Origin of the sequence: Corallococcus sp. AB018, from assembly GCF_003986945.1 — a bacterium.
Taxonomy (GTDB): domain Bacteria; phylum Myxococcota; class Myxococcia; order Myxococcales; family Myxococcaceae; genus Corallococcus; species Corallococcus exiguus.
In genome coordinates this window covers 1-50,000 of sequence record NZ_RAWR01000041.1, presented here as the reverse complement: position 1 = coordinate 50,000, position 50,000 = coordinate 1, and the positions used below count along the sequence as shown (strand labels likewise).

Genomic DNA, 50,000 nt, shown 5'->3' with positions numbered 1-50,000 from the left:
CCCCATCCCGGAGGAGCTGCGCGAACCCGCGCCGGCCCCGAAGACGCCCGAGCCCAAGCCGAAGAAGGAGAAGCGCCGCCGCACGGGGTGAGTCCCGCGGCATCCCGTTTCCGGGAAAGACCCGGTAGGCTGAGGGCGCCATGCAGGCGTGCCCCTTCTGCCAGACGACGATGCGCAACACCTACGCCCGGGGGCTGGTGCGCGACGAGTGCGGAGCCTGCGGGGCCGCCTGGTTCGAGGAGGAGATGCTGGCGCGTGTCGTCGGCGCGCCCACGCTGACGGCCGTCTTCGAGCACGCGAAGGGCAAGCCCGGGCGCTGCAAGGGCTGTGAGACCTCGCTCCAGTACGTCCCGGGCTGTCCGTCCTGCGGGCGTCAGGCGCCCACCTGCCCCACGTGCGGCAGCGCGCCACTGCCCATGGTGGAGCTGCGGGGCGTGGCGGTGGACGTCTGCACGAAGTGCCGGGGCGTGGCCCTCGACGCTGCGGAGCTGGCCCGGCTCCAGAAGACCGCGGAGCCGGAAGCCCGCCATGAGCCACAGCCCATCGCCGCTGACTTCGAGCACGAGTACGACCCCAAGCGAAGCCTGAGCCTGTTGCCCAAGGTGCGCGTGGGTGACGAGCCGGCCTGCGTGACGTGTGGCCGGCGGATGGACGTGCGCTACGGGTTCGTCTGGGAGGAGCGGCTGTACTGTGGAAGCTGCGCGCCGGATGGCTCCGCGCCGTACACGGACGAGCTGACCAAGGCCCAGCCCAGCGAAACCTACGGCCGCCGGGCCCGGCACCTGAACAACAGCGCCGCCGAATCCGCCGTCGTGTGGCTCCTGTCGAAGATCTTCAAATAGCCGCTGTAGCAATTCAGGTTACAAATCGGCGTCTCGCACGACGCATTTGTCACGTTGATAATTTCACCCAGAATATTGCACCCTGTCTGGATGAAATTGATCTGTCTCATCGTGGCCGCGCTCGTTTCAATCCCATTACACGCAAGCGCAGTGGAGGCCATCGACATCAAGCTCACGTCCAAGGTGGCGAAGTTTCCGGCGGACGTGCCCGTGGACCTCGCCGTTACATTCACGAACGTATCGAAGGAGCCGGTGCGGATCCTCGGCTACCAGACGCCTGTCGTGGATGGCATCCAGGCGGACATCTTCACCGTCGCCCTGGAGCGCAAGCCGGTGGACTACATCGGCCGGCTCTACCGGCGCGACGCGCCCGCGGACAGCGATTACCTCACGCTGAAGCCGGGAGAGAGCATCTCGGGCATCGCCTCGCTCTGGGACAACTACGACCTCTCCGCCTCGGGGACCTACACGGTCCAGTTCAAGACCGAGCTCCTGGACGCGAGGATGGGCCGGGGGACGGCGGTCTCCAACGTCGTCTTCCTCGACATCGAGGGTCGCGAGCCGCCGCTGGATCCGGACGACCTGGACGACGAACCGCAGACCAAGATCGTCAATGGCAGCAACGAGAAGTGGAAGCAGTGCAGCAGCTCGCAGAAGAACGCGCTGATCGACGCCCGGCAGCACGCCCTGAACTACGCGAACGACTCCTATGACTACCTGGTGGCGGCGAGCCCGGTGACTCGCTACACCCAATGGTTCGGCGCCTACGACAGCTCTCGTTACAGCACCGTCCGTGAGAACTTCCGGAAGATTCGGAACGCCGTGGACAACGAGACGTTCAAGTTCTACTGCGATTGCAACCAGAGCAACGCCTACGCCTACGTCAAGCCCCGGAAGGAATACAAGATCCACCTGTGCTCCGGATTCTGGCCCGCGCCCATGACGGGTCCGGGCTCCAAGGCAGACACCCTGATTCATGAAGTCAGCCACTTCCGGGTCGTGGCGCAGACGGAAGACATCCAGTACGGCTACTCCGCCAACCTGGCGCTCGCGAGCAGCAATCCCAGCAGCGCCGTCCGCAACGCGGACTCGTACGCGTTCTTCTCGGCGGCCACGCCCTACAACCCCTACAACCCCTGCGCGCCGAAGGTCACGTCGCACACGGGCGCGCCCCTCACCGCGAGCTGGGACGGGGCGAACTGCCACGTGATGAACGTGCCCTCCGGGCTGACGGCGTTCGTCCACAACAACGCCTACTACGTCAACGCGCTGCCCGGCACCTACTGCCCGGCGCCCTCCGGCTGGGACACGGCGAACTGCTACATCCTCCCCTACCCCTCCTGGAGCACCAGCTACTTCGTCTGGTCCGGAAACCTCTACCTGACGCCCGGCCCCGGCAACGCGTGCCCCGCGCCGTCGACGTTCGACGGGGCCAACTGCTTCGTCATGCCGCTGCCCTGGGGTTCGACGCCGTTCAAGTGGGCGAACAACCTCTACATCACGCCGACTCCCCACTGCATCATCGGCGGTTATGACGGCGCGCACTGCCTGGTGGGCACGGCTCCCGCCAGCCGGACCGCCTACCTCTGGGGCTCAGCCTTCTATTACGGCCACTGAGGGCGGACGGACACCGTGTCATGACGGGTTGTCATTGCTGGCACCGCGTTTCCTGACACGAGGTCCCGGACCGGGCCTCAGCGCCCACCGCGCCCCCTCTGGGGAGCCGCTGGCCCCTGGTTTGCTCAAGGCCTCCCTGTTCCAAACAGGGAGGCCTTTGTCATGAATGATGGAATGCAGCGGCCCGTTCAGGGCCTGTTCGTCCTGCTTGTCTTTTCGTGTGCCCTGACGTCCGCGCTGATCGCGAATCAGGTGACCAGCGCCTTCGTGCTGCCAGGCCTCCGGGACACCTGGGCGGCGGCTTCGGTGCCATCGAACGTCCCTCCCTCGAGGGCGCTGGATGAGACGCGCCTGGCACAGCTGACGGGGCTCTCCTTCGTCACCGGCGTAGAGGTGGATCCAGAGCGGCCGCCGGACATCCACCGGAGCACGCTGGCCATCCGGCTGCTGGGCACCCTGGTGGCGCAGGATCCCAGGTGGTCCATGGCCTCCATCCACGAGCTACCGGCCGGCAGCGCGCACAGCCTGATGGTCAGTGACCTCATCCAGGGGGCGCGGGTCTTCGCCATCGAGCGGGAGCGCATCCTGCTGCTGGTGGACGGGCGGCTCGAGTACGTCGACGGATTCGGGAGCGTGCCGCCCGTCGCGGTGAACGCCCATCCGGGGGCCGCGCAGCCCGGAGGCTCAGGCCTGGGCCGCGGCATCCGGGAGACGGGGCCAGACACCTACGCGGTGCCGCGCGAGGACGTCACCGAAGCGCTCACGCACCTGCCTGAGCTGTCGATGCAGGCCCGGGTGGTGCCCGCCTTCAAGGACGGCCGCCCCGTGGGATTCAAGCTGTTCTCCATCCGCGAGGAGTCGTTCTTCTCGCGGCTGGGGCTGCGCAACGGAGACGTGCTCCAGCGCATCAACGGCCTGGACCTGGACAGCCCCGACAAGGCGCTGGAGGCCTTCACGAAGCTGCGGGACGCCCGGCGCATCGAGCTGCAAATCGAGCGCGGTGGCGCCCCCGTCCGGAAGACCTTCGATGTTCAATAACCCGCCTACGGCAGCGCCTTGTCCCCTCGTTCGCCAACCCAGGCGACGAACTTTTCGCACTCCGCGAGCCACCTCTCGTCGTCCTCCCGGCAGTCCCGCTCTCCCAGTTCGATCAACTCCTCTACGAAATGGAAGTCGAACCGCTTCGCGAAATCACGAAGGAGGGCGTTGTCCATTTCATCTTCGTAGTGACGTATGAACTCTTGAGCCATGAGCTGCTGCCATGAGCAGAAGGGCTGGGCGAGCCCCTCCGTTGGCGATTCCACGTAGAAGCGAAGATATGCATGCCGCTGTCGATCATAGGCGAACAGAACGTCGAAGTTGCTGTTGTCCATGAATGGCACCACGGCGTCCGCGCCGTAGTTCGCCTGATGCTCTTCGGTCATCCGGTAGTACTCATCCGGACGCCCATACCGATAGCTGCAGTCCTCCGGGGAATTGCCCTCGAAGATGTCCAGGATGACCTGAGGCAGTCCCAGCTCGACGATGAGGTTGTACGCAACCTCTTTAGAGATGTGGGCCATGGCGACCCTAGAACAGCTCCTTCAGCTTCCGCTCGATGGCGCTGGGCTGGCGTCCCAAGAGCTTGGCGATGGTCTCGGCGTCTCGTCCGCCCTGAGCGAACTTAGCGACGACCTCCGCCTCATCGTCCGACCAGTTCTCATAGGCGCGTGGGTACGTGCGGCGCGCCTCAATCATCTCGGGCTTCAGGTCAGTCTTTTTGACGCCAAAGTGCTGAATGAAGTTGAACTCCTGCTTCGCTGCCGGTTGTGGTGAGGGAGCCGGAGCCCCGGTCATTGATGAGAGCGAGACCCGGGTGGACGCCTCGCGAATAGCCAGGACCTGCTCCGAGAACTGCTTGAACAGCGCTGGCGAGTCACTGGCCGTAATCTGCAACGCACACTCCCAGCTATTGAGTGCGGAAGTCTCCAGGAGATTCATTGAGGTCAGGACGGCGCACTTTTCGCTCATGTAGAGCTTCGCATGCAGCCGGTCCAAGCTCAGGATCTGGGCTCCCTCCGCAGCGAATGGCTGGAGATGTGCAGAGGTCTTGGCAAGCTCATCCGCCCGGATGACCAGTGTGACCGGGACATGCGCCTTGAGCCGGCCACGGATGGCATTCTGCAAATGATTCCAGGGCTTGAAATACGGTGTCACCAGCGTCAGCTCCCGCTGGGCACCTTCAATCAGGTCCTGGACCGCCGCGGAAATCTTGCTGTGTGGAATGAACGTCGGGTTTTCGTTGGAACGGCCAAAGAACATGGAGGCTCCGGACTTCGGGCGGCCTTGGATTGGATTCCAAGGCCCCTCCCCTGTCCAGCCCTCCCGCGTCAGGCCTGCGCCGCCGCCAGCTTCTCCTGCGCGGCCTCCCAGCGGGCATAGAGGTCCTCCAGCTCCTCCTTGCCCGTGCGGTGCGCGTCCATCAGCGGCTTCGCCCGGGCGAAGTCGTTGTAGAGCACCGGGTCCGCCAGCTGGCCCTCGCGCTCCTTCTGCTCGGCCTCCACCTTCGCGATGCGCTCCTCCAGCTTCGCGATCTCCTTCTTGATGGGGCCCTCCACCACGGAGCGCCGCTGGCGGGCCTCCGCCTCCAGGCGCTTGCGATCCTTCTCCGACACCGGACCCGCACCCGCCGCCCCGCCCTTCCCGCTCGCCGCGCCTGTGTCCGCGCCCTCCGCCGTCAGGCGCAGCTGCTCCTGGTGGTAGAGGTACTCGTCCAGGTTGCCCGCGTGCGACGTGAGCTTGCCGTCCGCCACCTCCCAGACGTGCGTGCACAGGTTGTTGATGAAGCTGCGGTTGTGGCTGACGAACAGCAGCGTGCCGCCGTACAGCTTCAGCGCCTCAATCAGCATCTCCGACGAGTCCAGGTCCAGGTGGTTCGTCGGCTCGTCCATCAGGAGGAAGTTGGACGGCACCAGCAGCAGCTTCGCCAGCGCCACGCGGGCGCGCTCGCCACCGCTCAGCACGCCGATGGGCTTGTCCACGTCGTCGCCGCTGAAGAGGAACGCGCCCAGCACGCCGCGCACGTAACTCTCCGGCTTGTCCTCCGCCAGGGGCCGCACCTCCTCGATGATGGTGTTGCGGCGGTCCAGCTTGTCCGCGTGGTGCTGCGCGTAATAGCCCACCACCACGTTGTGCCCCACCGTCACCTTGCCGCTGTCCGGCGCCAGCTCCCCCGCCACCATCTTGAGCAGGGTCGTCTTGCCCGCGCCGTTCGCGCCCACCACGGCGATGCGCTGGCCGCGCTCCAGCCGCGCGTTCAGCCCGTCATAGACGGTGAGCGCGCCGTAGCGCTTGGTGATGTCCTCCATCAACACCACGTCCCGGCCGCTGCGCTCCACTTCCGGGAAGCGGAACTTCATCGTCTGGCGCTCTTCCAGGACCTGGACCTTCTCCAGCTTGGCCAGCATCTTCGCGCGGCTCTGCGCCTGCTTCGCCTTGGTGGCCTTCGCGCCGAACCGGTCGATGAAGCCCTGCAGCTCCGCGCGGCGCTGCTCCACCTTCTCCGCCCGCGCCTGCAGGAGCACCATCTCCTCGGCGCGCTGGCGCTTGTAGTCCTCGTAGTTGCCGGCGTACTCGCGCACGCCCTCCATCTCCAGGGACACCACCCGGTTGATCTGCCGGTTGAGGAAGTCGCGGTCGTGGGAGATGAGCACCATCGCCTTGTTGGAGCGGCGCAGGAACCCGTCGAACCACGCGAGCGTGGGCACGTCCAGGTGGTTCGTGGGCTCGTCCAACAGCAGCAGGTCCGGGTCCTGGAGGAGCAGTCCCGCCAGCGCCGCGCGCATGCGCCAGCCGCCGGACAGCGCCTGGGTGGGCTTGGACAGGTCCGCGTCCTTGAAGCCCAGGCCCTTGAGGATGCGCTCGGCGTGGTGCCGGCCGTAGCGGTTCTCGAAGTCGTCCAGCTCCGCGTGGAGGTCCGCCAGCGTCTGGGCCAGCTCCAGCTGCTCCTCCTCGTCCGAGCTGCCGGCGAGCGCCGCCTCCGTGTCCTTCAGCCGGACCTCCAGGGAGTCCCGGCCGGGGACGGTGCTCATGACCGCCTCCACCACCGTGCCCTCCGGCAGGCCGGCGATTTCCTGGGGGAGGTAGCCCGCCCGGGCCCGGCGGCTGTACTGGACGGTGCCCCCGTCCGGCTGGCTCGCCCCGGCGATGATCTTCATGAGGGACGACTTTCCCGTCCCGTTGGCCCCCACCAGGCCCACCCGGTCCCTGGGACCGAGGGTGAAATTGTCCTCGTCGAAGAGGACCTTCTTTCCGTAGGCGAGGCTGATGTCCTGGGCGATGACGAGGCTCATGGCGGAGGGGGGAGATAACAGCCCGCAAGCCCTTCGGGAACGGTTCTGATGCCTGCTTGACTGCCCAGGGGGCACATCTCCCCGGTTGGGCGGAAGGCGGGGCTTGCCTATACTCCCGGCACCCATGGCCGCCCCCTGTCCCCACTGCGGTAGTACCGAAGGTCAAGATCACCTGTGCTCAGCGCAGAGCCTCCAGCTCCTGGGCCAGGTGCTGGACGGCCGCTACAAGATTGAAAGCGTCCTGGGCCAGGGCGGCATGGGCATGGTGTTCCGGGCCACGCAGACGTCCGTCCAGCGCCCGGTGGCCGTGAAGACGCTCAACCCGTCGCTCGCCGCGGCGCCCCAGTTCTTCGAGCGCTTCCGCCGCGAGGCGGAGATCGCCAGCCGGCTGCGCCACCCGAACGTCATCACCATCTTCGACTTCGGCCGGGCCGCGGACGGCACCTGCTACTACGTGATGGAGCTCCTCAAGGGGGAGAGCCTCAAGGAGCTGGTGAAGCGCGAAGGGCCCATGACGCTGCGCCGCGCGGTGAACCTGCTGGAGCAGGCCACGCTGGGCCTGGCGCACGCGCACGACGAGGGTTGCGTCCACCGCGACCTGAAGCCGCACAACATCATGGTCCAGGCGCTCGACGGGAAGGACTTCGTCAAGGTGCTGGACTTCGGTCTGGTGAAGGCCCTGGAGCAGGACGAGGAGGAGCAGCTCACCTCCACCGGCCAGGTGCTGGGCACCCCGCAGTACATGCCGCCCGAGCAGGCCGGCGGCGAGTCCGTGGACCAGCGCTCCGACCTCTACTCGATGGCGGGCGTGCTCTACTTCTGCCTCACGGGCAGCTCGCCCTACGGCGCGAACACGGTGCGCAAGGCGCTGACGGCGTCGCTGACGCAGCCCGTGCCCCCGGTGAACAGCAAGCGCCAGGGCGCGCCGGTGCCGCCGGAGCTGGACGCCTTCTTCACCAAGGCGCTCGCGCCGGAGAAGGAGGACCGGTACCAGAACGCGCAGGAGTTCATCGACTCGCTGCTGGACGCGGTGGAGGGGCTGTCCGCCGACGAGCTGGACGCGCACCCCACGGGCGGCACGCCCGGCGCCGAGCGCGGGACGGGCAGCCGCAGCCGCGCGGGCTCTGGGAGCCGCGCGGGTTCGGGCAGCCGGCTGGGTTCGGGCAGCCGCGCGGGCCGTGCGCCGGCCACGGGCAAGACGGGCTCACGCGTGGGCCTGGCTCCGCCTCGAAGCGGCACGTCGGCGGGAGCGCCGGCGGCGGCTCCGCGGGCGACGTCCAACGGGAACAGCCCGGCGCCGGCGTCGTCGAACAGGCCGCGTCCCCCTGCCCCCCGCCACGTGGAGCCGGAGCTTCCGCCGCCGCCCAAGGGCATGTCCGGGGGCGTGAAGGCGGCCATCATCGGCGTGCCGCTGCTGCTGATTGGCGCGGGCGTAGCGGTGGTGATGGCGCGCGGGGGTGGTGAGACGCCGCAGGCCCCCGTGGCGATGACGCCTCCGAAGGCGCCTGTGGAAGCGCCGCCGTCCACGCGGGTGCAGGATCCGCCGGCGACGCCTCCTCCGGCGGCCTTGCCACAGGACGTGACGGTGGAGTTCACCTCCTCGCCGTCCGGCGCGGCCATCTTCGATGGTGATGCGCAGATCGGCACCACGCCCACCAAGCTGCTCATGCCGCGCTCCAAGGTCACCGAGCTGCGCTTCAAGCTCTCCGGGCATCAGGACCAGGAGAAGACCCTGGACTACAGCCGGCTCGCGGACATGGCGGAGCAGCGCGTGAGCGTGCGGTTGGAGCCGGTGCGTGCCGCTCCGACGCCCCGGCCCACGAAGCCCACGAAGCCCGGCGGCAGCGACCCGGGCATCGGCGTGTTCGAGTAGGCAGCGGCTTCGATTCCCTCCGCCTCCACAGTTTCACCTTGTAGTTACGGGTGGTTAGACGCTTCAACCGCCCGTGTTGCACGTATGTCGCACACGGGAACAGAGGGGCGGTCGAGAACAGAGACCGCCTCTCTCCGCGTGTCGGGGCTCAGATGGGCATAGCGCATCGTCATTTCGATGGTCGCGTGTCCCATCAACTCCTGGACCACCTTCAACGGAACGGCCCTCATGGCGAGGTGGCTCCCGTAGGTGTGCCGCAGGTCGTGCCAGCCGATTTGCCCCTGCTCGCGGGTGATGCCCGCCGCCTGGAGCGCACGACGAAGCGGCGCCTTCATCTTCCCCGGCGTTAGTGGCTGTCCGTCCTCTTGGCAAAAGACGAAGCGACCCCGAAGGTGCCGGTGTGCCTTTAGGACATCCACCACGGACGCGGGCAAATCGACCGTTCGCTCGCGCCCGCCCTTCGGCAAGCCCTCTATCCCGCGCCAGATTGTCCGTCGGACGTGGAGCAAGCCCTGCGGCAGGCTGAGATCGTTCCACTGGAGCCCGATTAGCTCCCCCTGCCGCAGCCCCGACTTGAGGGCGACGAGCAGCACGAGTCGCCATTCCGGTTCAGCGGCGGCGACAAGCCGCTCGGCTTCGTCGAAGCTCAGGAAGTCGAAGGCGGGCTTCGCGATCTTCCCGAAGAGCCTCACGCGTGGAGCCTGTGAGATGACCCGCTGTTCTTCAGCGAGCGACAGCAGCTTGTGAAGCACGGTCAGAACGTTGTTGATCGTCTTCAAGCTTAGGGGCTTGGCATCCGCATTCTGCCGCTTCCGGATCGCAGCCTTTGTAGGGGCTTCCTTCCGGGCGCGTGCGGCTGACCTCTTGCTTCGCATCAAGGCTTTGAAGTCTTCGATTTCGGCGGGGCCGATCTCAGCCAAAGCCATTTCACCGAAGAAAGGCGTGATGTGGTGCTTCAGAATCTGGCGCTTGCTGAAGACGCTAGAGTTCTTGTTGTTGTTCTCGCTGAAGGTGAGGAATCGCTGCGTGAACTTCGCCAGCGTGATCCGCTCCTCGCTCTTCTGCTCCTTTCCGAAGGTCCCATTCAGAATGGCGCTGCGAAGCTCGCGCTCGTATTGCTCAGCGCCTCGACGAGTTTGGACAGGCGAGAACTTCACGACTCGCTGTCGTCTCCCGTCGGAGTGCTGAAACACGAAGTCCACTTGCCAAGCCTCCTCAACCTTCCCTGCCTTGTTCTTCCACTGCCGTAACCTGACGCTCATCGCCGACTCGCAAGCGCAGAATCACGGCCCTCACCCACGGAAGACCCTACCAAGGCAGCACGGCGGATCCGCAGCGATTTCCCCACGCGAACAACCCCCGGCACCTGTCCCAGTCGGATCGACTCATAGAGCGTCTTCCGGTTCACGCGCAGGAGACCTGCGGCTTCGTCGACGGTGAGGAACTCGGGCAGGTTCACCGGCTTGGCTTGCGTCGCAGTGGGTTCAGTCATGCCCCTTCCCCCGCCTTTCTGAACCAGCGTGCGACAGGGGCCGAGCCCTTGATCCGGTCGTCCGTTCCGAGCGAGTCGATTTGTAGCTCGCGCAGGATCATCAGGCACGCGGCGGCGTCTGCCAGGTGCGAAAGCCCGGTCTCGGGATCGGTGTCCTCGCCGCGAGTGAAGGCGAGCGTGTGCCGCAACGCCGCACCGACGTAGCAACGCCAGTTCGTCCCGCATCGGAAGTTCTTCGGCGTCATATTTCTCCGCGCCGCAGGTGAACGCGAGGGCGGTCTCTTCCACCGGGCGAACTGGCACAAGCTACCTGGGAGCGCGCTGCGCTTGCCGGGCGTGTGCCGTCGCTCGACTTCGACCTCGGAGCAGAACACGAGCCGATCGAGCGCCTCACGAACGCGCCGCTCGTTACAGCCGAGCGCGCTCGTACGTTCGGCCGCGGTCATGGGGGCGTCGCGAGTCGCGAGCAGCTCACGAACCCGAACGGCGTAGCTGCCGGCGATATCGGGAAGCGATGAAACAGGTCGGGGCGAAGAGTGCACATCGCCCTAAATGGGTGCGGATCCCGAGACTGGCCCGGCCGGCACGAGCGGCACTGCGAAGGTGGTGTCACGTCAACGCGTCAAATCTCTAGTCTCATAACCCCATAGAAAAAGTTGGTGTAGGAGTAGGGATAAGGGAGAGGTGAGCGCCTGTGAGGTGCGCGCGTTTAGGGGTTTTCACTCCCTCGTTTTTGACGCCGCCGCGCTTGACGACTGCTCGGCGACACAGCGGAGGCGCAAGCACTAGCCACGGCATCGCGGGGGGGCACGTCAAAGCGTCAGATCTCTAGTTCTATAAACCCCTAGAGAAAGTTGATGTAGGAGTAGGGATAGGGGAGAGGTGAGCGCCTGTGAGGTGCGCGCGTTTAGGAGTTTTCGGGGGCTCGACGGTGACGTGCCGCCGTTGACGCTTGCTCGGCATGACAGCAGGTTCGCGAGCGCGACTGATCATTCGGCTGAGCCACTCTCGCTGAATCGCACTTATTTAGATCCTGGGCGCAATGCTTCTCAGCGTTCGAATTTGGCGCGAGCCCCTCACCGCCCACGGGCGAGGTATCAGGAAGCGTGCGCTCGGAGCTAGACGACGTCGGCCGTGACGAGCCGCTTTCTGGAGTTTTGATCCGATGAGGCTTCACGACTCGGCGCCCCTCAGTGCCGGTGCCACACTGAGCAACGCGAACCACTCATTCACCACGCGAGCAGAGCGACAAGCTGCCCCTGTGTCGCGAATAATACTCGCATGTAGAACGGGCGACGCACTGACCGTAAGGCTGCTGTTTGCTTGGCTGCTCGTGTCTACCCTTCTTGTGATCAAGCAAGTCGTCAAGCTCGCGTGGCGCTTCGCGGGCACCCAAACATCCGGCGACCTTGAACAGATCGCCCCGATCGCGGTTCTTCGCACGATCGAGAAGTACGACCCCACGAGGGGCGGACAGTCATTCGGCGAGGTCGCTCACTTCCGTGCCCGGACGGCCTGCGAGCAATGCGCGCGAATGCACGCGAGCGATGTTCACCTGCGCGACGGAGCGCACAAGGGGCGCACGGTTGGGGGTGAGCGTGGCGAGCGCCCCGCGATCCGTGCCGAGAGCACCGACGCAACGACGCCGGAAGCTGACCGCGTGACCGGCAAGATGTGGCTTTGGCAGGAAGTCGAAGGCGCTCTTCGGGTGCTCGGCAGCAAGGATGCCGACGACGAGAACCCCGAGCTGATGCTACTCGCCGCCGAGCGCCGGGCCCGTGTCTTCGAGGCTGTGCGCTACCTAGCGCCCGACCGGCGTGATCTGGTCTCCCGCGTGTTCGGTATCAACCGGCCGGCTCAGTCCGTGCGCTCCGTGGCCGAAGCCTGGGGAGCGCCGAAGAGCCGCGTCGACCGGATGCTCGTGCGTGCGCTAGCCGACCTGCGCCTGATGCTCGTCGAGCGGGGGCGCTGAGCTGCCCACCCTGACCGCCAAGAGACGCGCGCCGTGTGCCGTGTGCTCGCTATCCATTGAGCCGGGCGAGGTCATCACCTACGAGCGCACCGTCGGGGCTCGGCACTTGGCCTGCTCAGACCGCGAGGCAGCTCGACGGCGCAACCTGTACGTGATGCCCTGCGAGCTATGCGGCGTGCGCCTGTTGCGTGGGCAAGGCGAGCTGACCGTCGACGAGCGACTGACGGATGCCGGTGCATGACGGCGCCGCTGGCAGGCGCGGTGTGTAGACGTCCAGGAGTGCGACAGGCGGATTAGGTCCCGTGGATAGTGTCTCAGGGATAATGCGCCCAGCGGGTCAGCCAATCCTCAATACTGGATCGGCTGGCGGAAGCGTGATTCCCCTCAGTGGGTCCGTATCCGGGTGATGGAAAATCCAGCGGCGGGCATTGTAGGCGACAAGCTTGTTCAGTGTTGCCCCAAGCTCAGGGCCTAGCTTGCACCCCATGTGCAACACCCGCTCTTCAAGTCCCTCATTCCGGTCCAGAACCAGAGAGTGCCTAGGAGACAGTGGCATCCGGATCTGGTCCGCTGTGCCGTACCCGTGAACCACAAAGTCCCCCGGACCAGTTGGCTTCGACCATCTCGCGACTGGCGTGTCGGATGTGAGCAGGCAAGGCTCGCCGTGGTCAACGAGTATCCAGCTGCGCTGGACCATGTATTCCGCGAATCTAGGGCCCAGCTCAAGCATGATCATGATGTTCACATTCTGAAGCAGCTTGATGGTGGTGGCGTCCAGATTGCTCAAGAGGAGCCTTTGGGCCTTGATCTCCTCTTCAGTCGGCTCGCGACCTTCTTGCTTGCGGAGGTACTCGACGACGCTCTTTTTGGTCATCATGTCGACGAGTTGTTCGTAGCCCTGACGGGCCTCGTCTCCACGCACGCATTGAAACCCAATGAACATGGCGACTGCTTCCCGGTCCTTAGGAGAAGGAGGAAATTTACCGCTGAGCATCAGTTTGATGGCTTCAGCGGCCTCGCTCTCGATGAGGCTCAGGATCCCTTCCATCTCTTGCGTCCGTCCGGTTTCTGTCTCAACGGCATAGTAATCCGTTTGGACACACGCTTCCTTTGTCGCGAGCTTGAAGCGCTTCTTCTGGTCTCGGGAGACCATAACGATGCGGTGCTTATGGTCCGCAAAGCGCTTGAGGTGCATTTGCGGAACGACGTGGTGACGGCGGGGTTCGGACATGGTTCTCCGAGTCTAGGTGAGAATTTGACGGAGCAGGCAGGCCGGTTTGGACACCCCAGCCTTCAAAGCGGGGCGCGCAGGGCTCGGCACGTGGAGTGCGCAGGCGACCGTGTGTGTCGAGGAGGTTTCGCGCTCGGCTGCTTACCCCCCGGCTCGGACTTTCCGGCACGGGCGGATCTAGACCTTGCTCGGAGCGCGCACACGCTCGAAAAATTTCGAGAAAAAACGCGCGGCCCTGTGGCGATCTGCTCATGGCAGTGGCGTGATCCTGAACGCATCGCCCGCTGCGGCTACACCCGTGCGCGTCCCATCGAGTTTTGAGGCTCCCAAGGCGATGATTCTAGGGGAAACCTCCACCGCGCCGAGCTTGCTCCCCCTGCAACCGACAGAAAAACTACGCGAAACCGCACCCATTTAGCTTGGGTGGCGCGGCCGACTAAGCGCGCTGAGCAGTGCTTCGCCGTCCGAGGTCACGCAATGGGAATGCTCGACAGGGTGCGCGCCGCGCTGAGCGGCAGCAAGCGCAAGGGAACCGGCTTGGAGCTGAGCCGGTGGACTTCGGCCCCGCCACGTCGCGAGGTGCCCGCGCTGCTCGCGGCGTATGCCGAAATGCCGTGGCTCGGGACGATCGTCGACACGGTCGGTGACGCCTTCGCTGGCGTGACGTGGCGTGCCTTCCAGCGGCGCGACCCCACCACTCGGAAGGCGCTCGTCGACGTGTCACTTCGCCGGGTCTGTGGTGACGAGCGCCGCGGTCGGTTGAAGGCGCTCGTCGACGTGGCGGGCGCGGTCGAACTGCCCGACCATCCACTGCTGCGGCTGCTCGCGGACCCGAACGACTACATGACGGGTCGCGACTTCGCGAAGCTGTTCTGTACGCACTACGACCTGACGGGCGAGTTCTTCGCGGTCGTCGAGGAACTCGCGGGCGTGCCGGTCGGCCTATGGCCGGTGCCGCCCGATTGTGTGCTCGCGCTGCCTGACCTGAGCAAGCCGAAGGGGGAGCGCACATACACGGTCACGGCTGGCGGTCGCATGTTCACGCTTCCAGCCGCGAGCGTCGTCTACGTGAAGCGCCTGAACCCGGCTGACCCGCTCGGGCGCGGCATTGGGATCGCCTATGCGCTCGGCGACGAGGTCGACACCGACGAGCACGCCGCGCGCTACACGAAGAACGCCTTTTACAACAACATGCTGCCGGGCGCGGTAATCGCGATCGAGGGCTTCAACGAATCGCAGGCAGGCCCCGCGAAGGCGTTCAAGGAATCGCTGGCTCGGGAGTATGGCGGGCCGGCGAACGCGGGCCGGGTGATGATCACGAGCGGCAAGACGACGTTTGCCCGGCTCGACACGCCCTTTCGTGACATGCAGCTCGTCGATTTGCGGAAGTTCCTGATGGATTACATCCGGATGGTCTACCGCGTGCCGCCCGAGATCGTCGGCGACGTGACGAGCAGTAACAAGGCGACGAGCTTCGCTGCACGCGAGCACCTGGCAGAGCAGGCGACGAAGCCGCGCGCCGAGGTGTTTCTCGCCGCGATCCAGAAGCACCTTGCACCCCGCTTCGACGACGACGTGATCCTTTCCTACGACTCACCCGTGCCGGCTGACCGCGAGCACCGGCTGCGCGTGATGGGCACGCTTCCAAGCGCGTTCAGCTTCGACGAGTGGCGCACCGAAGCCGGGTTCAAGCCACACCCCGAGCGTCAGGGCTTCGCCGAGCTGTTGCCCGGACAGAAACCAAACGAGCCGCAGGCGACGCCGACGCCAGCCGCGGGCAGCTCGGCCGAAGCGAACGCCGAAGCCATCAGCAACGGCTGAGCCACGCGCGAAATCCGCACCCATTTACCGGGTGCTATGCCGAGCCGCCGATGCCGCGAAGAGCTTCGTCGAGGCATTCAAAAGCTACATCCCAGGAGTGTGAAGTAATGACTCGCGAGCAGATCGCAGAGATGGTGAAGGCGCTCGGCCCCGAGGTCGCGCGTGAGCTGATCAACGTTGCGGCCCGAAGCGCCCCCGGCCGCGTGGGTACAGACAGGGCGACGCGCGAGGGTAGCGTCTACGCGAGCGTTGCGAACTTCGGCGCGTTCACGAAGAGCGTCATCGCCTTGGGCCGCCGCACGGGCGCGGCCGAGCTGATCGACGTCGCGAAGCGCTTCGGCAATGCCGACGTGCAGAAGGCGGTTCAGCTCAGCAAGTTTGACTCGGCAGGCGTGCTCGTGCCCATCCAGCAGAGCGGCGAAGTGATCGAGTTCCTGCGTCCCGACGCCGCGCTGCTCAAGCTCGGCGTGCGAACCCAGCCGTTCAAGGGCGAGTTGCACATGGGCACGCAGACGGGGACTTCGGTCTTCAAGTGGGTTGGTGAGGGGGAGAATGTCCCGAGGAGCGCACCGAAGTACGGGAAGCTCGTGCTCAAGGCGCACAAGGGAATGGTGCTGACCGACATCAGCAACGACCTGCTGCGTACCCCGGGCGTCGGTGACGCAGGCGTCGGTGAGGACATCCGCGCGACCGTGGCCGATGGTCTCGACGACGCGGGCTTCAACGGTGACGGTACGGGTGCGCAGCCGAAGGGGCTCTTCGTTCAGCTCGACGCTGCTCAGGTCTTCGCGAGCACGGGCACGACCGCTACAGCCTACCTCGCCGACATCGACAAGGCGGTCGAGTTGCCGCTGACCGCGCACGTTCGCATGGGCACTGCGGCGTGGGTCATTCACCCGACCCGCGCGACCGCGCTGATGCAGCTCAAGGATTCGGGCATCTTCATCTTCCGTCAGGAGATGTTGGACAAGGGGACGATTCGCGGCTTCCCCTTCGTAATGTCGACGCGCGTCCCAGTGACGCGGATCACGTTCTGTGCCGACTGGCGCCAATTCATCTACGGGATCGACGAGAACCTGATCCTCTCCGAGCACGACACCTGCGCCGAGTACGACGAGACGACCATCCGCGCGATCGTGAAGGGCGACTTCAAGCTGCGCCAGCCGAAGGCGTTCAGCTCGATCACCTACTAACCCGACGGCGTGACACCGGGGCAGCTCGCACAGTGCCGATCCTGACTCGATGAAGGGGCGCCCGGGGGGATGGGAGAGCGAGCTGCTCGTCGCGTACCTGCTGCCATCCGGTCACGTCGCAGCCTACAGCGTGCCGCTCGTTCGGGTTCTTTTTGTCTTCGCTGATGTCGGCGCCGAAGTAGCGCTTCACGAGCAGCGCAAGCGGATAGCGAGCGCCTTCGTCGTGGTCGAGCTTGCGCCCGGTCGTCGGGTCTACGCCGTGAAGACCCTTCGCGATGTCGATCAGCGCTTCGCGGATCGCCACGTCATGCAGTCGGCCCGCGTCGAGCGCTTCGAAGATGGGACCAATCAGCCGCGGGTTGTCCGCAGCCATCACCCCAAGGTCGTAAGCGAGGTTTGCGCCGACGAGGTGAGCGTCGAGGTCGCCGATCGTGCTGGCGAAGAAGTGTCGAGCTTGAGCCTTGTCGAGTAGCCGCTCGCTCCCGGGGGCGCGCGTCGCAACGCTGCCGCACACAAGAGGGGGCGCCAACAGACCCGGGCGCTTGCGATGGGTCTCAGTGTCAAACGACCAAATCTTCAATAGCCGTCTTCCTCGCAGGTGGCGATAGTGCAGTGCTTCGCAAACTCTTGCGGGCGCCGTGCTGGTGTGGAGATTTCCAGCTTGATAGGATCTCGTCCATGACGAATCGCCGAGACGAACAGCCCAAGGAAAGGCGAACCTTTCCTCATTCGGACATCATCTTTGATAGCAATGTCATTGATCCGGACGACTGTCGGAACGAGAGTCTTTTGCGCTTGGTTGAGAAATTGCTGGCGAGCCCGCGCTCTGGAAACGTCTGGTTCTCGCTGCCTTCTTTGTACGAAGTGTTGGCCCCTAAAGATGCTGGAAGGCGAATTGAATTGCTTAAGAGGTTTCAAAACCTCTACAGGCAGTTTGGCAGCCGTGTTCGATTCATTGATTTCGATTTGTATTCGTTTGTTGCTGCCGAGTGGTCCGGCAGCGGACTTCGGTCTGCGCCGGCGAGTATGATTGATGATGAAGTGACTGCATCAATCGCTGCCGGGGATCTTGTGGGGTATCTGAAAACGTTTCGCGAAACGTGGATTAAGGAAAGAACTAGAATCCACGAAGAACACGCCGAAAGAACGCGGTATCTCTGCGGGCACTACGAAGCCGAGCAATGGTTTCGCGATGAATTTAAGAGAAATATGGATCTCTATGGAACGGAAAACGCGCTGGAGCAGTGCGACTTGTTGGCTAAAAACATAATTGTAAGTCACACAAAGCGGCCGCCCGACGCCATTCTAACGGCCAAGGCGGACCACGTAGCGTATCCGTGCACTTGGACTTACGCTCTGCTCGCACGTTTGGCTGACTACGCTGCAACCATTACCAAGGCGGAACGAGAGTTGAACTTTGCGCGATACGACACCCTATTGACGCCGGATCGTAATGACCTTGTCGACGCTTACGTCGCGGCATCGGGGGGAAGGTGCGGTAGTCTTGTCACCCACGACGGGGTGCTCATTGAGAGGATCAACTTCCTGCACGATGCAGTGCCCTCGCTGATTCATCTGCAAGCATTTACGGTCGACGACGCGTTGAGAGGATTCGATCCATCAGAGAAGCATGCTTGAGATCGCGCGAGGCTGATTGGGCGAGCGTGCTCGGCGCAATCTTGCGTTCGGGCCTGCGCCGTGCTCGGAACTCAAAGACACAGTCCAGAGCACGGCGTAGGCTACCTCCTACTTGAGCGCGTCGGCGAGCGACGGTAGCTTGCTCGCCGTGCGCGACTGCTCGACCTGGGCGAGCTGCTCGTCGTTCAGCTCGACGTGAGCCCAGCGGTAGCCGCTGATCACCTTGCCCGGCTGGCCATCCTTCGGGGGAAGCTGCTTCGGGAAGACCTCGCACCGGATCAGCAGGTGGGTTCCGGCCTGGCGCTCGTCGAAGAACTTCTTCAGCGCGGCCGGGTTCGCGAACTGGAATTCATCCGCGCCGACGAGCGTCATCAGAAACGACTTGAAGCGCCCGCCGCCGCCCTTCTTCTGGTCGCTCAGGTTCTCGACGTAGTCGCCCGTCTCGCCCGTCTCGCCCGTCTCGCCCGTCTCGCCCGTCTCGCCCGGCTTGCTCGCGGTCTCGGACTCGCGCACGCGCAGCTCAGCGATGGCCGAATCACCCTTGAAGCCCTACTTCGTCCGAATGACCTCCACTTCCAGCAGGTATCGACCGAAGCGCGGATAGCGTCCGCCAGCCGCCGCCTGAGCGGTCGCAATCTTCGTCAGCGCACTGTTCACGTTACGTGGGCCCTTTGGTTTGGGTTGCGTCAGCGGCCATTCGCGCTGAGCCCACGTAAATGCGTGCGACTTCTACGAGCGGCCCAGCGCCTGCAACATGAGTGCATTGAACATCTAGACAGGGGCTGCTTGGGGATACGAAGCAAACTGCCGAAGATAAGTCGGAGTGGTAGTTCGGTTGCCCCGACTTGTATTTTCGAGACGTGCTGTCAGTTCTCCCCTGTTCCTCAGCTCAAGAGGTTTTCTTAGGGTCTTTTGATGCTTGGTCTTTCTGTGCAAACTCCCTTTCTGCTTCGAATTCCTTTTCTGCTGCGAGGCGTCGCTCTTTAGATCTTTGTTGAAGCAGCTCTTCAATGGATACAGGTCCCGTTGTCTCCTTCTTCTTTGGATCGACGAGCCACACCGCGCCTCTCATCAACGTTCCAGGTAGACGCCCACAGAAAGTACCCAGCGCATCGATCTCCAAGAAATTTTCATGATCGCCAAAAAGCCCGGCGAAGAACCCGATCTTGTTTTCAATTTCCACGAGGCAGAAAGTATGAATTCCTTTATCCTCGTGGAAGATCCGGCTCAACTTTTGCTCACTTTGCGATAAGAAGCCTGCGCTGCCATGGAGCGGTATTTCGTCTCTCTTGTTTGGGTCTTCCTCCCATAGAAACAAGCGAAGGCGATCTGCCTGCTGGGACCTTGCAAACTCTTCACCAAAATATAGACATGCCAAGCCAAGCCCCATCTTAACGACTGCTCGGTCCCATGCCGTGATGTCAACGCTCATGGTTAGCTTGAGGTTTCTCCCCATTGCGCCGATCGCCTTTACTACTTCGCGCTCTTCATCGGTTTGCTCAGCATCTGGGCCAATAGGTTTGTGATTAGAGAATCGATCCTTTAGAGACTTCTTGACCACGTCTACTGCTTCTGGCGTGGCTTCCTGTCCGATACTCCCAAACATGACGCAGGACTCGTTAGCCTTGGTTCTAAATCTGTAGGCAATAACTTTGTGCTCTAGAAAATATACCTCTACCTGTTCCGGTCGCTCCCAATCGATTCGCCCGGTTTTGGTAGATGGTCGCTTCCCCCTGCTCACGACCCCATGAAAGAATCGCTTCGACTCAATAATCCAATCGCGACAGAAGGGCTGGTCAACGTCTTTGCCTGCCCTCGTGTTACAGCTCTTGCAGACGAGTTTTGTGCCCGTCTTGTCTAGTGTGGCGCCAAGGCATGCGGGTATGATGTGCTCGCTGGAGCACTCTGCTCTAGGGAGGAATCGCCCGCAGTAGAAGCAACAGAAGTCACCGCTCATGATTTTTTCTCCAGCAATGCCGCAGAAATGCACTCTAGCACCTTCATCCCAAGTCGAGGCACGTTCTAGACGGCTGGCCAGCTGTAGGAGGCGAAGCACAGCTTTTGCGGTGTGCCTTCGACCTGTTCAATGAATCGCGCGAAGTCGCGAGCCTTTCGGAAGGCGTCCGCGAGTTCTTCGGTATGCTGGTACAGCTCGACTTCGCACTCGTCGGCGAGCTGCCCCTGACGGTGGATGCGGCCGATTGCCTGTTCCCACGCGCCACCGTCCGCAGGCGGGTTCACGAAGAGCATCCGCGAGAACGCGGTTAGGTTCTTCCCCGTGCCATGCGCCCGAAGGGACGCCACGATCGACCGCTTGCCGTTCTCGCGGATGATGGTGCTCAGCCCCTCAAGCAAGGGAACCTGCGGCTGATGCACGGCCACCAGATCGCGAAGATGCTCCCGAAGCATCACGCCGCGAAGGTCGCGGACGAATGGGGCGCCCCGGGCCTTACGGTCGCCTTCGGGCACTCACACCGGCCTGCCATGCACGTTCGGGCGGGCCGCGAGGGTAACTGTCGGGCGATCGCGGTTGGCGCGGGGCGCACCCTGGACCCCGACTGGATGAAGGGGCGTCCGGGCGGCTGGGAAAACGAGTTGCTCGTCGCGTACCTGCGGCCCACCTGGGGCGTTGCCGCCTCTTCCGTGCCGCTCGTCGACAGAGCGTTTCTGTGAGGCGGCAAGGTGCACCGCTGACCCACATGGGACGGGTTCGCCTGTAGGAAAGAGACCCACTGCGCGCCGACCCCCGATGGTAGCCTTCCCCCTCGGGAGGTCATGTACCATTGCTCCAACCGTTCAGATTGGCCCTAGCGCTCGCGCTCGTCTCGGGAGCTGCTGCGGGGGCTGAGCCGGCACCGGGGGCGCGCGTTGACCGTAAGCGCCCTGTGACCGTCGCCAGCACGCCCGCCGAACCGCTTCCCGTTGTCCATGTCGCGGCGGACACGCCGACGGTGTTCCTCTTCTCTTCGCCGATTCAGCGGAAGACCCTCACCTTCGACGAGTCCCGGATCCGCGTCCTGGATGCAGGCGAGCGCTCAATCATCGTTCAGCCCGTGGCCAATCTCGCCGACGGAGAGCGGCAGGAGATCGGGGTCTTCTTCGCCGACGGCCGAGCGCCCGCACGCGCCGCCTTCGTGCTCGTGACCGACCCGGCCGAAGTGGACTTGCGGATCGACGTGCAGCGTCCAGCGCCGCCGAACGACGCCTGTCCGACGGACGCTCAAATGCCGGCGCCGAAGCCGGAAGACTTCGTGTTGCTTGGCTTCGTGGATGGGAAAGGCGTCACAACAGCCAACATCAAAGGCAGTCAGGAACCCGCTCAGGGTTTCACGTCAGCCAATCCAACTTCCTATCGGGGCAAGGGTTGGATTCTGGTGGACGTGATGATCTGGAACGAATCCGATCGGCCAGCCTGGACGCCACGAGAGGCAACGTTTACGGGGCGTGTCGGCATGCCATTGCGGGCGCGGGTCGTGACGGAGAAGAAGGGGCCGATCCTGCCGGGGGAGGAAAGGCGCGTGCTCGCGGTCGCTGAAATTCAAGAGTCAGACGCGAGCCTTGTTTTCACCCTGGAGTTGCGAGGGGATGGGGGCCGCAACTTGACGATTCCTGACGTGCGCTTTCCGAAGCCCGGGGCGGGGGGCACCCAATGACGGCGACGCCGACAGAGACGCCGCCCGGCACCCACATTGACGGATGGCAGGTTTCCAAGGAACTCGGCAACGGTGGCTTTGCCCGCGTCTTCCTCGGGGATAAGAACGGCAAGCGCGGTGCGATCAAGGTGGCGCGTCATCGGGAGGTGAGCGGGGATTTCAAGCAGACCCATGCCCGGACCTTGCGCGAGCTGACGGCGCTTCTCATGCTGGAGCACCCGAACATCGTCCGCTCGCAAGGGTATGGCTACACGGCGACCGGCAACGTGTACCTTGCGCTTGACTACGTGGACGGCTGGACGCTCGCGGAGTGGGCAGAGCGAAAACACCCCACGATTCGCGAGATCCTGAGCGTCTTCGAAAAGATTGCCGGTGCGCTGTCTTACATGCACCGTCAGGGCGTGCTGCATCGGGACTTGAAGCTGCTCAATGTCCTGATCCGCAAGAGCGACGGCGAGCCTGTCATCATCGATTTTAGCTGTGCGACCTACTCGCTGGCCGAAGACCTGACGGAGGGCGGTTTGCCTCCGGGAACCGAACGCTACCGCGCGCCAGAACAGTTCCAATTCCTGCGCGAGCACAAGGACGAGCACCGGGCCCGATATGCCTTCCAGGTGGCCGACGAGATTTTCGCCGTCGGCGTCATGCTGCATGAGCTGCTGACCGATCCGCGACCGACAGAGTTCCGCCCGCGCTTCGCCTTGAACAGCCAGCAATTCGAGCCGCCGCCGCCCCGACTCGCGAACGCTCGTGTTCCCGAGGTGCTGAGCGATCTCGTTGAAAGCCTCCTGGATAGGAACCCCTCACGGCGCCCGGTCGACACGGAAGCACTCCGGCGCGAGTTCGCGGATCTCCGGGCCGACCCTATCGTCGACTACGACGTGCCGGCGCATCCGCCATCGGAACAGCATCCGTCCGAGCCCGACACGCGGGGACCACTCGGAGCGCCGCTCCCTATCAACCCCGTCCCCCTCAAGTTGCACGTCGCCCTGATGAAGCGCCCGCACCGGCCGGCAAGGTGGCTCGCGGGCGTTGCGGGTGTCGCCGCGCTCGTCGTGGCTGCGGCCCTCTGGGGCCCATCAGCCGAGATTCCCACCCCACCTCCCGCGCCGCGTGTCGCTGAGAGCCCGCGCCTTCGCAGCGCTCCCCATTCCACGCCGCCCATGACTGCCCCTCCTGCTATGTCACCTCTTGGCCCGTCGCCCGTGACAGCCCCTGGGCCGGCAATCGCCGCTGTTCCGAAGGAAGGATCCGCATTGAAGAACCCCGCCCCCGAAGTCCTGACCCAAGGACGCACGCCCCGAATGCCGAAGAAGTCCGTTGCTGCCGCTGAGTGCGCGTCGCTATCGCTCGTCGCGGCGCTGGCGGCGGGTTGTCCGGGTGCCCAGATCCGGCCCGAGTCGTTCACCTGCCCGGCTGGAGCGGAACAGGCCATGCGGGAGAATCTTCACTGGACGGACGGCGACAAGTTCACGCTCGTTCTCGACGATCGTCACGGACGCGAAGACGTTTGGTTCTCGGCTGGCGAGGAGGTGGTGGGAATCGTTCCGAAGGGCACCGGCGCTAGGCGACAGTTGGAGGTCGCGCCTGTCGGAACACGCTTCTACGGAAAGGCTTACTACCTCTCCGACAAGATGGGGCGTGCGGATGGGCCGGCACTCGTTGTCCGGTATGACCGCGTGAAGCTCCCAGGGCAGGACGAGCAACCCGTTTGCTTCGTGGTGGAGGCGACCGCCAAAGCATTCAAGGACGGCAAGGTGAAGGCGTTCAACTGGGACGGCGGAACCGTCGTGGACCGCTGGCCCTGAGCGCCTCGCGGGTGACGTACCGGGTAGGTGCTCGATTTCGTCCGCCCTTCCGCAGAACGCTATAGGACCTAGCAGGGCAGTTTCCACGGAGCCCATCCCACGGGTAATATGCTCCTCGCAACGCGTTGGCTTCGGTGCCCGCGCGAGCAACTGGAGGCAGGAGCATGCCGGCAATCGAGTTCAAGGTTCCCCGAGGGGCGATTCTCTTCACGACAGGCGGCTTTCAGTACGAGTTCCGCGAAGACCTGGGCGAGGCGCACCACGGGCTGAGCCTCTTCGTCGCGCGGCGCCGGACGCTGGAGGGCAACCACCCCCGGGGGAAGGTGCTGCTCAAGGCGGTAGGCCCCCAGACGGGCCAGGAGGGGGCACGCGTCAAGCGGGCAAGGGTAAGGCTCGAAGAGCAGGTGCGTCTTGCGACCTTTCTCAACCATCCGGGGATCCTTCGCGTCCACGGGATGCACAAGGCGGAAGGGTGCTGGTACGTCATCACCGATCATCCGTCAGGGCACAGCGTGAGCGACATGCTGACGCTCGCTGCGGAGTGCGGGCGCCGGTTCTCGCCCCTGTTTGCGCTGTACGTGGGGGCCAAGGTGGCTGCGGCCCTTGAGCACGCCCACGAGGCCAAGGACGGCGAGGGGAAGCCCCTCAACATCGTTCACCGGGCCGTCGACGTGGGGACCATCTTCGTTGACTGGAAGGGTGGCGTGCAGGTTGCCGACTTCGGACTCGCCCTGTCGGACTTGCCTGGGCGCGTTTCATCCACGGTGCGCCGTCCGCTGGGGGATGCGTTCTACTCTTCCCCCGAAATGCTTTTGACCGGGCGTGTTGATGCACGTTCGGACCTCTTCGCGCTCGGCGTCGTCATGCTCGAAATCGCGACAGGGAAGAACATTCTCGACGCCCCAGACGAACTCACTGAAAGCGTGAAGGATTCGCTGTCGAAGCGGCAGCGGACGCGCGTCCGGCGTGCCATCAGGCGGGCCCGGCTCGCGAACAGTCACCCCTTGGTTGAAGACGTGATCTGGCGTGCGGCGACCTACACGCAGGCGACCCTAGACGCGTTGACGGAGAACCTCCCGCAGGGGCTGCGCGTGACGTTGGGGCGGCTTCTCCAACCGTCGCCTGATAACCGCTACCAATCAGCGCGCGAGCTGGCAGCGGACCTGCGCCACTGGCTGGGGGATGGTGAGGTCTTCGGGCAGGAGGACGCGGAAGCCGAGCTGCTCAAGCTCATGAAGCTGGCCGGCGAGGCGCTGACCGAGCTGGGCATTCGGCGTCCCCAAGGCTTTGAGGCATCCCAGGACGAGATCAGCACGAACTAGAGCGCCAATCAGGTGCCGGCCCTCACTGGCCTGGGGGCTGGCGCCATGTTGCACGTATGTCGCAGGAGCCTGCGGAATGTGCTGGGACGGGCCGGGACAGGGCGGGACGCGGAGGGAAGTCTAATCCGAATGGTTCCGGGCGTTTGCGAGGTAAGGGCGCGATTCTGCTGGGGTTTTCGCAACGCTGGCCGTGGGTTCGATTCCCTCCGCCTCCACAGCTGGAAGCGCCGATAGACCGAAGCGTCGCCACAACTCGTCATCCGGGCGGTTACGCTTTCGACTACAGCGCATGCTGTGACGCCCCCCATTTACCTCAACAAGGTCTTCTGGGTGATGAACGCCACTGACGAGCAGTTGCCTACGTCGGCGGATATGAGATCCCAGAGAATCGTCTTGCAAGGCTCATGAGAGCCGCACGTGGAAATGGTTGACAGTCGCGGCTCAAGGTGGACTCCGCAGTCTCCATGATAGCGTTTGAGGCTCACTCGAAGGACCTCCAGGGGCTTCTCATGAAGATCTCTCTTGCAGCGATGGCGACGTTTATTGGCCTTTCCCTCCTGGGCTGCGGCGGCCCGGCCCTCGAAGACACGATGGCCCCCGAGGCTGAAGCGCGGACGGTGTCTCAGTTCGCAACCTGTACGGCGACTTGCGCTGGGGGAACGTCGGTCTCCTGTACGGGGACCACCTGCACGTCGACGAACAACCAGGGCGTGACGTGCGACGGCGTGTCGACCGCGTGTCCGGCATCGTGCAGCGGGCTGCCGTCATGCAGCCAGTACGTGAACCAGCGGTGCACGACCCCGAACGCCACGAAGGACTGCTGCAACGCCACGACCCAGAAGCCGAACTCCCTGCTGTGCTCGGGCTCGGCGACCACGGGCTACCGCTGGCTCAATTACTAGCCGCGCCGCATCAGGCCGCGGGCTCCCACGCGGAGAGACGGGTGAAGTCTCTCCGCGTGGGTTCACCGACAGCCACCGCTCCTCATGCTGAAGAGAGCGGACCTACAAACAATTGGTCGGCGAATTGCAGCAGGCCCCGCCCATGCACACATTGTACTTGGGGCCCGTACAGGCATTCCCACAAGCGCCACAATTGTTGTTGTTGCTCTCCAGGGTCGAGCACGAGCCATCGCCGCACAGCGTCCAACCCGGAATCGCGGGGACTGAACAGTCCTGCGTCTGCGTGATCGTGGACGACACGCATGCATCACTTGAGCAGCTGTAACTCGTCACATTCCTTGTCTGGAGCCCCTGCCCACAGGGGGTGACCATGTTGCACGTGCCCCACGGCCCGACGACTGGCGCCCCGCACGCATCCGGACCGGGATTCCGCGTACACGCCTGGGTCTCCGAGCTGCTGGAGGTTGGCGTACACTGTCCCGTCGCGCAGTTATAGGTGTAGTGAGTCACCTGGCGAGACTGCGTGCCCGTCGCGTCGCATGCACTGCTGAATCCACCACAGGCGCTCCAGCTCCCATAGCTCGAGGGGCACGGCTGGGGACCGGGGGCGCTCCGTGAGCACGTTTGCGTCTCCGTGCTGCTCGACGCGTTGCACGACCCGGAGCCACACGTCGAATCCGTCACCGTCCTCGATTGCGTCCCCGTCGAATCGCAGAAGTCGCTGAAGCCTCCACAGCTTCCCCAGCCTCCGTAGCTCGTGCCGCACGAGCTGCCATTCGTGTTTCGCGTGCACGTCTGCGACTCCGAGCCAGCAGAGGAACCGCACGTCCCGTTGGAGCAGGTGTACGAAGTGACGGAGCGTGACTGCGTTCCCGTCTGGTCGCAGGTACTGCTATAGCCACCGCAGCTTCCCCAGCCTCCGTAGCTGGGAGCACCGCAGCTGGCGCCATTCGTGTTGCGCGTGCACGCCTGCGTCTCCGTACTCGTGGACGCCACGCACTGCCCACTGGCGCAGCTGTAGCCGTAGCTCGTCACCGTCCTTGACTGCGTCCCCGTCTGCGCACAGGCATCGCTGAAGCTGCACGCGCCCCACGCCCCGTAGCTGGGCGCCGCGCAGTTCGTGTTGGGGGCCGCCCGTGTACACGCCTGCGTCTCCGTGCTGCTGCTCGACGCATTGCACGTCCCGGAGCCACACGTCGAGGCCGTCACCGTCCTCGACTGCGTCCCCGTCGTGTCGCAGAAGTCAGTGAAGCCTCCGCAGCTTCCCCAGCCTCCGTAGCTCGTACCGCACGCCGTGCCTCCCGTGCTTCGCGTGCACGCCTGCGTCTCGCTCGAGCCCGTGCCCGCACATGCCCCACTGCTGGTGCAGGCAGACGCCGTCACCGTGCGCGACTGGCTCCCCGACTCATCGCACGTGTCACTGAATCCATCGCAGCTCCCCCAGTTTCCGTACGCAGGGGCAGCGCACGTGCTTCCCACGGCCTTGTTGCTCCAACCGCTCGTCGTCATGCCCGGGTTGCACTCCTGGCAGGCCACGCTGGGGTGGGTGGTCCCCGCCGCGTAGTACGCCCCTCCAATCCAGCACCCGCTCAGGCACTGTCCCGTCGTGTTGCACACCTGACCGGCGCCGCATGCCGTCCCAGCCGCCTTCACCGGGTACGTACAGGCCCCGTTGGCGTAGGTGCCCGGGGAGTCATGGCATGCGCTCGGAGGCGTCGTGCACGCCGGCACTCCCGCGCACGCCCCCGTCCCGCTGCACACGTCGTTGAGGGTCCCCCCGTTGCCATCATTGCAGGCGGTGCCCGCGGCCTTCGGCGCATAGGTGCACGCTCCAGCGCTGCACGTGCCAGCCGCCTCGTAGCACTGCCCGGGCGGACTGGTGCAGCTCACCGGCGTCCCCGCGCACCCTCCGTTCCCGTTACACGTCTCACCCACCGTGCATGCATCCCCGTCATCACACCCCGCGCCGGCCGCCTTGTACGTGTAGGAGCACGTCCCGTTGCTGCATGCGCCCGCCGCCTCGTAGCACTGCCCGGGCGGGCTGTCGCAGTGGGTGGCGCTTCCCGCGCAAACACCCGCGCCGTTGCACGCGTCCGTTCCGGTACAGGCATTCCCGTCATCACAGGCCGCGCCCGAAGCCTTCGGTGCGTAGCTGCACACCCCATTGCTACACGTGCCCGCCGCCTCGTGGCACGACCCCGGCGCGCTGTCGCAGCTCACCCCGGCGCATGCGTCATACCCATACACCTCCGCCGTCGCCAGGCTCGCGCTCCCGGTTCCTCCCACCACCAAAATCTTTCCCTCCAGCGGCGCCGCCACGTGCACGTACCTCGCGACCCCCATCGGCGTCGTCGCGCTCCACGTCCCGCTGGCCTCGTCGTACAGCTCCGTGCTGCTCAACGCGCTCCCATTCTGTCCTCCCGCCACCAGCACCTTCCCCGTGCTCAGCAGCGTCGCCGTGTGCAGCTCCCTCGCACTCTCCAGCGAGCCCGTCGCGCTCCACGTCCCCGTGCCCGGGTCGTAAATCTCCGCCGTCCCCACCACTCCGACACCGCTGCTGCGCCCTCCCACCACCAGCACCTTGCCCGAGGGCAGCCGCGTCGCCGTGTGGTTGTAGCGCGCCGTCGCCAGCCCTCCCGTCGCCGTCCAGGTATTGCTCGTCGAGTCATACACTTCCGCCGTCGCCAGGCTCGCGCCCCCGACGCCGCCCGCCACCAGCACCTGCCCGGTCGTCAGTAGCGTCGCCGTATGGTTGCGCCGCGCCACTCCCAGACTCGGACCCACGCTCCAGGTTCCCGCCACCGGCTCATACACATCCACGTTGAACTTGGGGCCACCGGAGTTGCCTCCGCCCGCCACCAGCACCTTGCCCGAAGGCAGCAGCGTCGCCGTCAGGGAGTCGCGAGCCACACCCGAGGCAAGATTCCCTGCGGAAGCCCATGTGTTGGTGGCGGGGTCATAGACCGCCGTGGAAGCCAGGCGGCCCGTCGCGTTCTCGCCGCCCGCCACGAGCACCTTGCCCGAATTCAACAGCGTGGCGGTGAGCACCTGCCGAGGCGCCGGCATGGGGGCGGCGGCCGTCCAGGTGCCTGTCGCAGGGTCATAAACGGTGGAGGAGGACAGGTAGCCACTGGCGTTGTAGCCACCCATCACCAGCACCTTGCCCGTCGGCAGCACCACACCCGCGTGGTACTTGCGCGACTCAGCCATGGTGCCGGTGGCCGTCCATTCCTCCACCAATGGCGAAGCACTGCGGGCCAACGGCTTGTCTTCCGGCGCCTTGCTGCTACAGCTCAAGGCAACACATACCAATCCCAACAGCAGAACCCTGCTGGTTCTCATTGCGTGCATGAATTTCCCATTGAATGGAGGCTGTCGCTGCGCCCCCCACTGGCTTGTTTCAGTCAGTCACAATGCCCCACTTCCCGTGAAACGCACAAAAGGAACAGAGCCCTGTTGAAGAAGAGGGAGGGTGAAGTGAGACCGTCCAAGCAATGCTCCCGGCCGGTGGACAGGTCACTGGAGCCCCGTTGGGTTACACGCCACCCCAGGCCGCGCTCCCATTGTGTGCGTATGTCCAGGCTCTGGGCCTTCCGGCGGGCTCCCAGAGCGACAAGGTCTGCGTGACCCACCTCGGGACGAGCGACGACCTCACGCGCAAGCAACAGTCGTTGGCGGGTCGCCGTTTGGCGGCACCAGGCTACGCCGCGACGCCCACGAACATGTTGTAGTCAAAGAAGTTGATATGGAGCCACGTCACTCCAAACAGGCTCTGGTCAACCTTGTAGGCGAACTGGCCAAAGAGCTGGTCGCTGTCACGGATACCATCATCGAGGAACATGTCGGCGATCCAGCCGACCCAGATCAGGTCCTTGAAGATGCTGCTGTCTGGCGCTCCGTCCAGCATGTAGAGGGACTGGGTGCTGTGGAGCCAGAGCAGGTTGCGGCCGTAGAAGGTCTCCGCATACCGCTGTTTGGTGGAATCCCGCACCTCGCAGTCGTTGTAGGTGTCCCCTGCCTTGCCCGCGTCGCTCAGGCTCGGGATGTCCTTCGGATACTCCTTGGAGTGGAAGATGAGACCCATCTCGTCGAGCACCGGGTTGTAGAAGAGGTGCGCGTGCTGGGTGTCATACTTGCTCAGCCGGATCTGGAACGGGTACGGGAGCCCCTGGGCCCCCTCCAGGGAGTTCTTCATCGCAATGAAGACCTTGCGGAAGGAGTCCTCGAGCGGTTTCGCGGCGGAGGTGAACTCATAGACGCTCCCCAGGCTGGAGGTGCCGCTGCCCCAGCTCTGGTACCCCCGCTCGTGCTTGTGGCCATCCTTTGTGCCCTCGCGAAACACCGCCAGCCGCGGCCCCGCCAGCTTCTGCAGGAACGCCGCGACGAACCCCTGGACCTGCTGTGTCCCCTGCGCGATGAGGCCCTGCTTGAGCTTCGCCTTCGCCAACTCGAGCGCCGCGGCCTCCGCCTCCCTCTTCTCCTTCGCCAGCTTCTCCTTGGCGAGCTCCTCCTCCGTCTTCTCCTTCTTGACGAAGAGGTTGTGGCCGCCGTGCCGAAGGCTTCCCAGGGGGTAGACGTCCGGCACCGACTCCCCGGCGATGAGTCGCCGCAGAAGATCGGTCCCGTTCTGCTTGGACTTCACCTCAGGCGTTGCACTGGGGAGACGCATGTCCAAAGCTCCATGGTTTGGGTTCAGCGGTGCGAGCCGCCGCGCGGAGACTGTCACATGGAGTCCGGAACACGAACAAGGTGTCGTAGACCTCCCAAGAACATCCTCTCGCAAAGCGAGACGAAATGTGACAGGAGTTGCCACAGCCCGAATTCCCCGGAGGCAATCCCTGTCCACCGTCACTGTCTGGGCAGGCCCCACGCCTCCAGCCCGCCGAAGCGGCTGATGGCCACCTCTTCAGGCGTCAGCACGCTGGCGTTGAGCGTCAGCGAGTAGCGGATAGCCACGATTTTCTGGAGTTCGCCCATGCGGGCGCATCCACGCGAACCCTCTCCCCCTGGAGTCCGGTATGCGCATCCGACGCCTCTTCGCTGCTGTCGCCCTGCTCTCGATGGCTCCCACCATGGGTTTCGCCCGGCCCATCCCATGTGCCCAGCTTTGTCAGGCGGGCATTTCATGCGACGCGATCTGCACCACCCGGTTCGGGGACTACATCACGTGTGACGAGTGGGGTGCCCCCTGCGTCCACGCCGTGGCCGCCGAAGAGTCCGAGGAATCCTCTCGGGTGTGTAGCGAGGAGCACCCGGACGCCGAGCGGGCCGATACCACCGAGGCCTGACCGTCAGTAGACAGCCCCCGGGGGCAAACACCCCCAGGGGCCGCTCGTTCCGGATGCGAACGCGACGACTACGGGCTGAGGGAGTAGCTCCCCGACCAGGCGCCGTAGGACAACGTGGTGATGCCGTTGCGCGTGGTGCCCGTGTAGCTGGCCTGCCCCGGCTGGATGGTGACGGTCACGTTCCCACCCGAAGCCGCAATCACCCCCGCGTGCACCGCGGCCGCGCAGGAATTCGAGTCATCGGTGTAGAGGTCCGTCCCCCACACCGTGCCGCCACCCACCGGACCGCAGTTGCACCGGAGGCGCGTCCCGTTCTGGCCGCGGTAGGACGTGAAGTCGTAGCTGGAGCAGGCGTTCGGCAGAGGCGGCAGGCCGCTGACCGGATGCGATCCACCATCTCCCGGATGCCTTGCAGGAGGACGTTCGGGTACGTGGCCGCGCTCACCCGGGGCCCGTGGGCCACCGACGCGAAGCTCGCGTTTATTTCATTGGGGTCGTAGGGCCCGGAGACCTTGGCGATCTCCAAGGCGCCCTGGTAGAGGTTCGCGGAGAAGACGCCGCCTACGTTGCTGTAGTCCTCCGGGTTGATGACCAGGGCCCGGTTCAGTGAGGAGTTGTCGAGCGTGCCCACGCCCGGCCTCGGGTAGGAGAACCCCATCTCCGCGTCGATGAGGTAGGGCCCGTCCGCGGTGGCCATCACGTTCTCCTCGTGAAGGTCCCTGAGGCCGAAGAGGCCTGCCACCGTGATGATCCGGCCCATCTTCCGGAAGTAGGCCCCCTGGTCGTGCAAGGGAATCACGTCCGCCTTGGCGACCATCTGCATGTAGCCGTACTCGCCCAGCCGGTGCGGCATCGCGACGATGCGGAATGCCGGCAGCTCCGGGTCCAGCGCCGTGAAGAGGCTTTCGGTGTGCGGAAAGAGCGCCGGATAGTGCTCGTGGCAGACCTGGAACGACGCCGGGTCGCCCATGAGCAGCAATTGGAACGTCAGGTCCGACGGCTTGTAGACAGCGCGCCGCCCGTCCGAGAACCGCAGCAGCACCACGCGGTGCCCGGTGCGGTGCGGGTCGCTGCCCGTGACCGTCAGCCCGTTGAGGGTGCCCGTGATGCCATAGGCCCGGTTGAGCAGGGCGCGGTCGCGCTGGATGCGCGCGAGCAGGTCCGAGCCGAACTGCACATGCCCCGCAACCACCCGTTTGATCAACGCCCAGACGCGGTCCGTCAACGTCTCCTCGAGCGTCGTCACGGTGCCCAGCAGTCCGCGCCCGATACTCCACATCGCGCTCCCCGTCCGTCTGGAGAGGACGTTGTCGACGATGCCCCATTCGCCGCGACTGGATTGGATCGACGCGCACATACACGGGCCGTACAGGTCCACCGCCGCTTGCCTGAGGAAGTTCGAGCCCATGAGCACTGGCAGGAGCTTGCCCGTGCCCTGCATGCCACAGTGCGCCGCCAGGTCCCCCACAAGCATCTCGAGCGCCTGCTTGATGAAGGGCCTCGCCAGGTTCGGCGTGGGAGTGGCGCCTCCGGTAACAATTGATTTCAGCAGGAACTTCGAGGCGTCGTTGAGGGCGGTGGTGATCTGCGCGTCGTACATGGCGGTGGGCTCGGCGTGACAGTCTACGTCACTCTCCGTGAAACACCCCCAATCCCTTCCAGACAGCTCGCGGGCATCGTGCGACCCACGCCAGGGTCATCGCCGACAGGCCGCAATGACTGAGCCCAGGAAGGACACGGGTGATAAGCTTCCGCATCATTTCACCTCTCGTCGGCTCTCTCCCTACAAACCATGCCCTTCCACCGCTCTCTCCCCGCCCTCGCCGGCTTGCTGCTGCTTGCCCTCATGGCCTGTAGCACGCAGCCCGTCGGCTCCGTTCAACTCGCCAGCTCCGTCCAGCAAGCCCTCTCCTCGAGTGATGTCACTCGCGTCAAGGTGACCGTCTCCTCCTCGGACATGTCTTCCCGCGTCGTTGAACTGGTCAAGTCCAGTGGCTCCTGGGGTGGCCTCGTCGGCAACATCCCTGCCGGGCCCGACCGCTCCGTCCTCGCGGAGGCCTTCGACACCTCCGGCACCCTGCTCTTCCAAGGTCAGGCTTCCGGTGTCTCCATCACCGCCAACCAGACCACTGCCGTGTTCGTCAGCCTCCAGGAGATTCCGGCCCCTGTTCCCTATGACAACGAAGCGCCCGTCATCGACTCACTGACCGCCTCCAGCAATGCGCTTCAGCCAGGCGCTTCACTCACGCTGTCCGCGACGGCTCATGATCCCAACCCCGGAGACACGCTCACCCTGGTTTGGACCTCCTCCGGCGGCACCTTCTCCGCCCCCGCCGCCACGACCTCCACATGGACGGCTCCTGCTTCCCTCGGCGTGCAGACCCTCACCCTCACCATGACGGACTCCCAGGGCTCCGCCGTCTCCGTCTCCCTCACCGTCAACGTCGTCCCGGACCTCGTCACCGGTGACGCCGCCCTCGACATCTCCTTCAACCGCTGGCCTGTCGTCACCAAGGTCTCCGCGTCCCTCAACCGCCTCGACGCGGGACAGTCCACCTCCGTCTCCGCGCTTGCGTCCGATGCGGATGCCGATGCGCTTTCCTACCAGTGGACCTCCTCCTGCCCCGGCACCTGGACGAACGCGACGTCCGGCACCGCCTCGTTTGTTCCCTCCTCCAGACCGGCGGGCGCATGCAACAACTGCCGCCTCACTGTCACGGTTCAAGACGGCCGGGGTGGGCAGACCACGGGCTCGCTCAACCTCTGTGTCACCGACACCGCTCCCGTGCGCTTTGCTCCTGCGTTTACAAACTTCTACCAATCCGCCACCTCCACCTCGCCAGACCAGACGGTGGCCTTTGACGTCACCGCCCTGGACCCGCAGGCCAGCCCCCTGACTTTTGCCTGGACCGCCAACACCGGCGCACTGGCCACGGCGCAGAACACCGCCAATACCAGCCATGTCGTGTGGACGGCGCCTGCCGTCACGGCGCCGGGCGTCACCCCCACCGTCACCGTCGTCGTCACCAATGCCCACGGCCTCTCGGCCTCGAAGTCCTTCTCTGTCTCCGGGCTGCCGACGGCCGTCGACCCCACCGGCACGCTCACGAGCGGTGGATTGACCTGGGTGAAGCCGGGGACGGCCACCGTGACCTGGATGGACGGAAAGACATCCTGCGCGAACATGGTCATCGCGGGTCAGACCGGATGGCGCATGCCCACCATGGATGAACTGACCGATTTGTGGGTCGACAAAGGGACGAGTCTTCTCGCGGCGGAAGGCTGGACCCTCGACTGGATCTGGACGATGTCACCCTATTCCAGTGGCCATCAGGTGACTCGCATGTCGACCGGCGGCGTCAGCTATTCCAATGACACCGACAAGCAATTCCTGACGTGCGTTCGTGGGACGGGGGAATACCCCGCCACCGTCTCCCATGCAGGACGGACCTGGATGAGGCCGGACGCGACCCTGCGCACGTATGCGGACGCGGAGACGTATTGCTCCAGCAGGACGACTGCCGGTCACGCGGGGTGGCGGCTTCCGACTTCATCGGAACTGGAAGCCCTGCACGTCACGAAAGGCGGTCGTTTCCTCGCGAACGCGGGATGGACGCTGGAATGGATCTGGACCTCGACCCCCTATCGCATCGGTCACGTCGTCCTGCGCGACGGCGCCTTCGCAAGCTGGGGCGACAGTAACGGCGCTTTTGATGTGACCTGCGTCTACCCATGACCCGTGCCTGACCCCGGCGCCTCATGGGAGTAGACTCACCGCCCATGATCAAACTCCACCAGTTCAACCCCTCTGGGAATTGCTACAAGGTCCGCCTCCTGCTGCATCAGCTCGCGATTCCATTCGAGACGCGGGAGGTGGATCTCTCCGCGGGAGAGACGCGCACGCCGGAGTTCAAGGCGATGAACCCCATTGCCCGGACGCCCACCGTGGAGCTGGAGCCCGGGGTCTTCCTCGCCGAGTCCAACGCCATCCTCTGGTATTTCGGCGAGGGCACACCCTTCATCCCTACCGACCGGCTGGAGCGTGCGCGCATGCTCCAGTGGATGTTCTTCGAGCAGTACAGCCACGAGCCCTACATCGCCGTGGCGCGGGCGTGGCTCACCTTCTTCGGTGTCCCTTCCGGCAAGGAGAAGGAGCTGGAGGAGCGCATCCAGAAGGGCTACGCCGCGCTCGACATCATGGAGGGCGAGCTGCGCAAGCGGCCCTTCTTCGCGGGCGAGCACTACAGCCTCGCGGACATCGCGCTGTATGCGTACACGCACGTGGCGGAAGAGGGCCGGTTCGACCTGGGCCGCTATCCCGCCATCCGCGCCTGGTTCGAGCGGGTGCAGGCCCAGCCCCGCCATGTGCGCATCACCGATTGATACAGTTTTTCAAGCGGGCCCGTTTGACGGCGTGGCTGTAAATTTCGTATATCCCTGAACAAACCCGGTTCGACCGAACCCGTCCCTATCCAGGGAGAAGTCCGATGTGGAAGTTCTTCCTCTTGCTCGTCATGTGCTGGCTCTCGGGCCTTGGCGGTTCGACCGGCCTCGTGTTGCTGGTGATGTTCTTCCTCGGGAATGCCTATTCCATCCGGTACCGCGGCCACCACGGGAAGCTGACTTCGGATGAGTCGCGGACCCTGCGGCTCAAGAGCGATGTCGACACGCATCGCATGCGCGGCCAATGGGATGTCGTCCCCTGGTGGGGAACCTCCAAGCACGTCATCCGCAAGTGGACCTGGGATCAGATCGCGCTGGATACGCGGCTCCAGAAAGTCATGGAGAAAGCCTCCGGTTCCCTGACGCGTGCCTCGGAAGCACTCTCTGATTTGATCGACAAGGCGCTTCCGGGCAGCTCGATCAACCCCTACAGCGGGACGCTGGCGGTGGTCGACGCCAGCCACGCGAAGTCCCATACCCCCAAGACAGCACTTGCGCTGCTGAACAAGGTCTCTGGGGGTTACAAGGGATGGACGAACCAGGCCATCTGCACGCTGGGCGGCACCTTCATCATCAGCGCGGACGCGTACAAGGGCGAGGTCAAGTCCCGGCTGAAGCTGAAGTCGAAGACGGAGCCGCGAATGAAGTCCGGCACGGTCGCTGAAACGTCCCGGCTCACCTGGAAGATGGGGCAGCTCTTCCTGAGTCCTGGCACCCCCGCCGTCATGAACTTCCTGAAGGCCCTCTTCGCCCGCATCAACCCGTGGGACAAGCACGCGGTCATCCAATACCAGGGGGACGCGTACTACGCGCCGACGACGATGTTTGGTGCCTCCGCGACCATCATGAAGGTAATGAATCTTTGCGAAGCACTCGACTTGAGCAGCGAAGACAAGGAGTTCGTCGGCTATTGCGTGGCCATGCATTGGCTGGACAAGTACCTGAACGACAGCTCCTGGTTCCTGGGTGGGGCGTTCACCCCGGATCGCCACTCCCTGATTGAAGCGCTCCAGGGAATGTACGCCCACATCGAGGACAACCCGACCAAGGCCGCCGAGGTGTTGGCCAAGATGTATGAGGAAGCAGACGAGGCGCGGCAGTAGCGCGCGCCAGTCGTGGCCCACGAACCCCCTGCTCCTTGAGGGTCACCCTTCCGGCAAGGGGGCCTCCTGGGACTTCGCGGCGCGGGCTTCATCGATCAGCGACTGGAGATCCTGCGCGTAGTCGCCACCGTTGACCTCGCTCAGGATGGCGGCGCGGCGGCGCAGTTCGTGCTGATAGGCCGGCTCCAGGTAGAGCTCCGCGGGGGGATCCACCCGGTCCCTGCCCATGCCCAGCCAGAGCAGGCCATCCACCACGTCCCGCATCGGGGGCCAGGACATCCGCCAGAGCGGCTTCATGACCTTCTCGCCGTTTTCGACGACCTGGATGCTCACCGCCCTGGGCATGATGACGGCATAGCTTCGGGCGCCCAGGTCGGTCTGGCCCAGGACGATGAGGCTCGAAGCCTCGCCGAGCCCGAGTTCCTTCTGGACCGCTTCCCTGGCGGGGAGCACGAGGACGGTGAACAGCGTTCCAGGCTGTGTGCCATTGAGGTGCTCCGCGGTGTTGGGCTCCATCTTGGGGAAGGCCGGATCCCGGGGCCCCTTCTCCATGAAGTGGGCGCTTCCAGCGACCAACAACCCGCGCCTGCCCTTGGCCAGGACCTCGTGGCGGGTCGTTTCCGCGAAGAAGCCATCCCTGTCTTCGTAGGCCTTGTAATCCCGGGCGTTTCGCACCTCGGACCAGGGAATGGGAGGATCTCCCAGGACCACCCGGACCCGCTCTGCTCTCGGTAGGGTCTCATTGAGCCGCCGGATGGCCTTCAGGTCGCGTTCGTAGAGCGGGGAGTCCCAGACCAGCCATTGGGTCGTGTCCCTCCAGATGCGGGAGAGTTCGGCGTCCGGGATGGCCTCCAGCTCCAGGAAGTAGCGATCCGCCAGCCCCTGGTGGGGCCCTCCTCCGTACTCGATGACCACGTCATCCACCTGCTCCGCGAACCGCGGATGCGCGACGAGTTCCAGGAAGAAGTCGTGGAACTGACGCCCCCGGTGCTCCTCGCCGAGACCGACGACCGGGTACTCCTCGAGGAGGTCCAGGACAGCGGAGGCCAGCGGAGCCTCCTTGCTGGACTCGCGAACCTGCGCAGGGGGCGTGGCCGCCGGGGAAGGAGCCATCGCGCAGCCGGAAGCCAGCCATCCACAAACCATTGCCGCGAACCCAAGGCCCTTCATATCGGCCTCCTCGTCATTCACCGCACAGGGAATGACAGCCTATATGCGGGCCCCCCTCCGCGCACCAGCCCAAGCTGAACCTGATGCGCCAGGGCCGCTGGCGCTTCGTTCCATCCTGGCAACAATGAAGTGCTCACCCCCTCGCCTGCACCAGCGCGGAGGAGGAGGAGCTGGAGCGCTATCAAAAGGAAGAGGCGCAGGAGAACGCGCACCTGGCCACGTTCGACACGCTGGACTTCGATGTGTTCACCCACCAGGAGTGGGACCGGCTCCAGCACAGCCACGCGCAGGACGTCATCGTCCACTGGCCGGACGGCCACCAGACGCAGGGCATCGACGTGCACATCGCGGACTTGGACGACTCCCCCTTTCTACGAGGCGCGGCGGGACTTGCGTGCCGCGGGGGCCTTCTCCGCGAGCGCGGGTTTGCCGCGCCGGACGAAGTCGGCGAGCGTCTCCGCGTCGATGGCGTCTATCCACGGCGCATCGGGGTCGGCTTCGTCGCCGTCCTCGTCCTCGAACATCTCGTCCGCGAAGCGCTTGAGCAGCTTCGGCGAGAGGAGGTCGCGGACGCGGCGGTCGGTCTCCTCGATGAAGGCGTGCTTCTGGCGGGCGCGGATGTGTTGCTTCGCGTCTCCGGTCACGAGTTGGGCCTTCACGCCGCCGTGGACGTTGACGGCGTGGTACTGCGTGTAGACGAAGGGCGCGCGGACATCGCCGAACACCTCGGTGCAGGCATCGTTGCCGAGGAAGAGGATGGACCGCTCGGCGACGAGGTCGCCATGCACTTCGAGGAAGCCCTCGGTGATGATGTCACCGGCGCGCAGCGAGCCCGTGACGATGACCACGGACTCCGGGTCGAGCGAGTCCTCGTAACGGCCCTTCACCACCAGGTCGCCCTCGACGATGAGCAGGCCGATCCACGGGTGCTTGCGGGTCGTGAGCGCGTCAAGGACGAGGCGTCCCTTGTGGTAGAGGATGTCTCCTCCGGCGTGCTCGCTGGCGGTGCGCTCCTGGATGAATCGCTTCGCGACGCGCGGCGTGCTGGACTTCGCGAACGTGCCGCGCGCGTGCTGCTTCAACAGGGACCGCACGGTGTCGGCGGTGAGCGTCCCCGCATTGAAGCTCTTCGCCTTCGGAATCGGGCTTTTCTTCGTGGCCATCCGGCCACCCTAATTCCGGGGCACGAAATGTGTCGTGCGAAGTTCCGCCTCCCAGCGCGGGAGGCGGTACAGAAGCGCCTGGCCTTCAGCGCCCGGAGTGCGCGCTGACCGTGCGCCCGTTCAGCGGCTGCAGGGGGCGGTTGTTCGGGTTGAGGTGCGGCAGCCGCTCGAACGCGGCGATCTGCGCGTCGGACATCTGGATGGGCTGCTTCATCACGTACCACTGGAGGCCCTGGGTACAAGGGGGCGTGGTCAGCGAACCCGCGTACTGGAAGAACGCCTTGTCGTGCGGCAGCAGCGCGCTCGCGTTGAGGAGCGCCCCCGCGGGCACGCTCTCCTCCCCCATGTGCCGGGGCAGGTGCCGGAAGGCCGTGAACAGCGCCGCGTTCACCGCGCCCTCCTCGATGAGGACTCCGACGACCAGCGCGGGCGCTCCATTCGCGTCCGTGTGCACCAGGTGCAGCTCGAGCGGGTACTCCACGCCGTCCTTCGTGTGCTCGCTGGGCGTGTGGAAGTGGAACTGCGCCAGCTTGTACTCGTTGGCCCCCACCCGGACGGTGCTGCCACTGTCGTAGGTGAACTGCACCGTGTGCCCCGTGTTGAGCATGCGCACGCGGCTGGTGGCGTAGTGGAAGCTGGGAACGTCCAGGCGCGGGTGGGCGGCCCCCGCGGTCACCAGCGCGATGGGCGACTGCGCCACGCCCTGCGCGCAGGTTGCGTCGCCCGGCAACTCGCCCCAGTGCTCCGGGCTCAGGGTCTGGTCGTAGCCCCAGTGCGCCTCCTCGCTGCTCGTCGTGAGGGAGGCAGGGGCCCCGTCGGCGGCGAAGGCATTCAGAGCAAGCAACAGGGAGGACAGCAACGCGCCCCGAAGGGCGCGCACGGTGTCGGTGCGGGAGAACATCATGGTGTGGAGTCCTTTGATACAGGCGTCAATCACAAGCAGGAGCACCCCGGCATTGGACCCGGAATGTTCCGCGGTGCGCCCTATAACGGGAGGCTCGGATATTTTCCGATTTCTGATTATTTCTAGCTAGTCAGCTTTGTCACGAAACGGTGACGGTGCGAAGTGTGACGGCCGTCACCGGGGAAGCGACTCCAGGGCGTGGATGGCTTCGAAGAGGGCCGCGCGGAACTCGGGGTCCTCGTCCTCCCCGTCGAAGGCCTCCCGATGCCCCAGCAGCAGGGGGAGCAACGAGACGTCCTCCAGCGCCTGGGCCGCCTCCACGTCCAGCGTGGTGACCACGGGCCCCTCCAGCACGCGCCGCAGCGGTTCGAGGACGCGCGCGTCCTTGCGCAAGGCCAATCCCAAGAGCGCCTCCCCGCGAATCTTGACGTGGGTCTCGGAGAGCCGGTCCACCAGCGCCTCGCGCAGCTCCAGCGTGTCCACCTCCCGCGCCTGGGAGCCGAGCGTGAACGTGGCCCACTCGCGCACGACCTCGTCAGGGTCGCGGGAGAGGTGGATCAACGCATGGAGCGCCTGGGCGTCCCGGTGGCTCGCCAGCCCCATGACGACGCCGAAGCGGACGTGGGCGTCTGGGTGGTCCTTCAGGGGAAGGAGCGCTGGCACCGCGCGGGGATCCCCCAGGTGGCCCAGGGCGGCGGCCATCGCCTCCAGCACGGCGGCGTCCTGCTCCTTCGCGAGCGCCGGCAGGAGCGCGTCCGTGAAGCGGGCAACGAGCTCCGGGGAGCGGTGCCGGAAATCCAGCTGCGATAGGACGTTCGCGCCGCGTCCCCGCTCCTTCGGCGAGGACGACTGGAGCCAGGCGGCGGACCGCTGGAAGACCTCTTCCCCACCGCGGTGGTGCAGCTGCCAGATGGCCCGCCACGCGCCCTCGTCCTCTTCGCCGCCCTGGAGCGTGCGGGCGAAAAGCGCGTCGGTGGAGAGCTCGGCTTCAGGCGGGGAATCCATGCCGGGCAGCCTAGCGCCGGACGCCGGTGCCATCCCAGGCTCTGCCCCTGCCCTGTCTGACTTCAGTCAGGAGGCAGGGTGTCCGTCAGGAACCGCTGGACCTCGTCGAGCACCGCCGCGTCCACGCCGTGCGCGAGCGTGGGGAACAACCGAAGGCGGACCCGGGCACCGCGCGCCTCGAGCTCCCGGGCTGCATCCTCGGAGAACCGCGCGGGGATGACCGGATCCCTCGCGCCGTGCACCAGGAGAACGGGCACGGAGGTCGACCCCGGGACCGCGGGCGCATCCACCGCGAGCCGTCCGGACAGCGACACCACGGCCAGCGGCGCCGGTTGACGGTGGAGCACGAGCCACTGGGCCAGGATGGCGCCCTGGGAGAAGCCCAGCAGCACCACCCGCTCCGCGCCCAGGCCCCTCTCCTTGAGCGCGCCGTCCAGCCACGCGGTCGCCCTCGTACCTGGCGCGCAGGGGCGTGCCGCGCGCGACGGAGGACCTGACCTCCCATGACTTCGTCGCGTACCGGGGCCTCAAGCACCTGGGAGCGCTGGGCCTGCCCGAGAAGCATGCGCACGTCCTCGCGGACGACATGCTCTTCCTGCGTGAAGCAGCCAAGGCGGGCGCGGGCATCGCGCTGCTCCCCTCCTTCCTCGCCCTGGCGGACGTGACCTCCGGGCAGCTGGTCCGCGTGATGCCGCGCTACACGCTGTCCACCACGTCCCTGACCATGCTCCACCCCCGCGCCCAACACGTGCCGCGGAAGGTGTCCGCCTTCCGCGACTTCCTCATCGACTTCCTCCAGGCGCGGCCCCTCTCCGCGCCCCCCAGTCCCAGCTGAACCGGAGGCGTCACCGCTCCATCGTGAGCGTGCGGGGGTCGTACAGGCGGATGAAGCCCCCCGCCGGTTCCGAGAGAGTGCCGAAGCCGCCGCCCACCACCACATGACGATCGAGGTCCGCATAGGCCAGGGTGCTGACCCAGGCCCCATTTCCAAGCGGCGAGTCGATGTATGTGATGGGCCCCGGAGCCAGCTTCGAACTGTCGCCCATATCGGCGAACCAGCCCCGGCCGTAGGTGTAGACATTGGTGCCGGGACCCATCTCATGGCCGCCGAGGAGCAACCTGGGAGCGAGGTTGAAGTTGGAGGGGAAAACGTACGCGTCGACCTGGCCCGGCCCCTGGCCTGGTGACGTCTGCGTATTCCACAGCACGTTGCCCGCGGAGTCGAACCACGAGGCCATGAAGCCTCCCGGCGGCGTGCCGTTGTTGATGAACGAGACCATCTCACCCGAGAGGGTGAAGGCCACGGCGCCCCAGCTGCCCTCCTTCGTCCACTGCGTCCCCCCAACAGGGGTGAGCTTCCGGATGAAGCGCTTCACGAACACCAGGTCCTGTGGGTTGGTGCCCCGGTTGTACGCGGTGCCGCCCACGTAGACGGAGTTCCCGTCCCCCATGACGCCCAAGCCGAAGGGGGAGTTGAGCTGCGCTTCACTGATGACGGTGCTCCACCGCTCGACGCCCTCGCGCGACAGCGCGACGAGCTTCATCGCCAGCGCGGTGTCATGGCTCCCCTGCGTCATCAGCACGTAGGTGTTACCGAAGACGTCCGCCACCACGTGCCCCTCGCTCGAGGACTGCTGGGGCGGCGTGTACGTCCACCGCACCCGCCCGTCGCCGTCGTACTGGGTCACCGTACCGTTGTAGCTCAGCACCGAGATGTTCCAGTCGCTGGTGACGACGAGCTTCGACGTGGAGCTGATGGGCGCGGACCAGCGCTCGTATCCGAGCCTGTCCAGCGACGTCACCCCGAGGGCGTCCTGCACGACGATGTTGCCGTCGGCCAGCGGAGCCACGGTCATGGGCGGGAAGCTGCGCGGCACCTCCCACTGATAGAGGGGTGAGAACGCCACCAGGGCGACGGACCTCGACGCGCTCAGGGAGAGCAGGCAGCCGCCGCGGGCCACATTGGCGCAGGCATTGCTCCACGTCGGGAACCCTTCCGGACCGGCGTACAGGGTCAGCTCTGTCTTGCGCACCGCGTGCCTGCACGGCTGGGTACACGTGAAGGAATCATCCCCCGCCACGACCCGGGTGCCCGGCGGCATGGAGGTCACGTCCACCCACACGAAGGCAGTGCCCTGGAGCTCCGTCGGCCTCACCGGGTCCGCCCCTGTCACCTTGAGACGCGCGGAGTGCGTGCCGCCCAGGAGGGGTGCGAACCTCACGCGCACTTCGCACTCCATGCCCGCGGCCAGGTACTTCTCGCAGGTGTTGGAGGTGATGGCGAAGAACTCGGAGCCCTCGACGGACACCGACACCGACTCCACGTCTTGTGGCGAAGCGTTGCGCACCGTGAAGAGCTGCTCGACGGGAAACTTCCCCACCTCCACATCCCCGAAGTCGAACGACTTCCGGTCGATGACGAGCGCGGCGGCGGGCTCGTCGGAGCACGCGCCGAAGAGGATGGGCGCGCCGAGGAGCAGCATGAGGGACAAAGACTTTCGGAACATAGGGGCGGACTTCTAGTCAATTCCCAGACATCGTGACAAGCCGGCGCAGTGGAGCAACGACACGCACGAAGTCGTCGCGTCAGGCGAACCGCTCGCGGAAGGTTCGCAGGTTGGGTCCGTCCCCTCCCCGCTCCCACACCGCGAACACCACCCGCTCGAACAGGAACTGACATGTGACCGGCGAACGGAACCTGTGACAGGGCGTGCGTGTCCAAGGCGCGACTTTTTCCCGAAAAGGAGCTCACGCCTCATGAAGCCGAACCTGAAGCAGTGGCTGTCCGTGCTGTGCCTGGGAATGACCGGAGTGTCCGCGACCGCCTGGGCGGACGTGGGGACGCCGGTCGACTGCGGCACGGTGGAATGCGAGGCCATCCGCGAGATGCGGTCGATCTACGCGGCGGAGTCCTCGTATTTCGGAGCGTATGATGTCTTCACGCTGAACCTCGCCAGCATCGGCTTCGCGCCCGCGGCGTGTCCGAACGGCAGCCGCGCCCCCGTGCCGGGAGCAGGCTGGGTGTCCGGGTGCAACTTCTCCTACAAGGTCACGGGCATCACGCCGCATCCGTCGCCGGGCTTCACGGCGGTGGCGCAGGGCGTGGCGGGGACGGCGTCCGCGGGCATCACCCTCCAGATTGGCACCCACCCCGTCTCCGGCCGCCTCTTCTGGCTGGAGCGCCAGGGGGTGCGCCGCTACGTGGACTCCGCGGAGTGCCAGTCGCCGCAATCCTTCACCTGCGAGGCCCAGCTGCGGGAGGCGCGGTTCAACATGGGCTACATCCACGTGGTGGAGCAGTCGTACTTCGCGGAGAGGGACCAGTACTCCACCAACCTGCCGCTGATCGGCTTCATGCCGGAGGGCTGCCCGAATGGCACCCGCGCCGCCGTCCCGGACGCGTCCTGGGTGGGAGGCTGCCGGTTCATCTACAAGGTCACGCTGAACGGAACGACTGGCTTTACCGCCACGGCGAAGGCAGTGACTGGCGCCACGGAGGGTTCCATCCTGACCATCACGGAGTCGGGGCGGACCGTCATCACTCCGTCGTATCCAGCGTGGTGCCAGTAGGCTGAAGCAGCGACTCGGGTGACACCTCCCCGCGGCGCTACGGCCCCAGCGGCATGTCTACGGGGTGAACCGGGGGCCTGATGTCTGGAGACATCAGGCCTCCGACTCCAGTCACCAGGGCCGCCTCCGGGAAGGACTGTTGCTTCGACGTAACCCCCTGGAATCAGGAAGGGCCGGCGGAACCCGGGGCCGTGAAACGGTGGGCACGCGGGGTGCAGTAGGGGTGGTCCGTCGCTGCACTCACTCTCGAGGCCCTCCCATGAAGCTGCGCTCCTCTTCGTTCTCCAAGCCCTCTTCGTCGTTCGGCTCCAGCTCCCCTTCCCCCTCCACCTCCCGCCCCCGCAGCGACAGCCTGCCCGCGAAGCCTGAGACCGCGAAGCCGAAGCCGGTGGCGACGCCCGCGCAGTTGCAGGCGGGCAAGAACAACCTCAAGCCCACGGACTACGGCGTGGTGGATCCCAACCTCCAGGGCATCCGGACCCGCCGTGACAACGGCCAGTCTGGCGCGCAGTTCGCGGACTTCACGCAGGACGTGCGCCAGTCCACCAACCGCCTCACGAGCAAGCCCGTGGGCAACCAGATGCTGAACGACATCAATGGCCGCACCCAGGCCGTGAACCCTGGCGCCACGGGCACGCAGAGCAAGCCTCTGACGGCGATGGACATCTACTCGGGCCGCAACTCGGCGATGCCCAACTCGCACGTGCCGCGCAACGACGGCACCCTGTCGTCCACCCGCCCGGCGTACCGCTTCGACGGCCAGCCCGGCGCCGGCACGGCCAGCGACGTCAAGTACAACGAGAACGGCGGCGGCCAGCGCTTCAACAGCCTGGGCCACGAGTCGGTCCACGCCTGGCGCGCGTCCAACGGTGTCCAGGTGAGCCCCCTGGCCGCGAGCAAGCACAGCAACGCGGACGTCTTCAAGCAGCACCCGTCGCACTCGGCCAACATGAAGGACACCGTCGACAACCGCCTCCGCCTCACGGAGGAGTTCGAGACCGTGGGCCTGCGCCCCACGCCGCACACGAAGAACAACTGGGCCCCGTCCGAGAACGCCATCCGCGCCGAGCACGGCCTGCCGTCCCGCCAGGACTACTCGGGCCTGAAGCCCGACGGGAAGAACAGCAACGACCAGGCCTTCAAGAACTACGACGAAGGCACCGACGCCCGGAACTTCTTCCAGAAGCTGTCCGGCCAGCCGTCGCCCTTCCAGAAGATCGTCGGCGACCTGGAGAAGTGAGGCACCGGGGGCCTCGGCCCCCTTCCTCAATCCACGACGTTGTCCGCCACCTGTGCCCGGCCGTTTCCATGGAGCAGGACCGGGTGGCCGGATGACTCGAAGCTCTTGATGCCTCGGCGCGCCTTCCAGGCGAATTGAACGACCGTTTCGTCGAACCGGACCTCCGGAGCACCAGGCTCCGGATTCAGGTCGGTGACGCACGAGTCGCCAGCGCCGCCGTACCGGATTCGGACCTCGACCTGGACACCCTCGGGGCCACCAGTCCGCTTCACCTGGATGGCACCCACCCGCACACAACCCTTGTCCTGGAGCCGGGTCCACGTGATCTGGATGGGCACCTCCATGCCCTTGGGACCGACCTGCAACGTCGTCGTCTCGGAGCCGATGGACTCCAGGCCCGGACGCGCCGGCCGAGCGGCCAGTTCCAGTTGGGGTGCTTGGCTGTACGAAGTGCATGCCGTGGCCATCAGCGTGACCGCGGACATGGGGATGAGCCATCGGTGGACGGGCATGATGGCGACGATACGCCAATCGTGCATTCCTTTCCGTGAGGCCCTGACATGTTCCGACTGGAGTTTGAATGGCTCGATGCACATGACCCCGACCGTACGGGCTTCGACCTGGGGCACATGACGTTCACGAGCGACGCGGGGACCTGCACCTCCAAGGGCAGGTCGCCGGATCAGGCCATGATGCTCGCCATCTCCTTCGCGGGGCTGCTCGACGGACTCAAGGCGCTGGTGGCGGGCGGCGCGACGGACCACGTCTTCGACGGTGCGGATTCGTCGTTCAGCCTGCGCTTCAAGTGGGCGAAGAAGGGCCGCATCGCCATCCAGTGCGGCACTGCGTCGTTGGGCGAGGTGGAGTCCGACGAGCTTTGCCGTGCCGTCCTGGAGGGAGTGGAGTCTTTCATGGCCCGGCCCGAAAGTGCCCTCCCTCCTGGAGATGCGGCGCGAGGGGACCTGGAGATGAGCCTGAAGGAGTTCCGAGCGGCCATCCCGGGGATGTGAGTCAGCCGACACCCGTTCGGCCGTAGAGGAACAGGAATGCAACTGCACGCCTATTCCTACATCGGCCCGGAGGCGATACGCCTCGCCGCCGCGAATGCCCCCGATGGGATTTCCCATCATGGCTCCACGCGACGTCGAGGCGTGCCTCGAGGCGACTCCAGACGCCCTCGTCGAAGGGGCGACGTACGTCGTCGACCTCCAGGGATGCCTGCGGCTGGCGCCTCGACGCTCCGAGCATGTTGCTTGCGCGGGGGGCGAGGAAGTCCTGGCGGCTGGAGAGATCCGCTTCCATCGAGGGCTCGCGGGTCCCTCCGTGACGGACGTCTCGAATCAGTCGACGGGGTATTGCCCGGACACGACCTGCTGGACCGCCGTTGAATGGGCCTTCGCGAAGGCGGGGCTGAACCCCTCCGCTGGCTTCACTCACGAAGCCGTCTTCCGGCGCTGCACGCAGTGCGGCGAAATCAACCTCGTCAAGGAGGCCTGGTGCGTCTGCGTGTTCTGTGAGGCGGACCTGCCCGCCACGTGGAATGTCTCGCCGCGACGGTTGGTCCAGCTTGCAGACTCGTAGGCGCAAGCCAGTTCGCGGATAGGGCGCCTGAAGGCTTTGTGGCGACCATGAGCGCGGGGTTGCTCGCCACCGACGTCGGTCAGTGGCCATTTGAGCCCTCGTTCAGCCTGTTCCCCCGCTAGAGGCCTTCCATCCTACCCATGCTCGCCGGGCTTCGGCGGCCTCGGGCGGGCGACTGGGTCACAGAAGCGCGCACTTCAACGGTGAAGTACATTGCGGTTTCTCCTTTCGGCCCCCTCATGTTCTCGGTGCCGCGACACCTGTTCTTTCACCCCATACATGCCATCGCATCTACTCTATCACTTCCTCGCATCGCTCTCCGACCCCGAGCATTTCGAACGCCTCAGCGTCCAACTTCTACAACGAGCAGACATGCCCGGAATCGTGCCGTGCTCCGGCCCGACAGATCTGGGAGCTGACGCTGAGCTCTACGAAAGCACAAGCCAAGCCAGCGACGCATCCATCATTCAAATTTCCCTCCAGAAGACCTACAGAGAGAAAATCAGAAAAACAGCCGCCCGAGTGTCTGTAGCAAGGGGCGCCTGCAGACGAATCGTATTCATCTCAAATCAGGACATTAGCGCCAGAGAGGTACGGGCACTGAGAACTGAGATAAAGAGCAAACACTCAATCCACCTTGAGGTTCGCGACTGGCGCTGGGTTCATGCGCAACTATCCGATCCAAAGAACAAGGACCTTCGACCCGATCTGTATAGACGATTTCGAGAATCGTTCCCTATACTCCCCGAGAACGAAGAAGCAGACTCTGACTTCATGGGCTATGCCTCTCTGACCATGAACGAAAGAGAGGCCGCGCTCGAAACGCACGAATACACGGAAGGGAGTGCCCTATTTGGATTCAAGGGGCCGATAGAAGGCATCGGCAAATCCGCTCTCATTGTGATCGAGTCCAGGGGGGACATCTTTCACCAAGAGAATCTTTTCACACGAGTATTCGTCGGCAAGGCGGGCTCATTACGCCTTGTCCATTCGATTGAGGGGCGGACTACCAGTGTCCGCCTTACAACTCTCGACGGAGCCAAATCAGTCCAAATCATCCTCAACATCTGGGAGGGAGGAACGGGCAGCCAATCCTCCTGCTGCATTCTTCATGGACCAGGATTCACGGAGGCTTGCTTTGCTTCCAACGATCTACAGCAAGCACTGGTAACCGACGTTGACAACGATGGAGTCAACGAAGTACTTCTGGCAACGTTTACCTGGGCGTCGCTCTCCCTCTCTACGGCTATTCACTGGTACGATGTCTTCAAGTGGGGTGAGGGCAGACTGGAACGTTGCTCGGAGAAATGCACGGAATTCTACCAGAACGTCCTATCTAAAGACTGCCCATCAGAACTCAGACGTTTCTTCATTGCCAATACCCACGTCGGAAATGAATCATTCGAAATTTTCCGGCGCGACATTCTCGCCAAAGCGGAGCGCGCACTCATGGTGCTCGCCGGATTGCCTGACAACTACAAGTCGATAGTCGAGGCATCCGAAGCTACCGGATTTGCGCCTAGCAAATTCGACGCAATGGGAATTACAAAGCCATTCCACCACCTCCTTGAAGAGGACGACTGACTGTTGAGTTAAACTCCTTCATGCAGGCGCGGTGGATGCGAACATGGCGCGCCAGGCTGCGGTGAAGCAGATTCCGAGGAGGAGTGGATGCCGCGAATATACCGGTCCGTACATGAAGGCGCCGCTGAGCACCACGCCGCCGCCGAGCAGCCACGACCAGGGTGAGCGCGGACATGTGCACGCGCTGCGCAACGATGGCGGCGTTGAGGAAGATGTCCGAGCCGATAATTCCGCCGCTCACAAGCACTCCCGAGAGCAGGCCGATGCGTCGCGCGTCTCCATCTCGACGGGTGTCCAATCGGGCTCCGGCCTCATCCAGGAAGGGGCGGGCTCCTGGGACGATTGGGATATCGGCTAATATGCCCGCACCCGAACACGCCCATGCTGGAAAGAGGGGCCGCGTGGCATCCGTTGAAGGCATCAATCCGAAGTCACAGGCCCTGGAGATCGAGGCTCCCCTGCCAGGTGTGTTGGATGCCCTGGCGGCGCTCCCGCCGACCCAGAAGGCCCGCCGCTTCCGGAGCCGCGTGGGGCACCGGCTGGGCTCCCTGGCGAGGATCGGCGTCTTCCTCCTGTTCCTGTGGGTGGCCGGCACCTTCGACGGCCCCCTGTCCATCGTGGCGGGAGTCCTGGCGTTCTGTCTGGGGGCGGTGCTGTGGTTTCGCAGTCTGCTTCCCAGACGCTTCCACGCGGAGGGCCATCCTGGCGATGCGCTGGACCGCCGGCCGGAGCTGGTCCGCCGGGTGCTCCTGCGTCTCAAGGAGGACCTCGTCCCCCACACGCCCGTGCGCCTGCGGTTTCGTCCCGACCCTCGTCCGGAGGGCCCCGGTTCCAGCTTCTATGACCTGAAGCTCCTTTCGAAGACATCGTCGGATGTGCTGGATCCGTGGCTCACGCTGGAGACCCGGCGGCGGATGGCGCGCACCTGAGGCTGAGCGCGGTGGAGCGCCGCAGGAACAAGATCAGCGACCGCGGGCCCAACGGGCCCCGGCGTCGCAAGAAGGCCAAGGAGTACGACACCCTGTTCCTGGACGTCCGGCTGCGCGTGAAGGCGAAGCGGCACCCGGACCTCGCGGCGCTGGCATTGAAGCGGGCCCAGCATGCGGTGCGCCTTCCGCCCGGTGCGAGTAACCGTCCGGCCAGTGACGTGCCGGGACGCTTGAAGACAGGCCCCGACCGTGCTCGGCGAGCGCCGCGAGGAGTGAGCTGTTCAGGGACTGGGCTGGAGGGGTGACTCGGGCGGGTCGGCGGTGC

General features: G+C 65.1%; 47 protein-coding genes and 1 pseudogene. 24 read left to right on the top strand and 24 right to left on the bottom strand.

Annotation, left to right across the window (positions count from 1 at the left end; all coding sequences use genetic code 11):
* Positions 1 to 140 precede the first annotated feature (140 nt).
* From D7Y11_RS11540 to gspC, 3 genes are all read left to right on the top strand, one after another.
* On the top strand, positions 141 to 842 hold the full coding sequence (locus D7Y11_RS11540; RefSeq protein ID WP_126933712.1) for a zf-TFIIB domain-containing protein: 702 nt from the start codon (positions 141 to 143) through the stop codon (positions 840 to 842).
* A gap of 90 nt (positions 843 to 932) precedes the next feature.
* A complete protein-coding gene (locus D7Y11_RS11535; protein ID WP_126933711.1) occupies positions 933 to 2,459 on the top strand; it encodes a M35 family metallo-endopeptidase in 1,527 nt (508 codons plus the stop codon).
* Between the two features lie 162 nt (positions 2,460 to 2,621).
* Positions 2,622 to 3,497 (top strand): type II secretion system protein GspC, encoded by an 876-nt coding sequence (gene gspC, locus D7Y11_RS11530; RefSeq protein ID WP_126933710.1) that lies wholly within the window; start codon positions 2,622 to 2,624, stop codon positions 3,495 to 3,497.
* Positions 3,498 to 3,502: 5 nt separating this feature from the next.
* Here gspC and D7Y11_RS11525 read toward each other — a convergent pair whose 3' ends face one another.
* From D7Y11_RS11525 to D7Y11_RS11515, 3 genes are all read right to left on the bottom strand, one after another.
* Positions 3,503 to 4,021 (bottom strand): hypothetical protein, encoded by a 519-nt coding sequence (locus D7Y11_RS11525; protein WP_126933709.1) that lies wholly within the window; start codon positions 4,019 to 4,021, stop codon positions 3,503 to 3,505.
* Between the two features lie 7 nt (positions 4,022 to 4,028).
* Positions 4,029 to 4,760, bottom strand: coding sequence for a phosphatidylserine/phosphatidylglycerophosphate/cardiolipin synthase family protein (locus tag D7Y11_RS11520; protein WP_126933708.1), 732 nt, complete (start codon positions 4,758 to 4,760; stop codon positions 4,029 to 4,031).
* A 68-nt stretch (positions 4,761 to 4,828) separates the two neighbouring features.
* On the bottom strand, positions 4,829 to 6,790 hold the full coding sequence (locus D7Y11_RS11515) for an ABC-F family ATP-binding cassette domain-containing protein (RefSeq protein WP_126933707.1): 1,962 nt from the start codon (positions 6,788 to 6,790) through the stop codon (positions 4,829 to 4,831).
* A 124-nt stretch (positions 6,791 to 6,914) separates the two neighbouring features.
* Between D7Y11_RS11515 and D7Y11_RS11510 the strand changes: the two genes are divergently transcribed.
* Positions 6,915 to 8,663 carry a serine/threonine-protein kinase gene (locus tag D7Y11_RS11510; RefSeq protein ID WP_126933706.1) on the top strand — a complete coding sequence of 583 codons (1,749 nt, stop codon included), beginning with the start codon at positions 6,915 to 6,917 and terminating at the stop codon, positions 8,661 to 8,663.
* Between the two features lie 44 nt (positions 8,664 to 8,707).
* On the opposite strand, the gene D7Y11_RS11505 is transcribed toward D7Y11_RS11510, so the two are convergent.
* The 3 genes from D7Y11_RS11505 to D7Y11_RS43795 are packed head-to-tail and all read right to left on the bottom strand — an operon-like array spanning position 8,708 to position 10,601.
* Positions 8,708 to 9,925 (bottom strand): site-specific integrase, encoded by a 1,218-nt coding sequence (locus D7Y11_RS11505; RefSeq protein WP_126933705.1) that lies wholly within the window; start codon positions 9,923 to 9,925, stop codon positions 8,708 to 8,710.
* Positions 9,922 to 10,155, bottom strand: coding sequence for a helix-turn-helix domain-containing protein (locus tag D7Y11_RS11500; protein WP_126933704.1), 234 nt, complete (start codon positions 10,153 to 10,155; stop codon positions 9,922 to 9,924). The genes D7Y11_RS11505 and D7Y11_RS11500 overlap by 4 nt, the downstream gene beginning before the upstream one ends.
* A complete protein-coding gene (locus D7Y11_RS43795; protein WP_199753717.1) occupies positions 10,152 to 10,601 on the bottom strand; it encodes a dATP/dGTP diphosphohydrolase domain-containing protein in 450 nt (149 codons plus the stop codon). Before D7Y11_RS43795 ends, D7Y11_RS11500 begins: the two co-directional genes overlap by 4 nt.
* A gap of 719 nt (positions 10,602 to 11,320) precedes the next feature.
* Between D7Y11_RS43795 and D7Y11_RS11490 the strand changes: the two genes are divergently transcribed.
* Complete coding sequence (locus D7Y11_RS11490) at positions 11,321 to 12,127, top strand: sigma-70 family RNA polymerase sigma factor (protein ID WP_233607261.1); 807 nt, start codon at positions 11,321 to 11,323, stop codon at positions 12,125 to 12,127.
* A gap of 337 nt (positions 12,128 to 12,464) precedes the next feature.
* Here D7Y11_RS11490 and D7Y11_RS11485 read toward each other — a convergent pair whose 3' ends face one another.
* Positions 12,465 to 13,358: a DUF4238 domain-containing protein gene (locus tag D7Y11_RS11485; protein ID WP_126933703.1), complete on the bottom strand. Its 894-nt coding sequence runs from the start codon at positions 13,356 to 13,358 to the stop codon at positions 12,465 to 12,467.
* A 477-nt stretch (positions 13,359 to 13,835) separates the two neighbouring features.
* Between D7Y11_RS11485 and D7Y11_RS11480 the strand changes: the two genes are divergently transcribed.
* The 4 genes from D7Y11_RS11480 (at position 13,836) to D7Y11_RS11465 (ending at position 18,010) form a co-directional block, all read left to right on the top strand.
* A complete protein-coding gene (locus D7Y11_RS11480; protein ID WP_199753716.1) occupies positions 13,836 to 15,179 on the top strand; it encodes a phage portal protein in 1,344 nt (447 codons plus the stop codon).
* A gap of 107 nt (positions 15,180 to 15,286) precedes the next feature.
* On the top strand, positions 15,287 to 16,372 hold the full coding sequence (locus tag D7Y11_RS11475) for a phage major capsid protein (RefSeq protein WP_126933702.1): 1,086 nt from the start codon (positions 15,287 to 15,289) through the stop codon (positions 16,370 to 16,372).
* Positions 16,373 to 16,421: 49 nt separating this feature from the next.
* Positions 16,422 to 16,844: a hypothetical protein gene (locus tag D7Y11_RS43255; RefSeq protein WP_158641928.1), complete on the top strand. Its 423-nt coding sequence runs from the start codon at positions 16,422 to 16,424 to the stop codon at positions 16,842 to 16,844.
* Between the two features lie 206 nt (positions 16,845 to 17,050).
* Complete coding sequence (locus D7Y11_RS11465) at positions 17,051 to 18,010, top strand: hypothetical protein (RefSeq protein WP_126933701.1); 960 nt, start codon at positions 17,051 to 17,053, stop codon at positions 18,008 to 18,010.
* Positions 18,011 to 18,118: 108 nt separating this feature from the next.
* On the opposite strand, the gene D7Y11_RS11460 is transcribed toward D7Y11_RS11465, so the two are convergent.
* The 4 genes and pseudogenes from D7Y11_RS11460 to D7Y11_RS11450 all read right to left on the bottom strand — a co-directional run bounded on the left by D7Y11_RS11460 (position 18,119) and on the right by D7Y11_RS11450 (position 20,479).
* Positions 18,119 to 18,523: a hypothetical protein gene (locus D7Y11_RS11460; RefSeq protein ID WP_233607260.1), complete on the bottom strand. Its 405-nt coding sequence runs from the start codon at positions 18,521 to 18,523 to the stop codon at positions 18,119 to 18,121.
* 376 nt (positions 18,524 to 18,899) lie between these two features.
* A complete protein-coding gene (locus D7Y11_RS11455; RefSeq protein WP_233607259.1) occupies positions 18,900 to 19,616 on the bottom strand; it encodes a hypothetical protein in 717 nt (238 codons plus the stop codon).
* A gap of 183 nt (positions 19,617 to 19,799) precedes the next feature.
* Positions 19,800 to 19,967, bottom strand: a pseudogene (locus D7Y11_RS45325) (HNH endonuclease); the annotation flags it as partial.
* A gap of 65 nt (positions 19,968 to 20,032) precedes the next feature.
* Complete coding sequence (locus tag D7Y11_RS11450) at positions 20,033 to 20,479, bottom strand: hypothetical protein (RefSeq protein ID WP_126933699.1); 447 nt, start codon at positions 20,477 to 20,479, stop codon at positions 20,033 to 20,035.
* Positions 20,480 to 20,793: 314 nt separating this feature from the next.
* Here D7Y11_RS11450 and D7Y11_RS11445 point away from each other — a divergent pair, with 314 nt between their 5' ends.
* From D7Y11_RS11445 to D7Y11_RS11435, 3 genes are all read left to right on the top strand, one after another.
* Entirely contained in the window at positions 20,794 to 21,663 is an 870-nt protein-coding gene (locus tag D7Y11_RS11445) for a DUF2381 family protein (RefSeq protein WP_126933698.1), read from the top strand.
* Positions 21,660 to 23,471, top strand: coding sequence for a serine/threonine-protein kinase (locus D7Y11_RS11440; protein WP_126933697.1), 1,812 nt, complete (start codon positions 21,660 to 21,662; stop codon positions 23,469 to 23,471). The genes D7Y11_RS11445 and D7Y11_RS11440 overlap by 4 nt, the downstream gene beginning before the upstream one ends.
* Before the next feature lie 164 nt (positions 23,472 to 23,635).
* Positions 23,636 to 24,793 carry a protein kinase gene (locus D7Y11_RS11435; protein ID WP_126933696.1) on the top strand — a complete coding sequence of 386 codons (1,158 nt, stop codon included), beginning with the start codon at positions 23,636 to 23,638 and terminating at the stop codon, positions 24,791 to 24,793.
* Positions 24,794 to 25,415: 622 nt separating this feature from the next.
* Here the strand turns inward: D7Y11_RS11435 and D7Y11_RS43250 are convergent.
* From D7Y11_RS43250 to D7Y11_RS44235, 6 genes are all read right to left on the bottom strand, one after another.
* Complete coding sequence (locus tag D7Y11_RS43250; RefSeq protein ID WP_158624542.1) at positions 25,416 to 25,670, bottom strand: hypothetical protein; 255 nt, start codon at positions 25,668 to 25,670, stop codon at positions 25,416 to 25,418.
* 127 nt (positions 25,671 to 25,797) lie between these two features.
* Positions 25,798 to 28,905: a kelch repeat-containing protein gene (locus tag D7Y11_RS11425; protein WP_158641927.1), complete on the bottom strand. Its 3,108-nt coding sequence runs from the start codon at positions 28,903 to 28,905 to the stop codon at positions 25,798 to 25,800.
* Between the two features lie 490 nt (positions 28,906 to 29,395).
* Entirely contained in the window at positions 29,396 to 30,364 is a 969-nt protein-coding gene (locus D7Y11_RS11420; protein ID WP_126933694.1) for a hypothetical protein, read from the bottom strand.
* 179 nt (positions 30,365 to 30,543) lie between these two features.
* The gene (locus tag D7Y11_RS44950) at positions 30,544 to 30,672 is read right to left on the bottom strand and encodes a hypothetical protein (protein ID WP_255430444.1); all 129 of its coding nucleotides are present in this window, start codon (positions 30,670 to 30,672) and stop codon (positions 30,544 to 30,546) included.
* A gap of 379 nt (positions 30,673 to 31,051) precedes the next feature.
* Positions 31,052 to 31,249 (bottom strand): LCCL domain-containing protein, encoded by a 198-nt coding sequence (locus D7Y11_RS11415; protein ID WP_233605295.1) that lies wholly within the window; start codon positions 31,247 to 31,249, stop codon positions 31,052 to 31,054.
* Positions 31,183 to 32,583: a DUF4135 domain-containing protein gene (locus D7Y11_RS44235; protein ID WP_121756037.1), complete on the bottom strand. Its 1,401-nt coding sequence runs from the start codon at positions 32,581 to 32,583 to the stop codon at positions 31,183 to 31,185. Before D7Y11_RS44235 ends, D7Y11_RS11415 begins: the two co-directional genes overlap by 67 nt.
* 336 nt (positions 32,584 to 32,919) lie before the next feature.
* On the opposite strand from D7Y11_RS44235, the gene D7Y11_RS11405 reads away from it, so the two are divergent.
* From D7Y11_RS11405 to D7Y11_RS11395, 3 genes are all read left to right on the top strand, one after another.
* A complete protein-coding gene (locus D7Y11_RS11405; protein ID WP_306770432.1) occupies positions 32,920 to 34,719 on the top strand; it encodes a DUF1566 domain-containing protein in 1,800 nt (599 codons plus the stop codon).
* A 44-nt stretch (positions 34,720 to 34,763) separates the two neighbouring features.
* On the top strand, positions 34,764 to 35,366 hold the full coding sequence (locus D7Y11_RS11400; protein ID WP_121755813.1) for a glutathione S-transferase family protein: 603 nt from the start codon (positions 34,764 to 34,766) through the stop codon (positions 35,364 to 35,366).
* Positions 35,367 to 35,470: 104 nt separating this feature from the next.
* Positions 35,471 to 36,529, top strand: a complete 1,059-nt coding sequence (locus D7Y11_RS11395) for a hypothetical protein (protein WP_121755812.1) — start codon at positions 35,471 to 35,473, stop codon at positions 36,527 to 36,529.
* A 42-nt stretch (positions 36,530 to 36,571) separates the two neighbouring features.
* Here the strand turns inward: D7Y11_RS11395 and D7Y11_RS11390 are convergent, their stop codons facing one another.
* The 5 genes from D7Y11_RS11390 to D7Y11_RS11370 all read right to left on the bottom strand — a co-directional run bounded on the left by D7Y11_RS11390 (position 36,572) and on the right by D7Y11_RS11370 (position 41,181).
* Positions 36,572 to 37,642 carry a hypothetical protein gene (locus D7Y11_RS11390; protein ID WP_126933692.1) on the bottom strand — a complete coding sequence of 357 codons (1,071 nt, stop codon included), beginning with the start codon at positions 37,640 to 37,642 and terminating at the stop codon, positions 36,572 to 36,574.
* Between the two features lie 428 nt (positions 37,643 to 38,070).
* On the bottom strand, positions 38,071 to 38,862 hold the full coding sequence (locus D7Y11_RS11385; RefSeq protein ID WP_126933691.1) for a polymer-forming cytoskeletal protein: 792 nt from the start codon (positions 38,860 to 38,862) through the stop codon (positions 38,071 to 38,073).
* Between the two features lie 85 nt (positions 38,863 to 38,947).
* A complete protein-coding gene (locus D7Y11_RS11380; RefSeq protein ID WP_126933690.1) occupies positions 38,948 to 39,766 on the bottom strand; it encodes a carbonic anhydrase in 819 nt (272 codons plus the stop codon).
* Between the two features lie 174 nt (positions 39,767 to 39,940).
* Entirely contained in the window at positions 39,941 to 40,771 is an 831-nt protein-coding gene (locus D7Y11_RS11375) for a HEAT repeat domain-containing protein (RefSeq protein WP_126933689.1), read from the bottom strand.
* 62 nt (positions 40,772 to 40,833) lie between these two features.
* Complete coding sequence (locus D7Y11_RS11370; RefSeq protein ID WP_255430437.1) at positions 40,834 to 41,181, bottom strand: alpha/beta hydrolase; 348 nt, start codon at positions 41,179 to 41,181, stop codon at positions 40,834 to 40,836.
* 47 nt (positions 41,182 to 41,228) lie between these two features.
* Here D7Y11_RS11370 and D7Y11_RS11365 point away from each other — a divergent pair, with 47 nt between their 5' ends.
* On the top strand, positions 41,229 to 41,606 hold the full coding sequence (locus tag D7Y11_RS11365) for a LysR substrate-binding domain-containing protein (protein WP_126933688.1): 378 nt from the start codon (positions 41,229 to 41,231) through the stop codon (positions 41,604 to 41,606).
* A gap of 10 nt (positions 41,607 to 41,616) precedes the next feature.
* Here D7Y11_RS11365 and D7Y11_RS11360 read toward each other — a convergent pair whose 3' ends face one another.
* Positions 41,617 to 43,278: a choice-of-anchor D domain-containing protein gene (locus D7Y11_RS11360; RefSeq protein ID WP_126933687.1), complete on the bottom strand. Its 1,662-nt coding sequence runs from the start codon at positions 43,276 to 43,278 to the stop codon at positions 41,617 to 41,619.
* 250 nt (positions 43,279 to 43,528) lie between these two features.
* Between D7Y11_RS11360 and D7Y11_RS11355 the strand changes: the two genes are divergently transcribed.
* A complete protein-coding gene (locus tag D7Y11_RS11355; RefSeq protein ID WP_120580915.1) occupies positions 43,529 to 44,341 on the top strand; it encodes a hypothetical protein in 813 nt (270 codons plus the stop codon).
* A 259-nt stretch (positions 44,342 to 44,600) separates the two neighbouring features.
* Positions 44,601 to 45,581: a M91 family zinc metallopeptidase gene (locus tag D7Y11_RS11350; RefSeq protein ID WP_126933686.1), complete on the top strand. Its 981-nt coding sequence runs from the start codon at positions 44,601 to 44,603 to the stop codon at positions 45,579 to 45,581.
* A gap of 26 nt (positions 45,582 to 45,607) precedes the next feature.
* Here D7Y11_RS11350 and D7Y11_RS11345 read toward each other — a convergent pair whose 3' ends face one another.
* Positions 45,608 to 46,120 carry a hypothetical protein gene (locus D7Y11_RS11345; RefSeq protein ID WP_126933685.1) on the bottom strand — a complete coding sequence of 171 codons (513 nt, stop codon included), beginning with the start codon at positions 46,118 to 46,120 and terminating at the stop codon, positions 45,608 to 45,610.
* Positions 46,121 to 46,141: 21 nt separating this feature from the next.
* On the opposite strand from D7Y11_RS11345, the gene D7Y11_RS11340 reads away from it, so the two are divergent.
* From D7Y11_RS11340 to D7Y11_RS11315, 6 genes are all read left to right on the top strand, one after another.
* Entirely contained in the window at positions 46,142 to 46,591 is a 450-nt protein-coding gene (locus D7Y11_RS11340) for a hypothetical protein (protein ID WP_121756055.1), read from the top strand.
* 118 nt (positions 46,592 to 46,709) lie between these two features.
* Positions 46,710 to 47,162, top strand: coding sequence for a hypothetical protein (locus tag D7Y11_RS11335; RefSeq protein WP_199746060.1), 453 nt, complete (start codon positions 46,710 to 46,712; stop codon positions 47,160 to 47,162).
* Between the two features lie 372 nt (positions 47,163 to 47,534).
* Complete coding sequence (locus tag D7Y11_RS11330) at positions 47,535 to 48,746, top strand: hypothetical protein (RefSeq protein WP_126933684.1); 1,212 nt, start codon at positions 47,535 to 47,537, stop codon at positions 48,744 to 48,746.
* 43 nt (positions 48,747 to 48,789) lie between these two features.
* The gene (locus D7Y11_RS11325) at positions 48,790 to 49,104 is read left to right on the top strand and encodes a hypothetical protein (RefSeq protein WP_126933683.1); all 315 of its coding nucleotides are present in this window, start codon (positions 48,790 to 48,792) and stop codon (positions 49,102 to 49,104) included.
* Positions 49,105 to 49,147: 43 nt separating this feature from the next.
* On the top strand, positions 49,148 to 49,675 hold the full coding sequence (locus tag D7Y11_RS11320; protein WP_121756057.1) for a hypothetical protein: 528 nt from the start codon (positions 49,148 to 49,150) through the stop codon (positions 49,673 to 49,675).
* Complete coding sequence (locus tag D7Y11_RS11315) at positions 49,633 to 49,980, top strand: hypothetical protein (protein ID WP_126933682.1); 348 nt, start codon at positions 49,633 to 49,635, stop codon at positions 49,978 to 49,980. The genes D7Y11_RS11320 and D7Y11_RS11315 overlap by 43 nt, the downstream gene beginning before the upstream one ends.
* Positions 49,981 to 50,000: the final 20 nt, after the last annotated feature.

Bases quoted from the DNA above. Each gene is read 5' to 3' on its own strand.
- D7Y11_RS11540 (WP_126933712.1), top strand. From the start codon at position 141: ATGCAGGCGTGCCCCTTCTGCCAGACGACGATGCGCAACACCTACGCC.
- D7Y11_RS11535 (WP_126933711.1), top strand. From the start codon at position 933: ATGAAATTGATCTGTCTCATCGTGGCCGCGCTCGTTTCAATCCCATTA.
- gspC (WP_126933710.1), top strand. From the start codon at position 2,622: ATGAATGATGGAATGCAGCGGCCCGTTCAGGGCCTGTTCGTCCTGCTT.
- D7Y11_RS11525 (WP_126933709.1), bottom strand. From the start codon at position 4,021: ATGGCCCACATCTCTAAAGAGGTTGCGTACAACCTCATCGTCGAGCTG.
- D7Y11_RS11520 (WP_126933708.1), bottom strand. From the start codon at position 4,760: ATGTTCTTTGGCCGTTCCAACGAAAACCCGACGTTCATTCCACACAGC.
- D7Y11_RS11515 (WP_126933707.1), bottom strand. From the start codon at position 6,790: ATGAGCCTCGTCATCGCCCAGGACATCAGCCTCGCCTACGGAAAGAAG.
- D7Y11_RS11510 (WP_126933706.1), top strand. From the start codon at position 6,915: ATGGCCGCCCCCTGTCCCCACTGCGGTAGTACCGAAGGTCAAGATCAC.
- D7Y11_RS11505 (WP_126933705.1), bottom strand. From the start codon at position 9,925: ATGAGCGTCAGGTTACGGCAGTGGAAGAACAAGGCAGGGAAGGTTGAG.
- D7Y11_RS11500 (WP_126933704.1), bottom strand. From the start codon at position 10,155: ATGACTGAACCCACTGCGACGCAAGCCAAGCCGGTGAACCTGCCCGAG.
- D7Y11_RS43795 (WP_199753717.1), bottom strand. From the start codon at position 10,601: ATGACCGCGGCCGAACGTACGAGCGCGCTCGGCTGTAACGAGCGGCGC.
- D7Y11_RS11490 (WP_233607261.1), top strand. From the start codon at position 11,321: ATGAGGCTTCACGACTCGGCGCCCCTCAGTGCCGGTGCCACACTGAGC.
- D7Y11_RS11485 (WP_126933703.1), bottom strand. From the start codon at position 13,358: ATGTCCGAACCCCGCCGTCACCACGTCGTTCCGCAAATGCACCTCAAG.
- D7Y11_RS11480 (WP_199753716.1), top strand. From the start codon at position 13,836: ATGGGAATGCTCGACAGGGTGCGCGCCGCGCTGAGCGGCAGCAAGCGC.
- D7Y11_RS11475 (WP_126933702.1), top strand. From the start codon at position 15,287: ATGACTCGCGAGCAGATCGCAGAGATGGTGAAGGCGCTCGGCCCCGAG.
- D7Y11_RS43255 (WP_158641928.1), top strand. From the start codon at position 16,422: ATGAAGGGGCGCCCGGGGGGATGGGAGAGCGAGCTGCTCGTCGCGTAC.
- D7Y11_RS11465 (WP_126933701.1), top strand. From the start codon at position 17,051: ATGACGAATCGCCGAGACGAACAGCCCAAGGAAAGGCGAACCTTTCCT.
- D7Y11_RS11455 (WP_233607259.1), bottom strand. From the start codon at position 19,616: ATGTTTGGGAGTATCGGACAGGAAGCCACGCCAGAAGCAGTAGACGTG.
- D7Y11_RS11440 (WP_126933697.1), top strand. From the start codon at position 21,660: ATGACGGCGACGCCGACAGAGACGCCGCCCGGCACCCACATTGACGGA.
- D7Y11_RS11435 (WP_126933696.1), top strand. From the start codon at position 23,636: ATGCCGGCAATCGAGTTCAAGGTTCCCCGAGGGGCGATTCTCTTCACG.
- D7Y11_RS11425 (WP_158641927.1), bottom strand. From the start codon at position 28,905: ATGGCTGAGTCGCGCAAGTACCACGCGGGTGTGGTGCTGCCGACGGGC.
- D7Y11_RS11420 (WP_126933694.1), bottom strand. From the start codon at position 30,364: ATGCGTCTCCCCAGTGCAACGCCTGAGGTGAAGTCCAAGCAGAACGGG.
- D7Y11_RS44950 (WP_255430444.1), bottom strand. From the start codon at position 30,672: ATGGGCGAACTCCAGAAAATCGTGGCTATCCGCTACTCGCTGACGCTC.
- D7Y11_RS44235 (WP_121756037.1), bottom strand. From the start codon at position 32,583: ATGTACGACGCGCAGATCACCACCGCCCTCAACGACGCCTCGAAGTTC.
- D7Y11_RS11400 (WP_121755813.1), top strand. From the start codon at position 34,764: ATGATCAAACTCCACCAGTTCAACCCCTCTGGGAATTGCTACAAGGTC.
- D7Y11_RS11395 (WP_121755812.1), top strand. From the start codon at position 35,471: ATGTGGAAGTTCTTCCTCTTGCTCGTCATGTGCTGGCTCTCGGGCCTT.
- D7Y11_RS11390 (WP_126933692.1), bottom strand. From the start codon at position 37,642: ATGGCTCCTTCCCCGGCGGCCACGCCCCCTGCGCAGGTTCGCGAGTCC.
- D7Y11_RS11385 (WP_126933691.1), bottom strand. From the start codon at position 38,862: ATGGCCACGAAGAAAAGCCCGATTCCGAAGGCGAAGAGCTTCAATGCG.
- D7Y11_RS11380 (WP_126933690.1), bottom strand. From the start codon at position 39,766: ATGATGTTCTCCCGCACCGACACCGTGCGCGCCCTTCGGGGCGCGTTG.
- D7Y11_RS11375 (WP_126933689.1), bottom strand. From the start codon at position 40,771: ATGGATTCCCCGCCTGAAGCCGAGCTCTCCACCGACGCGCTTTTCGCC.
- D7Y11_RS11360 (WP_126933687.1), bottom strand. From the start codon at position 43,278: ATGTTCCGAAAGTCTTTGTCCCTCATGCTGCTCCTCGGCGCGCCCATC.
- D7Y11_RS11355 (WP_120580915.1), top strand. From the start codon at position 43,529: ATGAAGCCGAACCTGAAGCAGTGGCTGTCCGTGCTGTGCCTGGGAATG.
- D7Y11_RS11350 (WP_126933686.1), top strand. From the start codon at position 44,601: ATGAAGCTGCGCTCCTCTTCGTTCTCCAAGCCCTCTTCGTCGTTCGGC.
- D7Y11_RS11345 (WP_126933685.1), bottom strand. From the start codon at position 46,120: ATGCACGATTGGCGTATCGTCGCCATCATGCCCGTCCACCGATGGCTC.
- D7Y11_RS11340 (WP_121756055.1), top strand. From the start codon at position 46,142: ATGTTCCGACTGGAGTTTGAATGGCTCGATGCACATGACCCCGACCGT.
- D7Y11_RS11335 (WP_199746060.1), top strand. From the start codon at position 46,710: ATGGCTCCACGCGACGTCGAGGCGTGCCTCGAGGCGACTCCAGACGCC.
- D7Y11_RS11330 (WP_126933684.1), top strand. From the start codon at position 47,535: ATGCCCGGAATCGTGCCGTGCTCCGGCCCGACAGATCTGGGAGCTGAC.
- D7Y11_RS11325 (WP_126933683.1), top strand. From the start codon at position 48,790: ATGGCGCGCCAGGCTGCGGTGAAGCAGATTCCGAGGAGGAGTGGATGC.